General features: G+C 65.4%; 57 protein-coding genes (2 of these 57 only partly in view). 28 read left to right on the forward strand and 29 right to left on the reverse strand.

Annotation, left to right across the window (positions count from 1 at the left end; genetic code table 11):
* Nucleotides 1-1,132 carry the 3' portion of an electron transfer flavoprotein-ubiquinone oxidoreductase gene (locus tag M2341_RS07770; RefSeq protein ID WP_264584838.1) on the forward strand. Its footprint begins 521 nt before the window's first position, so the window shows 1,132 of its 1,653 coding nt (coding positions 522-1,653); the start codon falls outside the window, past its left edge; its stop codon occupies nt 1,130-1,132.
* A 78-nt stretch (nt 1,133-1,210) separates the two neighbouring features.
* Here M2341_RS07770 and M2341_RS07775 read toward each other — a convergent pair whose 3' ends face one another.
* Nucleotides 1,211-1,357, reverse strand: coding sequence for a lmo0937 family membrane protein (locus M2341_RS07775; RefSeq protein WP_181559368.1), 147 nt, complete (start codon nt 1,355-1,357; stop codon nt 1,211-1,213).
* A 156-nt stretch (nt 1,358-1,513) separates the two neighbouring features.
* Between M2341_RS07775 and M2341_RS07780 the strand changes: the two genes are divergently transcribed.
* The 6 genes from M2341_RS07780 (at nt 1,514) to M2341_RS07805 (ending at nt 8,294) form a co-directional block, all read left to right on the forward strand.
* On the forward strand, nt 1,514-2,026 hold the full coding sequence (locus M2341_RS07780; protein WP_264584839.1) for a DUF305 domain-containing protein: 513 nt from the start codon (nt 1,514-1,516) through the stop codon (nt 2,024-2,026).
* A gap of 60 nt (nt 2,027-2,086) precedes the next feature.
* Nucleotides 2,087-2,923: a 4-(cytidine 5'-diphospho)-2-C-methyl-D-erythritol kinase gene (locus M2341_RS07785; protein ID WP_264584840.1), complete on the forward strand. Its 837-nt coding sequence runs from the start codon at nt 2,087-2,089 to the stop codon at nt 2,921-2,923.
* A 45-nt stretch (nt 2,924-2,968) separates the two neighbouring features.
* Nucleotides 2,969-3,685 carry an N-formylglutamate amidohydrolase gene (locus M2341_RS07790; protein ID WP_264584841.1) on the forward strand — a complete coding sequence of 239 codons (717 nt, stop codon included), beginning with the start codon at nt 2,969-2,971 and terminating at the stop codon, nt 3,683-3,685.
* Nucleotides 3,686-3,777: 92 nt separating this feature from the next.
* The gene (gene ilvD, locus M2341_RS07795; RefSeq protein WP_264570052.1) at nt 3,778-5,502 is read left to right on the forward strand and encodes a dihydroxy-acid dehydratase; all 1,725 of its coding nucleotides are present in this window, start codon (nt 3,778-3,780) and stop codon (nt 5,500-5,502) included.
* A 210-nt stretch (nt 5,503-5,712) separates the two neighbouring features.
* Nucleotides 5,713-7,083 carry an NAD(P)H-hydrate dehydratase gene (locus M2341_RS07800; RefSeq protein WP_264584842.1) on the forward strand — a complete coding sequence of 457 codons (1,371 nt, stop codon included), beginning with the start codon at nt 5,713-5,715 and terminating at the stop codon, nt 7,081-7,083.
* The gene (locus M2341_RS07805) at nt 7,080-8,294 is read left to right on the forward strand and encodes a class I SAM-dependent RNA methyltransferase (RefSeq protein ID WP_264584843.1); all 1,215 of its coding nucleotides are present in this window, start codon (nt 7,080-7,082) and stop codon (nt 8,292-8,294) included. The genes M2341_RS07800 and M2341_RS07805 overlap by 4 nt, the downstream gene beginning before the upstream one ends.
* Here the strand turns inward: M2341_RS07805 and M2341_RS07810 are convergent.
* The 6 genes from M2341_RS07810 to M2341_RS07835 all read right to left on the reverse strand — a co-directional run bounded on the left by M2341_RS07810 (nt 8,284) and on the right by M2341_RS07835 (nt 14,542).
* The gene (locus tag M2341_RS07810) at nt 8,284-8,721 is read right to left on the reverse strand and encodes an MAPEG family protein (protein WP_264570055.1); all 438 of its coding nucleotides are present in this window, start codon (nt 8,719-8,721) and stop codon (nt 8,284-8,286) included. The genes M2341_RS07805 and M2341_RS07810 overlap by 11 nt on opposite strands.
* 64 nt (nt 8,722-8,785) lie before the next feature.
* A complete protein-coding gene (locus tag M2341_RS07815) occupies nt 8,786-9,979 on the reverse strand; it encodes a type III PLP-dependent enzyme (RefSeq protein ID WP_264584844.1) in 1,194 nt (397 codons plus the stop codon).
* Between the two features lie 280 nt (nt 9,980-10,259).
* The gene (locus tag M2341_RS07820) at nt 10,260-11,600 is read right to left on the reverse strand and encodes a methyl-accepting chemotaxis protein (protein ID WP_264584845.1); all 1,341 of its coding nucleotides are present in this window, start codon (nt 11,598-11,600) and stop codon (nt 10,260-10,262) included.
* Between the two features lie 101 nt (nt 11,601-11,701).
* Entirely contained in the window at nt 11,702-12,889 is a 1,188-nt protein-coding gene (locus M2341_RS07825; RefSeq protein WP_264584846.1) for a carboxynorspermidine decarboxylase, read from the reverse strand.
* A 67-nt stretch (nt 12,890-12,956) separates the two neighbouring features.
* The gene (locus M2341_RS07830) at nt 12,957-13,334 is read right to left on the reverse strand and encodes a hypothetical protein (RefSeq protein WP_264578683.1); all 378 of its coding nucleotides are present in this window, start codon (nt 13,332-13,334) and stop codon (nt 12,957-12,959) included.
* A complete protein-coding gene (locus M2341_RS07835) occupies nt 13,334-14,542 on the reverse strand; it encodes a saccharopine dehydrogenase family protein (RefSeq protein WP_264584847.1) in 1,209 nt (402 codons plus the stop codon). Before M2341_RS07835 ends, M2341_RS07830 begins: the two co-directional genes overlap by 1 nt.
* 53 nt (nt 14,543-14,595) lie before the next feature.
* Between M2341_RS07835 and M2341_RS07840 the strand changes: the two genes are divergently transcribed.
* Complete coding sequence (locus tag M2341_RS07840) at nt 14,596-15,591, forward strand: threonine/serine dehydratase (RefSeq protein ID WP_264584848.1); 996 nt, start codon at nt 14,596-14,598, stop codon at nt 15,589-15,591.
* A 3-nt stretch (nt 15,592-15,594) separates the two neighbouring features.
* Here the strand turns inward: M2341_RS07840 and cls are convergent, their stop codons facing one another.
* A complete protein-coding gene (gene cls / locus M2341_RS07845; protein WP_264584849.1) occupies nt 15,595-17,004 on the reverse strand; it encodes a cardiolipin synthase in 1,410 nt (469 codons plus the stop codon).
* Nucleotides 17,005-17,143: 139 nt separating this feature from the next.
* On the opposite strand from cls, the gene M2341_RS07850 reads away from it, so the two are divergent.
* From M2341_RS07850 to M2341_RS07860, 3 genes are read left to right on the forward strand one after another with little or no spacing between them, the layout of a single operon-like run.
* A complete protein-coding gene (locus M2341_RS07850) occupies nt 17,144-18,349 on the forward strand; it encodes a DUF3419 family protein (RefSeq protein WP_264584850.1) in 1,206 nt (401 codons plus the stop codon).
* A 12-nt stretch (nt 18,350-18,361) separates the two neighbouring features.
* Nucleotides 18,362-19,024, forward strand: a complete 663-nt coding sequence (locus M2341_RS07855; protein WP_413715694.1) for a class I SAM-dependent methyltransferase — start codon at nt 18,362-18,364, stop codon at nt 19,022-19,024.
* Between the two features lie 52 nt (nt 19,025-19,076).
* Nucleotides 19,077-19,349 (forward strand): hypothetical protein, encoded by a 273-nt coding sequence (locus M2341_RS07860; RefSeq protein ID WP_264584851.1) that lies wholly within the window; start codon nt 19,077-19,079, stop codon nt 19,347-19,349.
* Between the two features lie 4 nt (nt 19,350-19,353).
* On the opposite strand, the gene recQ is transcribed toward M2341_RS07860, so the two are convergent.
* The 15 genes from recQ to M2341_RS07935 form a co-directional block, all read right to left on the reverse strand.
* Nucleotides 19,354-21,117: a DNA helicase RecQ gene (recQ, locus tag M2341_RS07865; protein ID WP_264584852.1), complete on the reverse strand. Its 1,764-nt coding sequence runs from the start codon at nt 21,115-21,117 to the stop codon at nt 19,354-19,356.
* A gap of 133 nt (nt 21,118-21,250) precedes the next feature.
* Nucleotides 21,251-21,490 (reverse strand): sulfurtransferase TusA family protein, encoded by a 240-nt coding sequence (locus M2341_RS07870; RefSeq protein ID WP_264584853.1) that lies wholly within the window; start codon nt 21,488-21,490, stop codon nt 21,251-21,253.
* Nucleotides 21,474-22,907, reverse strand: a complete 1,434-nt coding sequence (der, locus tag M2341_RS07875) for a ribosome biogenesis GTPase Der (protein ID WP_181559385.1) — start codon at nt 22,905-22,907, stop codon at nt 21,474-21,476. Before der ends, M2341_RS07870 begins: the two co-directional genes overlap by 17 nt.
* The gene (locus M2341_RS07880; protein WP_264584854.1) at nt 22,907-24,235 is read right to left on the reverse strand and encodes a PQQ-binding-like beta-propeller repeat protein; all 1,329 of its coding nucleotides are present in this window, start codon (nt 24,233-24,235) and stop codon (nt 22,907-22,909) included. The genes der and M2341_RS07880 overlap by 1 nt, the downstream gene beginning before the upstream one ends.
* 26 nt (nt 24,236-24,261) lie before the next feature.
* A complete protein-coding gene (locus M2341_RS07885) occupies nt 24,262-24,969 on the reverse strand; it encodes a tetratricopeptide repeat protein (RefSeq protein ID WP_264584855.1) in 708 nt (235 codons plus the stop codon).
* Nucleotides 24,970-25,059: 90 nt separating this feature from the next.
* The gene (gene panB / locus M2341_RS07890) at nt 25,060-25,932 is read right to left on the reverse strand and encodes a 3-methyl-2-oxobutanoate hydroxymethyltransferase (protein WP_264584856.1); all 873 of its coding nucleotides are present in this window, start codon (nt 25,930-25,932) and stop codon (nt 25,060-25,062) included.
* A 236-nt stretch (nt 25,933-26,168) separates the two neighbouring features.
* The gene (locus tag M2341_RS07895; protein WP_264572605.1) at nt 26,169-26,390 is read right to left on the reverse strand and encodes a hypothetical protein; all 222 of its coding nucleotides are present in this window, start codon (nt 26,388-26,390) and stop codon (nt 26,169-26,171) included.
* A gap of 56 nt (nt 26,391-26,446) precedes the next feature.
* Nucleotides 26,447-27,175 carry a FliA/WhiG family RNA polymerase sigma factor gene (locus M2341_RS07900; protein WP_264572606.1) on the reverse strand — a complete coding sequence of 243 codons (729 nt, stop codon included), beginning with the start codon at nt 27,173-27,175 and terminating at the stop codon, nt 26,447-26,449.
* Nucleotides 27,176-27,256: 81 nt separating this feature from the next.
* The gene (gene flhA, locus M2341_RS07905; RefSeq protein ID WP_264584857.1) at nt 27,257-29,362 is read right to left on the reverse strand and encodes a flagellar biosynthesis protein FlhA; all 2,106 of its coding nucleotides are present in this window, start codon (nt 29,360-29,362) and stop codon (nt 27,257-27,259) included.
* Nucleotides 29,363-29,371: 9 nt separating this feature from the next.
* The gene (locus M2341_RS07910; RefSeq protein WP_413715696.1) at nt 29,372-30,199 is read right to left on the reverse strand and encodes a transglycosylase SLT domain-containing protein; all 828 of its coding nucleotides are present in this window, start codon (nt 30,197-30,199) and stop codon (nt 29,372-29,374) included.
* Between the two features lie 172 nt (nt 30,200-30,371).
* On the reverse strand, nt 30,372-30,680 hold the full coding sequence (locus tag M2341_RS07915) for a hypothetical protein (protein WP_181559394.1): 309 nt from the start codon (nt 30,678-30,680) through the stop codon (nt 30,372-30,374).
* Between the two features lie 11 nt (nt 30,681-30,691).
* Nucleotides 30,692-30,979, reverse strand: coding sequence for a flagellar biosynthesis anti-sigma factor FlgM (flgM, locus tag M2341_RS07920; RefSeq protein WP_264570074.1), 288 nt, complete (start codon nt 30,977-30,979; stop codon nt 30,692-30,694).
* A gap of 53 nt (nt 30,980-31,032) precedes the next feature.
* The gene (locus M2341_RS07925; protein WP_413714897.1) at nt 31,033-31,590 is read right to left on the reverse strand and encodes a flagella basal body P-ring formation protein FlgA; all 558 of its coding nucleotides are present in this window, start codon (nt 31,588-31,590) and stop codon (nt 31,033-31,035) included.
* 64 nt (nt 31,591-31,654) lie between these two features.
* The gene (locus tag M2341_RS07930; RefSeq protein ID WP_264584859.1) at nt 31,655-32,149 is read right to left on the reverse strand and encodes a flagellar motor protein MotB; all 495 of its coding nucleotides are present in this window, start codon (nt 32,147-32,149) and stop codon (nt 31,655-31,657) included.
* Complete coding sequence (locus M2341_RS07935; protein ID WP_264584860.1) at nt 32,149-32,832, reverse strand: motility protein A; 684 nt, start codon at nt 32,830-32,832, stop codon at nt 32,149-32,151. Before M2341_RS07935 ends, M2341_RS07930 begins: the two co-directional genes overlap by 1 nt.
* A 265-nt stretch (nt 32,833-33,097) precedes the next feature.
* Between M2341_RS07935 and flgB the strand changes: the two genes are divergently transcribed.
* The 14 genes from flgB (at nt 33,098) to M2341_RS08005 (ending at nt 44,450) form a co-directional block, all read left to right on the forward strand.
* Nucleotides 33,098-33,454: a flagellar basal body rod protein FlgB gene (gene flgB, locus M2341_RS07940; protein WP_264572610.1), complete on the forward strand. Its 357-nt coding sequence runs from the start codon at nt 33,098-33,100 to the stop codon at nt 33,452-33,454.
* A gap of 14 nt (nt 33,455-33,468) precedes the next feature.
* A complete protein-coding gene (gene flgC, locus M2341_RS07945) occupies nt 33,469-33,861 on the forward strand; it encodes a flagellar basal body rod protein FlgC (RefSeq protein WP_264570078.1) in 393 nt (130 codons plus the stop codon).
* The gene (locus tag M2341_RS07950; protein ID WP_264584861.1) at nt 33,858-34,535 is read left to right on the forward strand and encodes a flagellar hook assembly protein FlgD; all 678 of its coding nucleotides are present in this window, start codon (nt 33,858-33,860) and stop codon (nt 34,533-34,535) included. Before flgC ends, M2341_RS07950 begins: the two co-directional genes overlap by 4 nt.
* 28 nt (nt 34,536-34,563) lie before the next feature.
* The gene (locus tag M2341_RS07955) at nt 34,564-35,388 is read left to right on the forward strand and encodes a flagellar hook basal-body protein (RefSeq protein ID WP_264575990.1); all 825 of its coding nucleotides are present in this window, start codon (nt 34,564-34,566) and stop codon (nt 35,386-35,388) included.
* A 32-nt stretch (nt 35,389-35,420) separates the two neighbouring features.
* Complete coding sequence (gene flgF, locus M2341_RS07960) at nt 35,421-36,161, forward strand: flagellar basal-body rod protein FlgF (protein ID WP_264584862.1); 741 nt, start codon at nt 35,421-35,423, stop codon at nt 36,159-36,161.
* Between the two features lie 23 nt (nt 36,162-36,184).
* Complete coding sequence (flgG, locus tag M2341_RS07965) at nt 36,185-36,973, forward strand: flagellar basal-body rod protein FlgG (RefSeq protein ID WP_181559407.1); 789 nt, start codon at nt 36,185-36,187, stop codon at nt 36,971-36,973.
* Nucleotides 36,974-36,981: 8 nt separating this feature from the next.
* The gene (locus M2341_RS07970; protein ID WP_264584863.1) at nt 36,982-37,683 is read left to right on the forward strand and encodes a flagellar basal body L-ring protein FlgH; all 702 of its coding nucleotides are present in this window, start codon (nt 36,982-36,984) and stop codon (nt 37,681-37,683) included.
* An 89-nt stretch (nt 37,684-37,772) separates the two neighbouring features.
* Nucleotides 37,773-38,831: a flagellar basal body P-ring protein FlgI gene (locus M2341_RS07975; protein WP_264574865.1), complete on the forward strand. Its 1,059-nt coding sequence runs from the start codon at nt 37,773-37,775 to the stop codon at nt 38,829-38,831.
* The gene (locus M2341_RS07980) at nt 38,828-39,151 is read left to right on the forward strand and encodes a rod-binding protein (RefSeq protein ID WP_264572613.1); all 324 of its coding nucleotides are present in this window, start codon (nt 38,828-38,830) and stop codon (nt 39,149-39,151) included. Before M2341_RS07975 ends, M2341_RS07980 begins: the two co-directional genes overlap by 4 nt.
* A complete protein-coding gene (gene flgK, locus M2341_RS07985; protein WP_264584864.1) occupies nt 39,148-40,485 on the forward strand; it encodes a flagellar hook-associated protein FlgK in 1,338 nt (445 codons plus the stop codon). Before M2341_RS07980 ends, flgK begins: the two co-directional genes overlap by 4 nt.
* Nucleotides 40,486-40,505: 20 nt before the next feature.
* Nucleotides 40,506-41,339 (forward strand): flagellin, encoded by an 834-nt coding sequence (locus tag M2341_RS07990; protein WP_181559412.1) that lies wholly within the window; start codon nt 40,506-40,508, stop codon nt 41,337-41,339.
* A 214-nt stretch (nt 41,340-41,553) separates the two neighbouring features.
* On the forward strand, nt 41,554-42,417 hold the full coding sequence (gene motA / locus M2341_RS07995) for a flagellar motor stator protein MotA (RefSeq protein WP_181559413.1): 864 nt from the start codon (nt 41,554-41,556) through the stop codon (nt 42,415-42,417).
* 10 nt (nt 42,418-42,427) lie between these two features.
* Complete coding sequence (locus M2341_RS08000) at nt 42,428-43,576, forward strand: flagellar motor protein MotB (protein WP_264584865.1); 1,149 nt, start codon at nt 42,428-42,430, stop codon at nt 43,574-43,576.
* Nucleotides 43,577-43,778: 202 nt separating this feature from the next.
* Nucleotides 43,779-44,450, forward strand: a complete 672-nt coding sequence (locus M2341_RS08005; protein WP_264584866.1) for a hypothetical protein — start codon at nt 43,779-43,781, stop codon at nt 44,448-44,450.
* 367 nt (nt 44,451-44,817) lie between these two features.
* Here M2341_RS08005 and M2341_RS08010 read toward each other — a convergent pair whose 3' ends face one another.
* From M2341_RS08010 to M2341_RS08030, 5 genes are all read right to left on the reverse strand, one after another.
* Nucleotides 44,818-46,191, reverse strand: a complete 1,374-nt coding sequence (locus M2341_RS08010) for an ATP-binding protein (protein WP_264584867.1) — start codon at nt 46,189-46,191, stop codon at nt 44,818-44,820.
* A complete protein-coding gene (locus tag M2341_RS08015; RefSeq protein WP_264570088.1) occupies nt 46,188-46,907 on the reverse strand; it encodes a response regulator in 720 nt (239 codons plus the stop codon). The genes M2341_RS08010 and M2341_RS08015 overlap by 4 nt, the downstream gene beginning before the upstream one ends.
* Before the next feature lie 158 nt (nt 46,908-47,065).
* Nucleotides 47,066-47,665, reverse strand: a complete 600-nt coding sequence (locus tag M2341_RS08020; RefSeq protein WP_264584868.1) for an EF-hand domain-containing protein — start codon at nt 47,663-47,665, stop codon at nt 47,066-47,068.
* Nucleotides 47,666-47,800: 135 nt separating this feature from the next.
* Nucleotides 47,801-49,582, reverse strand: coding sequence for a diguanylate cyclase (locus M2341_RS08025; protein WP_264584869.1), 1,782 nt, complete (start codon nt 49,580-49,582; stop codon nt 47,801-47,803).
* A 77-nt stretch (nt 49,583-49,659) separates the two neighbouring features.
* Nucleotides 49,660-49,959, reverse strand: a complete 300-nt coding sequence (locus M2341_RS08030) for a chorismate mutase (protein ID WP_264584870.1) — start codon at nt 49,957-49,959, stop codon at nt 49,660-49,662.
* A gap of 177 nt (nt 49,960-50,136) precedes the next feature.
* Here M2341_RS08030 and M2341_RS08035 point away from each other — a divergent pair, with 177 nt between their 5' ends.
* Entirely contained in the window at nt 50,137-51,150 is a 1,014-nt protein-coding gene (locus M2341_RS08035; RefSeq protein ID WP_264570092.1) for a polyprenyl synthetase family protein, read from the forward strand.
* Nucleotides 51,151-51,663: 513 nt separating this feature from the next.
* On the forward strand, nt 51,664-52,254 hold the full coding sequence (locus M2341_RS08040; RefSeq protein ID WP_181559422.1) for an FxDxF family PEP-CTERM protein: 591 nt from the start codon (nt 51,664-51,666) through the stop codon (nt 52,252-52,254).
* 101 nt (nt 52,255-52,355) lie between these two features.
* Here M2341_RS08040 and M2341_RS08045 read toward each other — a convergent pair whose 3' ends face one another.
* Nucleotides 52,356-53,153 carry an N-acyl amino acid synthase FeeM domain-containing protein gene (locus M2341_RS08045; protein WP_264584871.1) on the reverse strand — a complete coding sequence of 266 codons (798 nt, stop codon included), beginning with the start codon at nt 53,151-53,153 and terminating at the stop codon, nt 52,356-52,358.
* Between the two features lie 371 nt (nt 53,154-53,524).
* On the opposite strand from M2341_RS08045, the gene hrpB reads away from it, so the two are divergent.
* Nucleotides 53,525-55,596: the 5' portion of an ATP-dependent helicase HrpB gene (gene hrpB, locus M2341_RS08050; protein ID WP_264584872.1), read on the forward strand. Its footprint extends 400 nt past the window's final position; 2,072 of the gene's 2,472 nt are visible here — the first part of the coding sequence; it begins with the start codon at nt 53,525-53,527; its stop codon lies beyond the right edge, outside the window.

The following is a 55,596-nucleotide window of genomic DNA, read 5'->3' on the forward strand; positions in this document are numbered from 1 at the left end:
GCCCGGGCTGGAGCTTCATGCCCGCTACACGCTGTTCGCGGAAGGGGCGCGCGGCCACCTCACCAAGCAGCTCAAGGCCCGCTTCGATCTGGAGGCGGATAGCGATCCGCAGACCTATGGCCTGGGCTGCAAGGAATTGTGGGACATCGATCCGGCCAAACATGTGCCCGGCCGGGTGATCCACACGCAAGGCTGGCCGCTGACCGATGCCTATGGGGGCGGCTTCCTGTATCATCAGGCGAATGGTCAGGTGGCGCTCGGCTTCGTGGTCGGGCTGGGCTACAAGAACCCCTATCTGAGCCCGTTCGAGGAATTCCAACGCTGGAAGCAGCATCCGGATATCCGCGCGGTGCTGGAAGGCGGCAAGCGCGTCTCCTACGGCGCCCGCGTCATCAATGAGGGCGGCTGGCAATCCATCCCGAAGCTGGTGATGCCCGGCGCGGCGCTCATCGGCTGCTCGGCCGGTTTTGTGAATGTGCCGCGCATCAAGGGCACGCATACAGCGATGAAATCCGCGATGCTGGCGGCCGACGCCGTGGCGGATGCGGTCGCGGCGGACCGCTCGGGCGATGTGCTGGAGGCCTACCCAGCCGCGCTGGACGAAAGCTGGATCGCCAAGGAGCTGAAGCTGGTGCGCAATGCCGGCCCGGGGCTGGCCAGGTTCGGTAATGTCGTGGGGACGCTGTTTGCCGGCATCGATATGTGGATGCGCACGCTCGGCATCGGGCTGCCGTTCACGCTGCGCAACAAGGCCGATCATACCAAGCTCTGGCGCAAGGATGCCGTCCACAAGATCGATTATCCCAAGCCGGACGGGGTGTTCAGTTTCGATCGGCTCTCGTCGGTCTTCCTCTCGGGCACCAATCATGAGGAGGACCAGCCGGTCCACCTGCAGCTCAAGGACCCGGACGTGCCGATCCGCTACAATCTGCCGCTCTATGACGAGCCGGCCCGGCTCTACTGCCCTGCGGGCGTCTATGAGGTGGTGGAGGATGGCGCCGGAAATCCGCGCTTCCAGATCAACGCGCAGAACTGCGTCCACTGCAAGACCTGCGACATCAAGGACCCGACCCAGAATATCAACTGGGTGGCGCCCGAGGGCGGCGGCGGGCCGACTTATCCGAACATGTAGCTGCGCCTATATCCTCGCTGACGCATAGAAAAACGGGGCCGATCAAGGCCCCGTTTGTTCATCGATCATCTGGCGCGATCAGAGAGATCGGCGACCGGTGATGAGCTGGAATACGAAGACCACGCCCGCGATCAGCAGAAGGATGTGGATCAGGCCGCCACCGACGTGAAGGACGAACCCAAGCAGCCACAGAACGATCAGAATACCGATGATGGTCCAGAGCATATAAGTCCCTTTCAAATTCTTTTCCCGACAATGGGGAGACGGTCGCTGCGGCGAAAAGTTCCCGTCTCGGTGTCTGGCAGGCCGACGGACACCGGCTCAGGCTGCAACCCTATCCCAGTTGGCGGGTTGGTTGGCAGACCCGCAGAGGAGGCCTGGATGAGCTACGCGCGCTTCGCGGCCATGATCGCCACGTCGACGGTCGTGATGTTCGGACTGATGTATCTGAACACCTACGCCCTCGATCATGTCACGTACAGCCAGACCCGCACCTGGATGGCGCTGCTGATGGGGGCTGTGATGGCCATCATCATGCTGGTTTTCATGTGGGGGATGTACCCGCGCAAGGGCGTGAAGATCGGGATTATCGCAGGCGCAACTCTCGTCTTCGGCCTCTCGCTCTGGCTGGTGCGCAGTCAGGCCACGGTCGACGATGTCAGCTATATGAAGGCGATGATCCCGCACCATTCCATCGCGATCATGACCAGCGAGCGCGCCCATATTCGCGACCCGCAGGTGCGTGTGCTGGCCGACGGCATCATCGAAGCGCAGGTGCGAGAAATTGCCGAAATGAAGGCGCTGATCGCCAAGCTGGAGGCGCAGCCGGTGCCACAGAATGCGCCTGATCTTCCCGACTATCGCGAGGCAGGGAAGGCCGCGCCGTCAGATTGACGCATGATGACTGGGCGACCGAGCTTGCAGAGGGACAAGACAAGCGGCCGCGGCCCCGCTATGGAGCCGCCCGTGCTCACAGAAACCGCCCACGCCAAGCTCAACCTCGCTCTTCACGTCCGCGCGCGTCGCGCCGACGGCTATCATGAACTGGAGAGTCTGTTCGCCTTTTGCGCGGATGGCGACGGGCTGAGCGGCACGCTCCGCGAGGACGGCGAGATCGCGCTGCGGGTCGAAGGGCCGTTCGCCGATGGCTTGCCGACCGATGAGCGCAATCTGGTGATGCGCGCGGCGCACGCCCTGCAAGCCGCGACTGGCGGCCATCTGGGCGCCGATCTGCTGCTCGAGAAGCGCCTGCCGGTTGCTTCCGGCATCGGAGGCGGTTCGGCCGACGCTGCCGCTGCGCTTCGGCTGCTGGTGCGTCTGTGGGACGTGCGGCCGATGGAAATCGATTTCCCGGCCATCGCCTCGGCGTTGGGCGCCGATGTGCCCGCCTGCCTTGGCTCGGCCACCATATTCGGGTCGGGCGTGGGCGACCGGCTGGAGACGATCGATCTCGATCTTGCAGAGACGCCCGTGTTGTTGGTCAATCCGCTGATCGCCTGCCCGACCGGGCCTGTGTTCGGCGGATGGGACGGCATCGACCGGGGCGCGCTGGATCCGCTGGCATGGGCGCGGGGCCGCAACGATCTGACGGCGAGCGCTATGGCTCTGGTGCCGGAAATCGAGGACGTGCTGGCGGTGCTGCGCGCGCAGCTTCCCCAAGTTGCCCGCATGTCCGGCTCCGGTGCGACCTGCTTTGCCGTCTTCGCGAGCGAGGCCGAGCGGGATGCCGCCGCAGACCGCATCATCGCCGACCATCCCGACTGGTGGGTGATGACCAGCCTGCTGCGCTGAACACGTGGTCTTTTGGCCGGCCGCAAACTGCGCTAGGCCTTGGACATGACTGCTGCGTTTCAAATCCTGGGCGATCCGTCCGCACCGATTCTGATCATCGCCGATCATGCCTCCAACCATGTGCCGGAGGATATCGATCTCGGTCTACCCGCTGCCGTGCTGGAGGAGCATGTCGCGGTCGACATCGGCGTCGCGCAGGTCGCGCGGCTGCTGGTGGATCAAGGCGGGTGTTGCGCCATCCTGGGCGGCGTCTCGCGCCTTGTCATCGATTATAATCGCGAGGCGGATTCGGCCGGGCTGGTGCCGGTGCATAGCGATAGCCACCATATCGAGGGCAACAGCACCGCCGAGGTCGCCGACCGCCTCGCGCGCTTCTACGATCCCTATCATGCCGAGGTCGCCGTGCTGGCCGGGCAGGGGCATCGGCCGTTCCTGCTCTCGCTGCACAGTTTTACGCCGCAATTGCGCAGCCGGCCCGAGGAGGCGCGCCCATGGGACATCGGCGTGCTCTACAATCAGGACGATCGCGGCGCGCGGATCGCCATCCCCCTGCTGGCCGCCGCCGGGCTTGTGGTGGGCGATCAGGAGCCTTATTCGGGCAAGCTGCTGAATGCCACGATGAACCGCCACGCCGAGGCCCATGGTCGGCCCTATCTGGGTATCGAGATGCGGCAGGATCTGGTGAGCGATGTAGAGGGGCAGGCGCGGCTGGCGGGTATCATCGGCCCGGTGCTGCGCGCCTGCCACGCGGCCTTTTCCTGAGAGCGGCTCGCAACAGGCGTGTTTTGCGCCCTCCATGCTTGCAAGCCGCCCCGCAACGGGCCTAGAGCGCTGCCCGCAGGAAGGTGAATGAAATGACCCACAGCTTCGACAAATCCAAACTCCCCAGCCGCTACGTCTCCGTTGGCGTCGAGAGCGCCCCCCACCGCAGCTATTATTATGCGATGGGCTGGAAGGAAGAGGATATTGCCAAGCCGTTCGTAGGTCTCGCCTCCGCCGGCAATGACAGCGCGCCGTGCAACACCACACTGGATACGCAGGCTAATTGGGCGCGCGAGGGTGTGATGGCCGCAGGCGGCACGCCGTTCCGCTTCAACACCATCACGGTGACCGATGGCATCGCCATGGGCCATCAGGGCATGAAGAGCAGCCTCGTCAGCCGCGAGGTCATCGCGGACTCCGTCGAGCTGTCCGTGCGTGGGCACTGCTATGATGCGCTGGTCACCTTCGCGGGTTGCGACAAGTCGCTCCCTGGCATGATGATGGCGATGCTGCGGCTCAACGTGCCCAGCATCTTCGTGTATGGCGGTTCCATCCTTCCCGGCCAGTATAAGGATCGCGAGGACCTGACCGTCATCGACGTGTTCGAGGCTGTCGGGCGGTTTGCTGCCGGCAATTGCCCGCTCTCGGAAGTCACCGCCATCGAGAAGGCGGCCTGCCCGGGCCATGGCGCATGCGGCGGCCAGTATACCGCCAACACCATGGCCTGCGTCGGCGAGGCCATCGGCCTGTCGCTGCCGAACAGCAACATGGTGCCGGCGCCCTACAAGAGCCGTCAGGAAATCGCTGTCGCGGCGGGCAAGCAGATCATGGAGCTGCTCAAGATCAACCTGCGTCCGCGTGACATCTGCACGCGCGAAGCCTTTGAGAATGCCGCCCGCATCGTCGCGGCGACCGGCGGCTCCACCAACGGCGCGCTGCACCTCCCGGCCATGGCGAATGAATGCGGCATCGACTTCTCGCTGTTCGACGTTGCCGAGATCTTCAAGACGACGCCGTACATGGCTGACCTCAAGCCCGGCGGCAAATATGTCGCCAAGGACATGCATGCCGCCGGCGGCATCTACATGCTCATGAAGTCGCTGGCCCAGACCGGCCTGCTGCACCTCGATTGCATGACGGTGACCGGAAAGACGCTGGGCGAGAATATCGACGAGGTGACGTGGAACCCTGACCAGAAGGTCATCTACGACGCCAAGACCCCGATCACGCCGACCGGCGGTGTCGTTGGCCTCAAGGGCAGCCTGGCGCCGGAAGGGGCGATCGTGAAGGTGGCGGGCATGAAGCGCCTGCAGTTCACCGGTATCGCCAAGGTGTTCGAGCGCGAGGAAGAGGCCTTCGCCGCTGTCGAGGCGCAGCAGATCGTGGACGGCGATGTCGTCGTGATCCGCTATGAAGGTCCCAAGGGCGGTCCCGGCATGCGCGAGATGCTCTCGACCACCGCTGCGCTTTACGGCCAGGGTCTGGGCGAGAAGGTCGCGCTCATCACGGACGGGCGTTTTTCGGGCGGCACGCGCGGCTTCTGCATCGGCCATGTCGGCCCGGAAGCAGCGGACGGCGGTCCCATCGCGTTGGTCGAAAATGGCGATACGATCAGCATCGATGCCGAGGCCGGCACGATCGACCTGTTGGTCGACGAAGCCGTGCTGGCCGAGCGCCGGGCGAAGTGGCAGCCGCGCCAGAATGACTATCAGGCGGGTGCCCTCTGGCGCTATGCCCAAAATGTCGGCCCAGCTTGGCAGGGCGCGGTGACGCATCCCGGCGCCAAAGCGGAGAAGCATGTCTTCGCTGATATCTGATCCCATGGCCCTTCTCCTCGGGAGAGGGGCCTGGGCTGATGCATCCCCGCGTCAGTTGCGGCGCCACCGAGGCTTATTTGCTCAACGCTGTGCTCCTGCGAAGGCAGGAGCCCAGGGCGCATGCGACGGTTCTGATCGCCCTAGGCTCCTGCCTTCGCAGGAACACAGTGGTGGATCAGGAAACCTACGCTCTCCGCGATGCAGCCGCAAATGATTGCCGCGCCCATCCTCACCGTCGCCCAGATGCGCGCAGCCGAGCAGACGCTGTTCGATGCCGGCATCGATCCCTACGCCCTGATGTGCACGGCCGGCGAGGGCGCGGCGGAGGTGATCTTCCGCGCAGGCGCGATGCGCGACGTGCTGGTGCTCTGCGGCCCCGGCAACAATGGCGGGGACGGCTTCGTCATCGCCCGTACCCTGCGCGATCTGGGCGTGCCCGTCCGCGTGGCGGCGTTGGGCGAGAGCGGCACGGGCAGCAGCCGCAAGGCGCGCGCCGATTGGGGCGGCCCGGTCGAGGATATCATGCTTGCCGAACCGGCGACGCAGTTGGTGGATGCGCTGTTCGGCATCGGCCTCACGCGCGGCCTGTCGCCGGAGCTGGCTGCCCGGCTTGGCGCCCTGGTGGAGGCCGCGCAACTGAGCTACGCCATCGACGTCCCGAGCGGCGTGGAGAGCGATGCCGCGCTCGCGCTCTCCCCAGTGCCGGTCTTCACCCATTGCCTCTCGCTGGGCGCCTGGAAGCCCGCGCATGTGTTGATGCCCGCGCTCGACTTCGCGCAGCAGCACTGGCTGGTCGATATCGGCATCGACGCGCCGGCGGACGCCGCGCGGGTTCTTCAACCACCATTGATCCGGCCTCCGGCCCGCGATTCCCACAAATATCTGCGCGGTCTGGTCTGCGTCGTGGCCGGCGCGATGCCGGGCGCGGCCGCGCTCGCAGCGGAGGCGGCGGCGCACAGCGGTGCTGGCTATGTGCGGCTGATCGGGCAGACTGCGCCGGCCAGTCCCCAAAGCCACGCCATTGTGTGCAGCGAGCACTTCGAGGTGGATCGCGCCAAGGCGCTTCTCGTCGGCCCCGGCCTTGGGCGCGATGATGCCGCATGGCGCACGCTCCTCACAGCCTTGAACGCAGGGGTGCCGACCGTAGCCGATGCAGATGCCCTGTGGCTGATAGGCACGCGCGGTCCGGCGGAAGCGGCACCTCCTGCCATCGTCACCCCGCATGAGGGCGAGTTCCGCCAACTTTTCGGCGAACGATTGGGCAACAAGATCGATCGTACCCGCGCGGCGGCGGCCGATATCGGTGCCGTCGTGGTCCATAAAGGGGCTGACAGCGTGATCGCCGCGCCCGATGGACGCTGCGTCGTCGCCCCGCCGGCTTCGTCATGGCTCTCCACCGCCGGCACGGGTGATGTGCTCGCCGGCTTGTGCGCGGGCCGTCTGGCGGTTACGGGCGATGCCTTCACCGCTGCCTGTGAGGCCGCCTGGCTGCATGGCGAGGCTGGCCGCCGTGCCGGCGCGGGTTTCATTGCCGACGATCTTGTCGGCTGCCTTCCTGCTGCCTTTGCGAGTGCCTCATGACCAGCCCCGATCCCGATCTTATCGTCCGCATTGCCGCGCGAGGCGATGGCGTGACGGCGGATGGCCGCCATGTCGCCCTCAGCGCGCCGGGCGACCGTCTGCGCACCGATGGGAGCATCGAGGCCGGCCCGCATCACGTCACGCCGCCATGCCGGCACTTCCCGCAATGCGGGGGCTGCCAGCTCCAGCACCTGTCGGGTGAGGCCTTCACCGACTATGTGCGCGATCGCGTGGCCGGCGCGCTGGCCGGGCAGGGACTGAGCGCGCAGGAGGTCGCGGCGCCGCACGTCTCGCCGCCACATAGCCGTCGTCGGGCCAGCCTGCGCGCGCTGCGGCTCGGCAAGCGCGTCCAGTTCGGCTTCTCGGAGCAGGGCAGTCACAAGCTTATCGATCTGCGCGAATGCCCGGTGCTGGACCCGCGCCTTTTCGCGCTGGTCGCCCCGCTGCGTGCGCTCTTTGCGACGATGCTGCCGGATCGCCAGCCCGGCGAGGCGGATCTGACGCTGGTCGATCAGGGCGTGGATGTCGTCCTTTCAGGCCTGCGGGTCGATGGCCTTGCCCAAACCGAGGCGCTGCTCGACTTTGCCCGTGAGAACCAACTCGCCCGGCTCATCCTGATCGATGATGATGCCCCGATGACCATCTGGGAGCCGGAGCCGGTGACGGTGCGCTTCGCCGATGTCCTCACTGGCTACCCGCCACGCGCCTTCCTGCAGGCGACGGAGGACGGGGAGGCGGCTCTGGTCGCCGAGGTGCGTCAGGCATTGGGGGGCGCAGCCATGGTGGCTGACCTGTTCGCGGGGCTCGGCACCTTCGCCCTGTCCGTCGCCAATGATGTGCCGGGGCGCAAGGTCTATGCGGCGGAGGCCGCCCGCGATCTGGTGATGGCCCTGCGCGCCGGTGGCAATCGCCTGCCCGGCCGCATCTTCCCGGAGCATCGCGACCTGTTCCGCCGTCCGCTTACGCCAGCGGAACTCAACCGCTTCGATGCCGTCGTGCTCGATCCGCCCCGCGCCGGCGCGCGCGAGCAGGTGGCGCAGATCGCGGCCTCACAGGTGCCGCTGATCGTCTATGTCTCCTGCAATCCGGCCAGCTTCGCGCGGGATGCGGTGATGTTGGCCGAGGCAGGCTACCGCATCGAGCGGGTGAAGCCCGTCGGCCAGTTCCGCTGGTCGACCCATGTCGAGCTGGTCGCGACCTTCAGGCGCTGAGCCGTAGCGCGGCGAGAAGGCCGTTGACGGCCAGCACCGCCAGCAGGATCGACGAGAGGAAAAACAGGCTGGCGCGCACCGGAATGGTGTTCACCTTCGCTTGCCACACGCTGTGGACGATGCGGATGCCCACATAGGCCCAGGCGAGGGCGATGTTGGCCGTCGTGCCCTGGCCGAGTAGCGCCAGGCCGATCGCCGTCGCGTAGAAGATCGTCGGCTGCTCCATCAGATGCGCATAATTGTGCGCCGGCCAGTTGATCTCGCGCGGCAGCATCCGGTCGAGATCCTGACCGCGTCCGCCGCGTGCCTGCTCTGGCGAGATTTTGAGCTTGCTCAGCGCCGGGAGCCGCAGCGCGACCATCCAGATGAGCATCACGATGGACCAAAGCACCAGCGCAAACACCGGCAGCAGCAGATTGACCGACATGAAAAAGCCTCCCCGAAACTTGTCCGGGGAGGCTGTCTCATTCTGCCAGGCTTGGCAATCCGCTTTAGCGGCGCAGTTGCACCACGTTGGACTGCTGCGGGGCCGGCTCTTCCTCACGGTAGAGGCTCGCCATCGGCTCGTCGGCAACCTGCGCGACGCTTTCCGCGCCGAAGCCGTTGAACTCGGTGCGCATGGCATTGCCATAAGCGCCGAGCATCCCGATCTCGATATAGTCGCCCACACGCACGTCCGCAGGGAGCATGAACGGGCCGGCCATATGGTCCATGTCGTCGCAGGTCGGGCCGTAGAAGCTGAAGGCTTCCTGATCCGCCTCATTGGCTTCGGCGCGCAGCAACTGCACGGGGAAGCGCCAGCCGAGATGTGCTGCATCGAACAGCGCGCCATAGGCGCCGTCATTGATGAACAGCTCGTTGCCGCGGCGCTTTTCCACCCGCACCAGCAGCGAGCTATATTCCGCGCACAATGCCCGGCCGGGCTCGCACCACAGCTCGGCCGAATAGGAAATCGGCAGGCTCTCGAAGGCGCGGTGAATGGCCGAGAAATAATGGCCGAGCGGCGGCGGCTCCATGCCGGGATAGGTGGAGGGGAAACCGCCGCCCACATCCACAATGTCCACCGTCACCGATGCATCGACAATCGCGGCGCGCACGCGCTCGATCGCCTGCACATAGGCGTGGGGCGACATCGCCTGGCTGCCGACGTGGAAGCAGATGCCGAGCGCATCCGCAGCCTGACGGGTGGCCTGCAGCAGCTCGCGCGCATCGGCGAGATCGCAACCGAATTTGGAGGCGAGGCTCAGCTTGCTGTGCTCGGAGGAGACGCGCAGGCGCACGCACAGCTCAAGGTCCGGCGCGCCACGGGTGGCCCGCACGATCTTCTCCAGCTCCTCGAGCGAATCCAGCGAGAAGGTCCGCACGCCATGCTTGAAATAGGCTTCGCGAACGGCTTCCTCGGCTTTCACCGGATGCATGAAGCAGAGCTTGGCCTGCGGCAGCGTCCGCGCGACCAGCCGAACCTCGGCAATGGACGCGACATCGAAATGCGTGATTCCAGCCGCCCACAGCGTTTCCAGCAATGCGGGCGAGGGATTGGCCTTGACGGCATAGAGCGAGCGCCCCGGGAACTTCGTCGAGAAGTATCGAGCTGCGCGGGCAGCTGCCTGCGGGCGAATAAGCGTTACCGGTGCTGCCGGTTTGAGGGAGAGAGCTACCCCCAGCGCGCTATGATGCTTGTACAACTCAAGGGACCTCCAGTGGATTACAGTCGAAAAGAGCTGCCTTGCGGTGGAAGTCCCATGGGGCAGCAGGGGTGCGCATATATGACCTGCGGACCCCCCTGTAAAGATCGGGGGGCAAAATTGAGTCACGCGCTGCGGCGCTGGAAAGTGCCGGAAAGTCTGGCTTTTTCGTAATGGCGCTGCAGCGATGGCGCAATTTCGGTGCAGGATCGGACGTCTCGCAAACCCGCTGGATCGGGTGGCGCGGTTGCGGCGAGTCGAATCTGAGCGCGAATGCGCTTCAATCAGCGGCGCCGTCGCGCATCGCGATGTCGCTCAGGAACCGCTCCACCCGCCGCGAGAGGCTGCTCGATGAGTCGCTCAGATCATGAGCCGTTCGTGCCAGATCCTGCGCGCCTTCGGCGGCCGATCGCGCATTGCCGGAGATGCGCACGATATGCGCCTCGATGTCCTTGCTGGCCGAGGCCGCCTGTTCGGTGCCGGCGGCGAGATGGAGGGAGAGGGCTCGCTGCGCGCTGACCGTCGCGGTGACGCCATCTGCGATCTGCTTGACGCTGGCGATGACGCGCTCGAGGCCCGCTTGTGCCCCGGTCACCGCCGCGACCGTGCCTCGAACCGTCAGCGCATGGGTGCGAATATCCTGCGCAGCGGCGGCCGTCTTCTGGGCAAGGGCGCGCACTTCATTGGCGACGACGGCAAAGCCGCGCCCGGCTTCTCCAGCCCGCGCCGCTTCGATCGAGGCGTTGAGCGCGAGCAGCTTGACCGATCGGGCCAGCGTTTCGATCGTGACGGTGATCGTTTCGATGGATTGCGTGGCCTGATCGAGCGCCTGCGCTTGCGCGGCGCTGGCGTCCACTCGGGAAACGGCTTCGGCGGCGACAGCCCGCGCCTGCTCCGTTTCCTGGTCGAGCCGCCCGAGCGATTGCACCAATGCGGCGCTGGAGCGCGCCACCTCGTCCATCATCGCGCCGGTCTGGCCGGCGGCGGTGAGCACGTGCAAGGCGTGGTCGGTATTGTCCTGGCTCCGGGCGGCGGTGCCGGTAGCTGTGCGTTGGAGCAGCGACGCCATATCGCCAAGCGCCGTAGAGAGGCTCTGGATGTCCTGCTCGAAGGCCGCGCTCACCGCGCGTAGTCGCGCCAGTTCCGCGTCGCGCGCGCGCCGCTGCCGCACCTCCTGCGCGTTGATCGCCCCGAGAATGGCGGCATTCGGGACGAAGCCGGCATAGCGGCCCCCGCGCGTCACGATAATCGCTTCCTTGCCACCGTCGCGCGCATGGACGGCGAGCAGGCCGGCAAGGCCTTTGTCCATCTCGACCACCGGACAGTGCTGCATCCGCTCGCCAAAGGCGATGGTGATGCCGGGATTGCTCAGCAGGGCATAGCCATAGGGGTTGAAGAGGATATTGCGAACGTCCTCCTCATAGATGGCGCCAATTGGGCGATCCGCCTGATCGACCAGCGGGAGAAGCCGCAAGCCCATGTGCTGGCGAAACAGCGCGACAATCTCCATGGACGAGGCGCCCTGCCGCGCCTTGATCTGCTCGCTGCCCGGCATCCGCAGCCCGGCGAGAGCGTCCTCGTCATCCTGTCCGTCGATCTGGAAAGAGGCGGCATGCATCATGCCACGCCTCTAGAAGCCGGACGGTAAAATTTTGGTTATCCAGTTCGAATGACGCGAGCAAATTCAAGGGCTTATTGTGACAGTTTTATGTCGTTTCCATGTCAGCTCAGCCGGCCTTTGAAGTCCTCATAGCCGAACTGGCGGATTTCCTGCAGTTCGTCCGTCTCGCTGTCCCACAGCCAGATGGAGGGCAGCGGCACGCCGTTGAAGGTGTTGGTCTTCACCATCGAATAATGCGCCTGATCGAGGAAGGCGATGCGGCGCCCCGGCTCCGTGGGCACGGGCAGGCCATAGTCGCCGATGATGTCCCCTGCGAGGCAGGAGGGGCCGCCCAGCCGCACCAGATCGCCAGCCGCGTCCTCGCCGAGCATCGCCGGGCGATAGGGCGCCTCGATCACGTCCGGCATGTGGCAGGTCGCGGAAATATCCACGATGGCAACAGGCATGCCATTATCGATCACGTCGAGGATTTCGCCTACGAGGATGCCGGCATCCAGCGCCACGGCCTCGCCAGGTTCCAGATACACGTCGAGCCCGGTCTCACGGCGGACCTGCTGGAGGAAGGCGACCAGCTCATCGCGCTGATAGTCGGCGCGGGTGATATGATGGCCGCCGCCGAAGTTCAGCCATTTGAGCTGAGGAAAGAAGCGCTTGAGGCTCGGCTCGACCGAAGCCCATGTCCGGCCCAGCGGCACGAAATCCTGCTCGCACAGCGTGTGGAAATGAATGCCGTCCACGCCCTCAAGATGCTCAGGGAGTAGCTGGTCGATGGGGAAGCCCAGCCGGCTGTTGGGCTGGCAGGGATCATATTTCGCCACCTCGCCCTCGGCATGGAGTGGATTGATCCGCAAGCCGACGTCAAAGCTCATCCCCTGTGCGCGCTGCGCATCGAGAATGGGCCGGAAGCGCGCATGCTGGCCGGGGGAGTTGAAGATGATATGGTCGGAAAGCACGCAGATTTCCGGCAGGTCTGCTGCCTTGTACCCGGCGCAATAGGTCGCGACTTCGCCCTTCTCATCCAGCCCGGTATATTCTTCGCGGCCCAGTCGGGCCTCGTAGAGTCCGGAGGCGCAGACCCCGTCTAGATAGGCCGAGACAGTCGGCCCGAGCGACCACATCGAGAAGGCTTTGAGCGCCGCCAGCATCTTGATGCCGCCCCGGTCCCGCACGTCCTTGAGGATCGTCAGATTGCGGCGGATGGCGGCGGCATCGACCACAAAAGCAGGCGAGGGCACGCGATTGAGATCGAAGCGCGCAAAGGCGCCGGGGTCGCCGGCTCGGGTTTCCATGGGGTCAGCTCCGCTCAAATCATCTCATGGCGCGGCTGCGAGTGCCGCGCCTTCGTCGATGCACCGATCAGTCGATGCACATAGACCGAACGACCTTGCCGCCGTCGAGTTCGGCAAAGCATCCGAATAATTTGTTGTCGGCCTGGCAGCGGCCGGGTGCCTTCTGCTCGTCGAGCGGCAGCGCGCCGTTCTTGCCCGGCTGGGCCAGGCAGCGGCCCTGACAGTCCTTCTTCGAGGCGCAGCTCTTGCCCGCATCCGCATAGGGCACCACGCACATGACCGTCTGCGCGCGCCCCCGTGCCTGCAGCGAGCCGCCCTGGCGCGCGCAACTGTTCAGCTCGGAGGAGGGCACGCCATCGACCAGGCCGATCTGCGGCGCGCAGCCGCCCAGAGCGAGCGCCAGGGCGGCGCTCGCCAGCCCGATGCGGATGCGCAGGGCGCCCATCAGAAGGGCAGCGGTCCGTCGAGTTCCTTCACCTGCCACGGCAGGCCATGCTTGTTCAGCATGTCCATGAACGGATCGGGATCGAGCTGCTCGATGTTGAACACGCCCGCGCCGGACCACAGACCCTGAAGCATCAGCGCCGCGCCGATCATCGCCGGCACGCCGGTGGTGTAGCTCACCGCCTGATTGCCGGTTTCGGCATAGGCGTCCTCATGGTCGCAGATATTGTAGACGTAGAGCGTCTTGTCCTTGCCATCCTTGCCAAGGCCGGTGGCAATGTCGCCGATGTTGGTCTTGCCCTTGGTCGTCGGCCCCAGCGAGGCCGGCTCGGGCAGCACGGCCTTGAGGAACTGTAGCGGGATGATCCCCACGCCATTGTAGATCACCGGGTCGATCCGCGTCATGCCGACATTCTGCAGCACTTCAAGATGCTTGAGATAGGCATCGCCGAAGGTCATCCAGAAGCGGATGCGCTTGATCTCCGGCAGGTGCTTGGCAAGGCTCTCCAGCTCCTCATGATACATGAGGTACATGTTCTTGGGGCCGACCTGCTCGAAGTCGAAGCTCTGCTTGTAGGAGAGGGCGGGGGTCGTCACCCATTCGCCATTCTCCCAGTGACGCGCGGGAGCGGTCACTTCGCGGATGTTGATCTCCGGATTGAAGTTGGTGGCGAAGTGCTGGCCATGGTCGCCGCCATTGCAGTCCAGAATATCGAGCGTGTCGATCCGCTCGAAATGATGCTTCTTGAGCCAGCTTGCGAACACGCTGGTCACGCCCGGATCGAAGCCGGAGCCGAGCAGCGCCATGAGGCCGGCATCCTTGAACCGGTCCTGATAGGCCCACTGCCAGCTATATTCGAAATGCGCCTCGTCGCGCGGCTCGTAATTCGCCGTGTCCATGTAATTGACGCCGGCGGCGAGGCAGGCATCCATGATGGCAAGGTCCTGATAAGGCAGCGCCAGGTTCACGACCAGCTTGGGGCCGATCTGCTTGATGAGCGCGGTCGTTGCGGCCACGTCGTCGGCGTCCAGCGCATAGGTGCTGATGGCAACGCCCGTGCGCTCTTTCACGGAGGCGGCAATGGCAGCGCATTTGGAGACCGTGCGGCTCGCGAGGTGAATGTCGCTGAAGATGTCCACATTCATCGCCATCTTGTGGACCGCGACCGATCCGACGCCACCTGCGCCGATGACCAGCACCTTGCTCATCTGTTAGTCTCCATGAAGTCGAATCGACAAGCGCCTGCATATAGGGGGGCTCTGTGACAGAACAAGAATTGCTCGATCCGCTTCGTGCGCCGAGCCGCGAAGGCGTGTTGCGCGCGGCGGACAAGATTGCGGCGCTGCTGCCGCCCACGCCGCTTTTGCCTCTGGAGGTCCAGGGGCGGACGATCTGGTGCAAGGCGGACATGCTCCAGCCCATCGGCGCCTTCAAGATCCGGGGCGCTTGGCATCGGCTGAGCGATCTGACGGCGGAGCAGCGGGCGCGCGAGGTGGTCGGCGTCTCCAGCGGCAATCACGCGCAGGGCGTGGCTTGGGCCGCCCGGCGGCTCGGCATCGCCGCGACCATCGTGATGCCGAGCGATGCGCCCCGCGCCAAGCTGGCGGCGACCCGGGCGCTGGGCGCCAAGGTCCATCTGTATGATCGCGCGAGCGAGGATCGCGACAGCATCGCGGCCGATCTGGTCGCGAAGACCGGCGCGACCCTCGTTCATGCCTATGGCGATCCGTGGATCATCGAGGGGCAGGGCACGCTCGGGATTGAGGCGACGGCGCAAATGCAGGCGCAGCTCGGGCGCGGACCCGACCGCATCGTTGCCTGTTGCGGGGGCGGGGGCCTCTCTGCCGGTCTAGCGCTGGCCTGCCCGGATGCGGAGCTCCATCTGGCCGAGCCGGAAGGCTATGACGATCTGCTTCGCTCGCTGGCGGCCGGCAGCATCCAGTCGGTGGACGACCTGGCCTTCCCCACCGATTGCGACGCGCTCCAGACGCCGCGCACCTTCCCGATCAATTTCGCGGTATTGCAGGGCCGGGCCAGCGGCGGTGCGGCCGTGACGCCGATGGAGGTCGCGCAGGCCATGCGGCTGGTCTTCGAGAAGCTCCATCTGGTCGTCGAGCCCGGCGGCGCTGCGGCGCTGGCTGCCGTGCTCGCGGGCAAGGTGCCGGTGACAGATGCGACGCTCGTTACCCTCTCGGGCGGCAATGTCGACCGGGAGACGTTCACCCGCCTGCTGGAGCTCGCCGACCGGGCGGGCTGAGGCTCACAGCAGCGAATCCACCAGCCGGGCGATGTTCTCGGCGAGCCGCCGGGTGCGCGAGCGCGCGCGCCATGCTGCCGGCGTCAGCGTCGTGGAGGCGGCGAGATAGCCGTCATGAATTGCCAGCACCTGCGCAATCGAGGTGGCGTCATAGATCAGCAGGCTCGCCTCTTGGTTGAGCTGGAACGAGCGCAGGTCGACATTGCTCGATCCCACCACGGCCAGCTGGTCATCGATGCTGAGCGTCTTGGCGTGGAGCAGTTCGTTGGGGAACAGGTGGATCGAGACGCCGGCGTCCAGCAGCTCCTGATAGAAGGAGCTTTGCGAGAGGCGAACGAGCGGCTGATCCGCCACGCGCGAGAGAATGAGGTCGACCTTGACCCCGCGCGCCACCGCTGCGCCCATGGCGCCGAGCACGTCCTCGCCCGGCACGAAATAAGGGCTGACCATGACGACATGCTGGCGCGCCTGATGCAATTGCCAGACCAGCAAGGTCTCGAACCCGGCCAGCGGATAATCCGCGCCGCTCGGGAGCAATTGCAGGCATGCGGTCCCGGCGGTGTCCGTCGGGGCAGGGGAGGCGCCGGGCGGATCGCCAGACTCCAGCGACCAGTCGGCACGCACCAGCGCCGCCATGCTGGCGACCACCGGCCCCGTCACTCGCACGACCAACTCGCGATTGACCACGCCGGGCCGGAAATCGCGCGCGACGATGTTCTGGGAGCCGGCATAGCCGATCCTGTCGTCGATCACGAAGAGCTTGCGATGATTGCGCATATCGCGCCGGGTTCGCGCCCGGATCAAGCGCAACGGCAGCGTTTCGCACACCCGCACCCCCTTGGCGCGCAGCAGCGCCTGCGTCCCGCGCCGCCATGGGCGCGAACCCACCGGATCGAACAGCACCCGCACGTCCAGACCGCGCTCAACCGCCCGGCCAAGCGCGGCGGCCACGCGCTGGCCCACGGCATCGTCGGCGAAGATGTAGACGAGCAGGTGGACGGACCGCTCTGCGGCATCGATATCCGCAACGAGCCGGTCCACCACCGCGTCATAGGCGTCGATCAGCGTGATGGCATTGCCGTCGGTGGCGGGCATATGGCCCAAAGTGCGCGCGAGCGCCGCGATGGGCCCCACATCGCCAAGCGCGGGATGATGCCGCTGCTGCGCCTGCGCGGTCGCAGCAAAGAAGGGCTGCAAGGCGTCGAACCGCTCGCGCCGCCATGCTGGGAAGCGCGGACTGCCGATGGCGAGAAACAAGAGCAGGCCGGGCACCGGCAGGAAGAAGATCAGCAGCAACCATGCTCGCGCCGCCGCAGGTGTCCGCCGCAGGGGCACGACCGCGAGCGCGCCGATGCGGATGATCCATTCCAGCGCGTACCAGATCTGATCGAGATGGGGTGATGACCCTGCCATGCCCGATCCTAGCGTGAGCGCTCCGCCAGAGCCAAGACCATTGCACGCAGCCGCGTCACCAATCTGCCATCTCGCGGTCACGGGCCTGACATGCATGGCGCCTAGCGGGGCGTCAGGTGGACCAACAGGGGAGCCGTTCATGCCGCATGTCATCGATCGCGCCGTCATCAACCATGAGGCGACCACGCGCGAGGGCCTTCTCGAACGCGCCTTCGCCTTCGCTTTTCGAGGCCTGGTTTACGCGCAGATCTGGGAAGACCCGGTGGTGGACATGGAGGCGCTGGCGATCACGCCGGAGAGCCATGTCGTGACCATCGCCAGCGGCGGCTGCAATGTGCTCTCCTACCTGACCGCCGATCCGGCGCGCATCACGGCCGTCGATCTCAACACGGCCCATATCGCCCTCAATCGCCTGAAGCAGGTCGCGGCGCAGCAATTGCCGGATTATGCGAGCTTTCGCCGCTTCTTTGCCGAGGCGGACAGTGCGGAGAATCTCCGGGCCTACAAGGCGCATATCCGCCCCCATCTGGACGAGACGGCGCGCCGCTATTGGGAGGGGCGTGATCTGGTCGGACGCCGCCGCATCAGCATGTTCCGCTCCGGCGCATATAAACGCGGACTGCTCGGCGGCTTCATTGGGGCGGCGCATCTGGTGGCGCGGCTGTACCGGATCGATCCGCGCGAATTGCTGGCCGCGCGCGACATGGAGGAGCAGCGCCGCATCTTCGAGGTGCGACTGGCGCCGATCTTCGAGCGCAAGTTCATTCGCTGGCTGACCGACCAGCCCGCCTCGCTCTTCGGCCTCGGCATTCCGCCCGCGCAATATGATGTGCTTGCCGGCGATGAGAAAATGGCTGCGGTGCTGCGCAAGCGGCTTGAGCGGCTCGCCTGCGATTATGATCTCAAGGCCAATTATTTCGCCTGGCAGGCCTTCGGGCGCGGCTATGGCCGCCATGCGGATGCGCCACTGCCGCCCTATCTCCAGCAGGATCATTATGAGGCGGTGAAAGCGCGTGCCGCCCGGGTCGACGTCCGCCACGCCAATATGACTGACTGGCTCGCCCAGCAGCCGGATGCCAGCGTGGATCGTTATGTGCTGCTGGATGCGCAGGACTGGATGAGCGACGCGCAACTGATGGCGCTTTGGTACGAGATCACCCGCACGGCCCGCCCCGGCGCTCGCGTGCTCTTCCGCACGGCGGCCGAGCCGAGCCTGCTGCCGGGGCGCGTGCCCGATCCGCTTCTGGAGCGCTGGCATTATCATGGCGAGGACTCGCTGCGCTTCACCCGCGCCGACCGCTCATCCATTTATGGCGGCGTGCATCTCTACAGTTTAAAGGGTTAATCGGTGTCGCACATGGATCGCATCGGCGCGGCGAGCGACCGCCATGCGCGCGCGATGGACGCGCAATATGCGCTGCAGCGCCACATCTACGACATCACCCGCAAATATTATTTGCTGGGGCGGGATCGGTTGATCCGCGATCTGGCTGTGCCGGCTGGCGGATCGGTGCTGGAGATCGGCGTTGGCACCGGGCGCAATCTCGCGCTGGTCGCCCGGCATTATCCGCAGGCGCGGCTCTTCGGGCTCGATATCTCGGCGGAAATGCTCAAATCGGCGCAGCGCAATATCGCCCATGCCGGCGCGCACTCGCGCACCCTGCTGGAGCGCGCGGATGCCGCCCGCTTCGATCCGCAGGCCTTGTTCGGCGAGCCGGGCTTTGACCGGGTCTATATCAGCTACAGCCTCTCGATGATCCCGCAATGGGAAGCCGCGCTGGCGCAGGCATTGTCCGTCGTCGAGCCGGGCGGGTCGCTCCATATCGTCGATTTCGGCCAGCAGGAGCGCTTGTCCGGCTGGTTCCGCGCGGCCTTGCAGGGCTGGCTCGGGCGCTTTCACGTCACGCCGCGCGAGCCGCTCTTTGCCGTGGCTCACGGCCTTGCCGCGACCTATGGCGTCGACCTGTCCTGCCGCGCCCTGTATCGCGGATACGCCTGGAGCGTGACGATCCGGCGGTGAACGCAGTCGATTTCGGCTGCGTCCGGGCCGTGCGTGCCTTATGCTGGCGGCCATGGATTTTCATGACCTGATGCTGCGCTATTTCGGCAAGACCGAACTGGAAGAGGTGCCTTCCGAGGCGATGGGCGCCGGAATCGAGCGGATGCGCGTCGATTTCGGGCTGGAGAAGGACGCCGGCCGGCGCTTCGGCCTGTGGGCACTGCTGCACATGCTTGGAGACGCGCCGGACCTCGATGTGGCCTTCAAGGACCCCGCCGAGCGCGAGGCCGCCCGCAATTTCATGGATATGGCCGCGCGGCTCACTGACGCCGACGAAACGGGCTGATGAATTAGCCGAAGCGGCGAAGGGCGGCGAGGAAGGCCTCGCCATAGGCCTCCAGCTTGCGCTCGCCGACACCGCTGACCAGCGCCATGTCCCGCAGCGACTTGGGGCGGATCGCGGCCATGTCGCGCAAGGTGCTGTCATGGAAGATGACATAAGGCGGCACCCCGGCCTCCTGCGCCAGCGTGCGGCGGCACTCGCGTAGGGCCTCGAAAACCGGGTCGTTGACGGGGTTCTCCCCCTTGTCGCGGCCACGCCGGCGTTCCTTCTTCGGCTGGATCACCAGCTCGACGCGCTCCTCGCCCTTGAGATAGCCGCGCGCCGCTGGGCCGAGCGCCAGCCCGCCATGGTCGGTGGTGGTCAGCGCATCATGCACCTGCAGGGCGCGGGCGACCGGCTTGATGAGCGCGGCCTCGTCGCCCTCGATAATGCCGAAGACGGACAGGCGATCATGCCCGCGCTGGGAAATCCGGTCATTACCCCGCCCGGTCAGCACGGCTTCGAGGTGACCGAGGCCAAAGCTCTGGCCGGTGCGGTGGACGGCCGAGAGTAGCTTCTGCGCCGTCAGCGTCGCATCGATGCTGGCGGGCGGCGAGAGGCAATTGTCGCAATTGCCGCAGGTGGGTGGCGGGCTCTCGCCGAAATGGCGCAGCAGCACCGCACGGCGGCACCGCGCGGTCTCCACCAGTGCACCCAGGGCGGCAATGCGCGCGCGCTCGCCGGCCTGGCGCTCTGGCTCCACCTCGCTAATCCGCTGGCGCGCCCGCATGAAATCCTCTGCGCCCCACAGCAGCGTCGCCGTCGCCGGATCGCCATCGCGGCCGGCACGTCCGCTCTCCTGATAATAGCTCTCGATGGACTTGGGCAGGCCGGCATGGACGACGAAGCGCACGTCCGGCTTATCGATGCCCATGCCGAAGGCCACGGTGGCGACCATCACCATCTCTTCGCTGGCGAGGAACGCAGCCTGATTGGCGGCGCGCAGCTCGGCGGGCAGTCCCGCATGATAAGCCAGCACCGGGCGCCCCTTGGCACCGAGCGCCTCGGCAAGCTGCTCGGTCGAGGCGCGGGTTGGTGCATAGATGATGCCGGGGCCGGGATTGGCCGCCAGAATATCGGTAAGCTGACGACGCAGGCCATCGCGCGGCTGCACGAGGTAACGGATATTGGGCCGGTCGAAGCCGGAGATGATCAGCCCCTCAGCCGGAATGCCGAGCTGGGTGAGAATATCCTCGCGGGTGTGGGCATCCGCCGTGGCGGTGAGCGCGAGCCGGGGAACATCGGGAAAGGCGTCGAGCAGCGGACGCAGCAGGCGGTAATCGGGGCGAAAATCATGGCCCCATTCCGAGACGCAATGCGCCTCGTCGATCGCGAAGAGGCAGAGGCGCGACCGCTCCAGCAGCGCACGGAACCCGTCTCCCGAGGCGCGCTCTGGCGCTACGTAGAGCAGGTCCAGCTCGCCGGCGACCAGCCTGTCCTGCGTCTCGCGCCAGTCAGCGTCCACCGACGTCAGGCTCGCCGCGCGGATGCCGAGCGCTCGCGCCGCGCGCAACTGGTCGTGCATCAGCGCGATTAACGGCGAGACGACAACGCAACAGCCGGGCAAGGCGAGCGCAGGCAATTGGTAGCAGAGAGATTTCCCCGCGCCGGTCGGCATGATCGCCAGCGTCGGGCGGCCCGCCAGCACCCGGTCCACCACTTGCGCCTGCACGCCCCGAAAGGCCTCGAAGCCAAAAACGCTTCGGAGCAGGGCGGCGGGATCGGCAAGCATCGGGCGGCTATAGGGTGGGGAGGGGTGAGGGGGAAGGGCAGAATGGCCCTGCCGACCGTTCATCATCTGTCAGTGCGGCAGAACAGGTGGTTCCTGCCAACGAAAAGCCGCAAAACGGCCGCATCTCATTCGCTTATGTTTCCTCTGCACCCTCGCGGCTCAGCGCATATTCCACATGGCTCTCTGCCTCGTGAACGCCAATCGCCCAGCCATTGGATTGCGCCAAGGCCGGCACATCGATTTTCGCCACCGGATCGTCGGCCAGCAGCAATACGGAATCATGGTCGCGCATCGCGCGCGCGGCGCGCAGGACGGGCCACGGGCATTTCAGCCCGCGGGCGTCGATGCGCGTCGGATCACTTCTTTTTGTCAAATGGGTTCCGTGCGCTACGCAGGTTTAGCCGGATTGGCACGCCCGAAAAGTCGAGCGCTTTGCGGATACCATTCACGAGATAGCGGCTGTAACTCTCCGGCACCTCATCAAGACGCGATCCGAACACCACGAACGTCGGCGGCCGGCTGCGCGCCTGGGTGATGTAGCGCATTTTGATCCGCTTGCCGCCCGGTGCCGGCGGCGGATTGGCTTCCAGCGCCTCATCGAACCAGCGGTTGAGCAGGCTCGTTGGCACGCGCTGCGACCAGCGGCGGCGCGTATCGAACGCCGCTTGCAGCAGATCGTCAATGCCCTTGCCCGTGGCGCCGGAGACGGTGAGCAGCGGCACACCGCGCACCTGCGCAAGGCCGTCTTCCAGCGCCTTGCGGACGCCCTGATAGAGCGACGAGCCATTCTCGGCCACGTCCCACTTGTTGAGCGCGATCACGAGCGCACGGCCCTCGCTCAGCACCTTGTCGGCAATGCGGAGATCCTGCGCCTCAAGCCCAAGCGTGGCATCGAGCATCAGCACCACGACTTCCGCGAAATCCACGGCATGAAGCGCATCCGCGACAGAGAGTTTCTCCAGCTTCTCCTGCACCTTGGCGCGCTTGCGCATGCCGGCGGTGTCGATCAGCCGCACCGCGCGCGCTACGCCGTCGGGCGCGTGCCAGGTCCAGTCCACGGCGATGCTGTCGCGCGTGATGCCGGCTTCCGGCCCGGTGATCAACCGCTCTTCGCCCAATATTCGATTGATGAGCGTGGACTTGCCGGCATTGGGCCGCCCCACGATGGCGAGCTTGAGCGGCGCGCTGTCGTCCAGCTCGTCCTCGTCTCCCACATCATCCTCGTCGCCCTTGACGGGTAGGTCCGGCTCGTCCGCCTCGACATGCGGGCGGATCGCCTGGAACAGGTCGGCAAGACCTTGCCCATGCTCCGCGGAAAAGGCCACAGGCTCATCAAAGCCGAGCGAAAAGGCTTCCATGATGCCGGGATCGGCAGCGCGGCCCTCGGCCTTGTTGGCGAGCAGCACCACCGGCGTGTTCCCGGCGCGCAGCCAGCGGGCGATATGCTCGTCGAGCGGCGTGATGCCCGCGCGCGCGTCGATCATGAACAAGGCGACCGAGGCACCCTGAACCGCCATTTCGGTCTGCGCGCGCATTCGGCCCGGCAGGGTCTGCGCGTCGTCTTCCTCGAAACCGGCGGTATCCACGATGCGGAACTTGAGGCCGAGCAGTTCGGCATCGCCCTCGCGCCGGTCGCGGGTGACGCCGGGCTGGTCATCGACAAGCGCGAGCTTCTTGCCCACCAGCCGGTTGAACAGCGTGGACTTGCCCACATTCGGGCGGCCGACGATGGCGACGACCGGAAGGCTTCCGGGCGGCGTGTCGCGGTCTGGGCGTTGTCTTTTTGCCATCAGCGGAACGCGAGGATGCGTCCCTCGTCCGTCAGCACGTAAAGCATGTTGTCCGCGACGATGGGCGGCAGGGTGAGACCCTGCTTGAGGTCGCGCTCCTGCAGCACCTTGCCGCTCGTCGGATCGACGAACGCCATCGCGCCTTCGGTGGAGACGAGGATGAGCTTGCCGCCCGCGAGGATCGGGCCGCGCCAACGGATCGGGCCGGTCTTCTTCTTCGGCTTGCGCCAAGCCGGCAAATCGCTGATCCACCGGATCTTGCCGGTGGCGCGGGTGATAGCCAGCAGCTGGGACTTGTCGGTCACCACGAACACCCAGTCGCTCACCACCAGCGGGGTGGCGATGCCGCCGATGTTCAGCTCCCACAGGCGCTGCCCGCTCACCAGCTCATAAGCTGCCATGCGGCCGCCTTCGCCGATGGCGAACACCTGGCCCCGGTCGACCACCGGGTCGGCGTCAATATCGGTCAGCATGGCAACCGAGGTGGAGATGCTGGTGCGGCTGAGCGCATCGCCCCACAAGGCGCGGCCGTTCTCGTAGCGATAGGCGGTCAGTTCGCCCGAGCTATAGCCGGCGATGACCGAACCCTGCGCCGCCGCCGGAGCGCCGACGCCGAACACGCCCGTGGCTTCCAGCGTGCCGCTGTCCGTCCACACGACCGCGCCATCTGCCTGCGAGAGCGCGAAGAGTTGGTTGTCCTGGCTCATCACATAGGCATTGCCATTGGAGAGCGTGGGCGCACCGCGCAGCGGGCCGCCAGGCTGCACCTTCCAGATCTCGGCGCCGTCCGTGACATTCAGCGCGGCAACGGACCCGGCGCCGGACGTGGCGAACAAATGGTCGCCCTCGACACTGACGCCGCCACCGAACTGCACCTGCGAAGGCTGGTTGGGCGAGCGAATGCTCTTCGACCAGAGCCGCGCGCCGGTTTTGGCGTCGAAGGCGGAGACCGTCGCATCGGTGTCGATCACGAAAAGCTTGCCGCCTGCGACGACCGGCGCTGCGGCCAGCCGGCTGCGCGAGCCGCCACCGGTCACCGACGCCGACCAGGCCTGCTGGATATTGTCGCCGAGCGCGACATGGCCGATGGCCTTGGCGGCATTGCCACCCGATTGCGCCCATGCCGGGTTCACGACCGGCGGCGGCAGCGTTACCACCTGCGATGCCACGGCGTCGTCCACGGCCAGCACATTGTTGCTGCCGAGGATGGAGGTGCGGTCGCCATGCACTGGGGTCTTGGGGCCGCTCTTCCCGCCGCATCCGGTCAGGAGCAGCAGGGCCGCAGGAATGCCGATCCAGGCGGCGCGATATGATGTGGGATTACGCATCCTCGTGGGTTTCTCTTTCAATGGAATCAGGAGGCAGGCGTGTCAGCGGTCGGCCCGGCTTGCTTGGGCGTCGTCGCCGATCCAAGCATGCTGGCCATTTGTCCGGCGCGCAGCTTGATGGATTCAGGCACAAGCGGATCGTTAGCCATCTCGTTGAAGATCTTGCCGGCCTGATCGCGCTGGCCAGCTTTGAGGTGAGCGATGGCGGTGAGTTCACCAGCGCTGCCGAACCAGCTATTGCCCGGCACCGCCACTGGCTTGAGCGCGACGATCACGTCCTGCGGCTTCATGCTGTCGAAGGCGAGGGCAGTCCGGCGCATCAGCGCGGCGTCCTTTGTCGCGGCCGGCGCCTGCGCGTCGGCCAGAATGGCATCATAGGCGGCAAGCGCGGTCTTGGCGTCGTTACGCCCGCCTGCCAGCGCGGCCCTGAGCATTTCCGCCTGCGCCCGATAGCCCGGGCCACCTTCGGCCATGATCTGCTTGTACACCCCATCATCCAGCGTGGCCCGCTGGGCAGCACTCATCAGCCGGGCGAACTGCTCGCCATTGGCCTCGGCTTTCTGGGTCTGGTGGTGCTGCCAGTAGAGCCAGCCGCCAAAGGCAGCGAGGCCGAGCACGACGACAGCGATGACCAGACGGCCGTAATTCTTCCAGAAGGACAGCAGATCGTCCTGCCGCACGGCATCGTCGATCTCGCGGAGCAGGGCCTCGTTCTGATGTGGCGTCAGGGCCAAGTCTCTATCTCCAGTCGGCTGAAAAAGCGCAGGGGCGCATGAAGGGATTTTGTGGCCGCGGACCTTAGCGGCGGATGAACTCTGCGCAAATCACTTTTTGGCGCCATAAAGCTGGGCCTCGCCGGGGAAGCTGCGCGCGCGTACCTCCTGCGCATATTGGGCCGCCGCATCGCTGATCGTCCCGGCAAGATCGGCATAGCGCTTCACGAAACGCGGCGTGCGCTCGAACATGCCGAGGAGGTCTTCGGTCACCAGCACCTGCCCGTCGCAGGCTGCCGAGGCGCCGATGCCGATCGTGGGACAGGGCACGTCGCCCGTGATCTCGATGGCGAGGTCTTCGATGACGCCCTCGATCACCATCGCGAAGCAGCCGGCGGCGGCGACGGCGCGGGCATCATTGCGGATTTTGGCGGCTTCGGCAGCATCGCGGCCGCGCGGCCCATAGCCGCCGAGCGCGTTCACCGCCTGCGGCGTAAGGCCGACATGGGCGCAGACCGGGATGCCCCGCTCGCTCAGAAAGGCGATGGTCGGTGCCATGGCCTCGCCGCCTTCCAGCTTCACGCCGGCAGCGCCGGTTCCCTTCATCAGGCGGGCGGCGCTTGCGAAGGCTTGCTCCGGCGAAGCCTCATAGCTCCCGAACGGCATGTCGATGATGACGGCGCTGTGATAGCTGCCGCGCACGACCGCAGCGCCATGGGCGGCCATCATCTCGAGCGTGACGGGCACGGAGGACGGCAGGCCGTAGATCACCTGCCCGAGCGAGTCGCCCACCAGCAGCAGGTCGCAATGGGGGTCGAGCAACTGCGCCTGCCGTGCCGTGTAGGCGGTCAGCATCACGATTGGCGAGTCGGTCACCCCATCGACCTTGCGCGCGCGGATGGCGGGAATGGTCAGCCGACGCATCGGCGCCGGCGTGGGGTTCGCCCGGCTGGTCGCCGTATCGAGGGTGTAAGTGGCGGACATGGCCACGCTTTAGCGCAACCGCAGCGGTTCGCCTAGGCTGCGCGGGTGAAACCCACAAACATGCTCGCCTCAGAGGAGGGGCTGGGGGTGGTGGCGATGCGCCAGCATCGCAAACTTAGAGAGTGGCCGCGCGGGCGCGACACCACCCCAACCCAACCCCTCCTCTGAAGAGGAGGGGCTAAATCTGCTCGATTTCAACGACGTTTGAATTGAGGCGGCGCACTGTCCGCAAACGCTCACTTCTTATCGACAGCACCTTGGGCCGCATCGCCCACATCCTGCGCTGCATCGCCGACTTGCTGCGCCGCCGTGGACACGGCGTCGTTCTTGTTATCCTGGCTCTGCAGCAGGAAGTAACCGCCCACCGCGAGGATCAGCAGTGCCACGATCGCAATGATCGCGGTTGCGCTGCCGCCGCTCGAGCGCTCGACGATTACCGTTTTGGGTTCTTCGGCCATGTCATCCTCCACCTGATTGATGGCGGAGAAACGATCATCCCGCAGCGCGGTTCCGATCAGAGGAAGGCGCTGAGGCGTCCCCGCAGCTTGTCGAGCGCAGATTTCTTGATTTGGCACACCCGGGCCGCACCGATGTCGAGCGTCAGTCCGATTTCCTCAAGGTTCATTTCCTCGACGAAGTAGAGCTGCAGAACCATCGCCTCGCGCTCGGGCAGTTCCTTGATGCAGGCGGAAACCGCGCGCTTGAGGGATTCCCGCTCCAGCACTTCCTCGGCGCCCTCGGTTGCATCGGCGAACCACATCGACTGGTCCGAATAGACCTCGTCCATGCTCTGGTGTTGGGCCATATCCGTCCCGTCGGCAAGCTCGCGCCAGCCAGCGGCATCAAGACCCAGATGCGCGGCCACTTCGCTATCCGCGGGCGGACGACCGAAACGTTGCTCCAGCGCGCGACGGGCATCCTGAATGGTCTTGCGGCGCGCCATCGCCGAGCGACACAGGGTCGCATGGCGGCGCAGATGGTCGATCATCGCGCCGCGCACGCGCATCTGCGCATAGGTCGCAAAGCCGAAGCCGCGATCCTCGAAGCTGTTGGCCGCCTCGACCAGCGCGACCATGCCGATCTGCAGCAGATCCTCGATCTCGATGGCGCTGGAGACGCGGCCATGGACATGCCAGGCGATCTTGCGCACCAGCGGCATATATTGCTGCGCCAGCTGATCCGGTGAGACACCGGGCCGGCGACCGTAAGTCAGGGCTGCAACCTCAAGCTGTGCGCTGTGCATGGGTCTCATCTACGCTGAAAGGTTTAACCGGGAATTTCCGAGCAGGGCGGAGGCGTGTGCGGATTATGCTGCGCAATATCGTCATGCCGCCTGCAGCCGCTCGACCTGATGGATGCGTGTCTCGTTTCCGACCACTGCGACGACTTCCACAGCCTTGCCATCCGGGATTTCCAGGAATGAGAGCACCGGAACGTCGGGCAGATGCGGGCGGAACAGGCGGGATAGGGCGCGGCGCGCCACCGGCGAGGTCACGATCGCAAAGCTGCGGGCCTGTGCCATCAGCGGACGGGCCGCCTCGCTGACCTGTTCGATGAGGCGTTGGGCCAGCGCCGGCTCGATGGGATGATGGGCATCCGCGCCGACGCGCATGGCCTGGGCGAGGAGGCTTTCCAGCTCGCCATCGAGCGTGAGCACTGGCAGCGGCGCCTTCACCGGCACGATGCTCTGGATGATGAGCGAGCCGATCCGCTGGCGCACTGCCTCGATGAGCGCGTCGGTAGACATGTCCCCGCGCGCAACGATCACCATGGCTTCGGCGATACGGCGAAAGTCCTTGAGCGGAATGCCCTCGATGAGCAGCCCGCGGCACAGCGCGGCGATCTGCGCGAGGCTCAGCGGATTGGGCGTCAGGCCATCGACAAGTTGCGGCGTGACTTCGCGCAGCGTGTCGAGCAGCTTCTTGGCCTCGTCCATGCCGAACAGCTCAGCGGCGTTCTGCAGGATGAGATGATTGATATGCGTCGCGATCACCGTCGAGGGGTCGACGACGGTATAGCCGGAGACGACCGCTTCGCTGCGCCGCTCCATCGGAATCCACACCGCGTCGAGCCCGAACGTCGGGTCCTGCGCAGCGCGACCCTCGATCCGCTGGGTGATGTCGCCGCTATCGAGCGCCAGCAGGCTGTCCGGGAAGATCTCATCCTCGCCAACCACGACGCCGGCGATGGTGATGCGATATTGGTTCGGGCCGAGCGCGAGATTGTCCTTCACCCGGATCATCGGCACCACAAAGCCCAGTTCGCGCGAGAGCTGGCGGCGAATGCCGGTGATCCGGCCGATCAGCGGCGCCTCCTTGCGCTCGTCGACCAGGGAGATCAGGCCATAGCCGATCTCCAGGCCGAGCGCGGCGCCGTCGGAGACGTCGCTCCACTCGATGTGTGCAGGATTTTCAACCACCGCCGGTTCCGCCGGCGCCTCGCTGCGGGCCTTGGCGGCCTTGCGCAGTTTCCACGCGATGAACCATGCGAGGCCGGCGGCGGGCAGGATGATGAGGTGCGGCATGCCCGGTACGATGCCGAGCACGGTGAGAATGCCGGCAACCGGCACCCAGGCGCGGCTGTGGCCGAACTGGCTGGAGATCTGGCCGGAGAGGTCATGCTCGGACGTGACACGGGTCACGATCGCGGCTGCGGCAATGGAGAGCAGCAGCGCCGGCACCTGCGCCACGAGCGCGTCGCCGATGGCCAGCAGGATGTAGGTCTGCGCGGCTTGCCCGATGGAGAGATCATGGCTGACCAGACCCAGGGTGATGCCGCCGAGGATATTGATGACGAGGATCAGCACACCGGCGACGGCGTCGCCCTTCACGAACTTGGAGGCACCGTCCATCGAGCCGTAAAAGTCAGCTTCGGTCGCGACTTCCTGCCGGCGGACCTTGGCCTGCTCGGCGGTCAGCAGGCCGGCGTTGAGATCGGCATCGATGGCCATCTGCTTGCCGGGCAGGGCATCGAGGGTGAAGCGGGCAGACACTTCCGACACGCGGCCCGCGCCCTTGGTGATCACCACAAGGTTGATGATCATCAGGATCGCGAACACGAAGATGCCGACGACATAATCGCCGCCGATCATGAAATTGCCGAATGCCTCGATCACATGGCCGGCCGCATCCGATCCATTGTGACCGTTAACCAGCACAATGCGCGTCGAGGCGACGTTGAGCGCCAGGCGAAGCAGCGTGGCCAGCAGCAGCACGGTCGGAAAGCTGGAGAAATCGAGCGGCTTGGCGGCGTTCAGTGCGATCATCAGCACCGCAAGGCTGATCATGATGTTGCCGACGAAGCCGATATCAAGCAGCAGCACCGGCACCGGCACCACCATGAACATGACGAGCAGCAGGATGGCGAAGGGCAGAGCTGCCCCGCGTGCCGAGTTCTTCCAGATGCTGCCGTTGATGTCGTTGCGCGTCATGGCTGGCAATTACCTTCCGAGGGTGGCGAGCATGAGGTAGGCAAGCCGCGCGGTTTCAGCGCGCGGCGCGAATTCGGGATAGGGCTGCTTTTCGCTCAGTGTCTGGTTCATCGTCAGCCGCTCCTGCGCGATGCGGACATAGTCGGCGGGCATCACGGTCTGCGTGCCGTCCATCGCCATATCGCTTGCCGCACTGCCGGCGGCCTGTCCGCCCGCCGCCAGCTTCTGGGCAAAGCTCGCGCGGATGTCCGTCAGGCTGCGGGCATTGCCCTGCCGGTCGAAGAACACCGAGGCATTGGCCCGCGCGGCGGCGGGAAACAGAGCGGCGCCGGAAGCATCCGGTGCCTGCGCCATGGTCGTGAGGAATTTCGCTGCGCCGCCTGCCCCCAGAAAATGGGCGAGGTAGAGATCGACCGCCTCAGCCGGTCGGCCGATGCGCTCTTCAAGATAGGCGCGATTGTCGGTGGCCAGCTCCGCCGCCATGATCGAGGCCGTCTCGGGATGATTGCGCAGGTCGAGGATTTGCTGGCGCAGGGCCGGGTCCGAAACCACGTACCGCCCGTTCGCCGTGCGCTCAATGGCGTTGGACGCCCAGTCCATGCCATATTTCGCGCCATGGTCGTTGACGATGGAAAGCCAGCTCTGGTCGATAAACTGGTAGAGGCCTGTCGCACTGGAGGTGCGCGCGCGCGCCGTCGGGTTCAGCGCGCTTTCCACATGCGCCTGGCTCATCAGATAATTGAAATCCACACCGGTGCGACTGCTGGCCTTGGCAATGGCCTGCGTCACCCTGGCGTCATTGCTGCCCTGGGCCGAGTTGGTGGTCAGTCCATTCACGGACATGGCGACTAATGATCTCCCGTTGGTACCGAGGATCAAAAAGCAAGATGCGTGCCAGAATTGGTTAACGGCGGATCGGGACTTTTGGGACGATAAGACGCGCGGCGACACGCCCACAGGGCGCAGCGGGCTTAACGTGAAAGTCGGGATATCCGGGTCGAGCCGAAGCTCAGCCGGCGCGCTGGTACAGCGGCTGGGGCACGTCCAGATCGCGATCGGCGATCGCGCCGTGCATCTGCGTGGTCATATCGCCGAGCAGGCAGGCGAGCATGCGCGAAGAATCCAGCTCCTCGATCAGGTCGCTAAACCGCGCCTTGATCGCAGGATCACGCTCCCAGGTCTCGATGGATTTGATCGCATCGAGCGATATGCGGAACAGGTCCATTGCCGTTTCGATGGCCTGCGGGTCGGCGCTTTGCATGGCAACCCGGAGCGAACCGGTCGCGGCCGCGAAATTCTCGATGATGGACAGGTTCATTTGGGGCACGTTCAGGCGCGCAGATGAGGAAGATCGAGGTCGATCATGCGATCGGCGATCTTGTCGGCATCGACCGGATATTGGCCCGAAGCAATGGCCTGCTTGACGCGGTTGATCCGGTCCATGTCCACCGGGGCGCCCTGCGCGGCCATGCGCGCGGCGGGGGTGGCTGCCGATTCCGCCGCCTTCGCAGGCGCAGGCTCGGCGCTGACTGGCGCAGCGGAGCGGGCTTGTGCAGCATCGCGCAGCTTGGCTGCCTCTACTGCGGCGCTCGTCGCCTGGCCAACAGACTTGATCATTCCAACGTCCTTTCTGTCCAATCCGTACTATAAACGGATCAGTTCAGGAAAGTTTAAATGCCGGGAATACGAACAACACCCGTCCGCTCGACACGGGCCATGACAGGCGTGGCGCGCGGTTCTTCCCGCACGCGGATCAGCGCACCGGGCGCGCCGTCTTCATCCGCGATCATCATGCGGGAAATGCTGAAGCTTTCATTACCCGCGACCAGCTGAACTGGATCGCCCTTCTTGACGACCGGCGCGCCGCTCGCGGCCTCGGAAAAACGGCCGTTTTGCTGAGGATTGCCGGCCTGCCGGTTGACCAGCAGCGGCACGCGGATGCGCCAGCCGAGGCTGGGGCAGGCAACCGTCGCGGCGTTCATCTGCGGGGTTTCGACCGTCGGTGTCTGCGGGCAGGGTGCCAGTTTCAGGCGGCGATCGATGGGCGCCAGTGGGCCGCCCGGCTGGCCGAGATTGGCGCCGAGGCTGGCCGCAACCAAGCTGTCCAGCCGGTCCAGATTCTCGAAACTCTGCGCCTTCGCCGGCGCGTGGATGCTGGTAAGCGCGATCGCGCTGAGCAGCAGGGCTGCGATGAGGGCAGCGCGCTTTGGGAAGGTCAGGCGTTCAATCGTCACGTCACTTGCTCCGATGCATGGTCGGAACAAACACAGCAAGGTCCGTGCCAGACGCATGTTACCGGTCGGTTTCGGCCAGTTCGGTGATCCTGATCGTCTGCTTGCCGGGTGCGCTGTCATCAGCGCGTTCGGCGAGGCCCGCGATCCGCAGGCGCTTTCCCGGCACTCCGGCGGCGACCAGGGTTCGGGCGACGGCGCCGAGGCGCGCTGCCGCCAGATCCCAGGCGTCGAAGCGATGATCGCCGGAGTCGAGGCCAATCGACTGAATTCGCACGATCTTGTTCTCGTGCATGATGGGTTCTGCCGCTTTCAGCAGAGCGGCGCGACCGGCAGGGTTGAGCAGAGCCTCGCCCGGCTCGAACAGTTCTTGCGCGACGAGATCGGCCTGGCGCGGCGCCTCGAACGCACCAAAATAGCTGCCAATCCCTGCCAGCGCCGTCTCACGCGTCGTCTGGTTGGATTGCAGAAGGGCGAAGAAGGCGAGCAGCAGAAGGCACAGGTCCGCGAAGCTCAGCGCCCAGCGCGCGCGGTTTTGGCGCGGCTGCGCCGACATCAGGCGACCTCGCGAATGCTGGCACGCTGGAACGGATTGGCTTCCCGACGGGCGATGGCGATCATCCGGTCGGCCATGGCCTGCTGCCAGCCAATCTCCCGCTCGGAGAGTGCGGACAGGCGGTTGGCGATGGGCCCGGCAATGGCGTTGGCGAGGATCAGGCCGTGCAGCGTCGTCATCAGCGCCAGCGCCATGAACGGGCCGATGGCTGCGGGGTCGCTCATCTGCGCAAACATGCCGATCAGGCCGACGATCGTGCCGGCCATACCGACGGCCGGCGCGGCATCGGCCAACGCGTTCCAGAAGGCGATGACCCGCCCGTGACGGGCACGGCGATCATGGATCGCCTGATGGACCCAGAGCGCGAAATGCTCGGCATCTGCGGCATTGGCGAGGGTGGTGAGGGTCTGGTTGACGAAGGGGTGGGTGCTTTCCAGCCGGTCGGCGCGGGCCAGGCCCTTGAGCTGCGCGACAGCCTCGACCTTGAACAGCAGGGCGCGGGCATTGTCGCGTTCATCATCCGGGCGCGCGGTCAGCAGCGGGCGTAGGGAAGCCAGGGCGCGAAAACCCGTGCCGAAGCCGACCTGTGCCAGTGCGATCATGATCGCGCCGCCCAGCACCATCAACAGGGGCAGCGGCGCGAAGACGTGGCCGAGAATATCCAACCCCAGAACATTCGACATGGTCCCGCTCATCCCCCCATGCTGCCGGGCGCACGTGCGCACCGGCAAAACTCTGCCGCCAACCGGCAAAACATTGCCACCCTTGCCGCCCGCCTGCGCAAAAGGCGCGGAAATCCTCATGTCCGCGCGGCCTCAGCCGGCGGCAATTTGGTTTGGCACGGCATTTGCAATCCATACCCGTGGGCATGGGTCGTGCCGGAACCGGACCAGTTTCAACCGGTCAGAACGGATGCGGCCCACGGACTTTTAGGGAAGGCACGAAAAAATGTCGTTCGACGACGCATTGTTCGGCATCCATGGCAAGGCACTGGCGCTGCGCTCGCAGCGGCTGGAGCTGCTTGCCTCCAATATCGCGAACGCCTCGACCCCCGGGTACAAGGCGCGCGACATCGATTTCGAGAAGGCGCTCGCCAGCGCCACCAGCCAGCAGGGCTCGGTGACCGGCGCGCTGGAAACGGCGATGGGCTATCGCGTGCCGCTGCAGGCGAGCAGCGATGGCAACACCGTCGAGATGTCGACGGAGCAGACGCTCTTCGCGGAGAATGCGGTGAAGTACCGCACCACGCTCTCCTTCCTCGAGGGCCGGCTCAACACCATCACGCGCGCGCTGCGGGGAGAATGAGCATGGACAAGCCCATGAACGTTTTCGACATCGCCGGGCGCGCCATGTCCGCGCAGCTCGTGCGTCTCAACGCCACCGCCTCCAACCTCGCCAATGCCGGGTCGGTCACGGGCAGCGAGGACAAGGCCTATCGCGCGATCCGCCCGGTCTTCTCCACCGTGGTCGAGAAGCCCGGCGTCGCCACGGTCAAGGTCGATAACGTCGTGACCTCCGACACGCCCGCCACCAAGCGGCACGAGCCCGGCCATCCGCTGGCCGATGCCAATGGCGATGTGTGGGAAGCCGGCGTCGATACCAGCGCCGAACTCGTCGAAATGGTCGAGAGCGCGCGCATGTACCAGAACAATGTGCAGGTCCTCCAGACCGCCAAATCCCTCATCCTCGAAACAATCAGGCTCGGCAAATGACAGCAGTGACGACCAACACCAGTCCCTGGGCGGTGGATAGCAACACGGCGTTCACCAACCGGAACCTTGCCGAGACGAGCGCGAAGTCCAACGCCTCGATCGACATGAACGGCTTCCTGCGCCTGCTCACCACGCAGATGCAGCATCAGGACCCGTTCCAGCCGATGGACAACAATCAGATGGTCACGCAGATGGCGCAAATGTCGTCGCTGGCCTCGCAGTCGCAATCGACATCCCTGCTCAGCCAGATCGCGGATTCCGTCTCTGGCGCGCGCCTCTCCGACGCGGCCGGCTGGATCGGCAAGTCGATGCTGGTCGAGAGCAACATCGCCACGCCCGACCGCACCGGCGCCTATGCCGGCGAGATCGCGCTGGGCGCCGACGCCTCGAACGTGTCCATCGATCTGGTCGATGCCAGCGGCAAGGTCGTCCAGAGCTTCGATCTGGGCGCCCAATCCAAGGGCAATGTGCCCTTCTTCTGGGACGGCCGGGACGATGCCGGCAACATGATTGGCGGGCAGGCTCTGCAGGTCAAGGTGCGCGGCGCGACGCCGGCCGGCATCGCGACTTGGGCCAGCATCGCCGCCGTCCAGTCCCCCGCGAGCGGCGGCAACGCCCAGCTCATGACCGCCCTCGGCAATTTCTCGCCCGAAGACGCGCTGCGTCTCGGCTGATCCCTGAACTTCACAAGGAGCATCGACCATGTCCTTCTACATTTCGCTTTCCGGCCTCAAGGGCGCCCAGACCGACCTCGGTGTCGTCGCCAACAACGTCGCCAACGTGTCCTCGCTCGCCTTCAAGAAGAGCAAGGCAACCTTCGGCGACATCTATGCGAGCGGCGGCGTCGGGGCGGGCGGCAATGGCGTCCGTCTCGTCGATGTGAAGCAGCAGTTCACGCAGGGCACGCTGGAGACGACCGACAAGACGCTGGACCTCGCCGTCACCGGCGAAGGCTTCTTCACCGTCAAGAGCGCCTCGCCCGACCAGACGATCAGCTACACCCGCGCCGGTGCCTTCACGATGGACAAGAACCGCTTCATCGTCGATTCCACCGGTGCCCGTCTGCAGGTCCTGCCGACTGCTGCGACCGGTGACGGCACGCCCACCAGCACGGCCGCCGGCGATCTCTCCGATCTGGAGATCCCCAGCGCCCATCCGGACGATGCCAGCATTCCGCTCACCGCCATCGCGATCTCGGCCACGGGCGTCGTCAGCGCGACCTTCGGCGATGGCTCGGTGCGCAACCTCGGCGTGGTCGCCATGGCCTCATTCCCCGCGCAGGAAGAGCTGCGGCAGATGGGGGACTCGCACTGGATTTCCTCGGGCGACAGCGGCGAGGCGAGCTACAGTGCCGGCAATAGCGGCATGGTCGGCGCGGTCCGCTCGGGCACGCTGGAGCGCTCGAACGTGGACATCACCGAGGAGCTGGTCGCGCTGATCTCCGCGCAGCGCAACTTCCAGGCGAACTCAAAGGCGATCGAGACCGCCACCGCCATGACCCAGACCATCATCAACATGCGGACCTGATCGCGAAGATCGACCGGACCCGGAGCTGAACCATGGATCGTCTCACCACCATTGCCCGCACCGCGATGCGCGGTACGATGGCCCGCCAGGCGGCGGTCGCGAACAATCTCGCGAACGTCAACACCAGCGGCTTTCGCGCCGAGATCGCCAACGCCTCGACCCGCTGGGTCGGCGGCGGCGCGTTCCAGAGCCGCGCGGAGCAGGTGGGGCAGGTCATCGCGGCGGACATGAAGGCCGGCACGGCGGTGCAGACCGGCAACACGCTCGACATCGCGGTGGATGGCGACGCCCTCATCGCGGTGCAGGCCAATGACGGGTCGGAAGCCTACACAAGGCGCGGCGACTTGCGCCTGAACGAGAGCGGCCTGCTGACCACGGGCGATGGCTATCCGGTGCTTGGGGAGGGCGGCCCGATCACCCTGCCGCCCGCCGATAGCGTCAACATTGCCAAGGATGGCAGCATCTGGATCGTCCCGCAGGGCGGCCAGATCGATCAGCCGCAGCAGGTCGATGTCATCAAGCTGGTGAATGCCAAGGGATCGACGATCGCCAAGTCCACCGACACCCTGTTCCGCGAAGTGAATGGCGGCGCCTTGCCGCAAGACCCGATGGCGACCGTGACCAGCGGCGCTCTCGAAGGCTCGAACGTGAATGCCACCACGGCGCTTGTCCAGATGATCGAGGCGAGCCGCGCGTGGGAAAACCAGATCAAGATGATCGACACCGCCAAGGAGATCGACTCCGGCGGCGCGAGCCTCATGCGGCTCGACTGACGGATAGATAGGGGACCAGACCAATGACCAGCAGCGCACTTCATGTCGCCCGCACCGGCCTTGACGCACAGGACGTCAAGATGCGCGTCATCGCCAACAACCTGGCGAACGTGAACACGGTCGGTTTCAAGCGCGACCGCGCCAATTTCGAGACGCTGGCCTATCAGCAGGTCATTGCGGCGGGCACGCAGGCAGACAGCCAGAACCGGCTCGCCATCGGCCTCAACCTCGGCACCGGCGTGCAACTCACCGGCACTGAGCGTATCGATACGCAAGGCACGATGAACACCACCGGCAACACCTATGATCTTGCGATCGAGGGAGCCGGTTTCTTCCAGCTGCAGCAGCCGGACGGCACGATTGCCTATACCCGGGCGGGCAATTTCAAGACCAATGCGGAGGGCTTGCTGGTCTCGCCGGATGGCCTGCCGCTGGTCCCGCAGATCCAGCTTCCCGAGGGCGTGAGTGCCGTCACCATCGGCAATGACGGGACCGTCTCGGCGACCGTCGCCGGTCAAAAGGAGCCGGTCGAACTTGGCGCGATCGAAACCGCACGGTTCGTCAATCCCGCTGGCCTGCAGGCTGTCGGTGGCAACCTGCTGCTGGAGACGGCGGCCTCCGGCGCGCCTCAGGTGGGCGCTGCAGGCCTCGAAGGCCGCGGCACCATCCGCCAGGGCGCGCTCGAGCAGTCAAACGTCAACACCGTGGAGGAACTGGTCACGATGATCGAGACCCAGCGCGCCTATGAGATCGCCTCCAAGATGATCAAGGCGACCGACGAAATGCTCCAATACGTCAATCAGCAGCTTTGAGCCTGACCATGCAGTATCGCCGTTCCGCCATCCTGATCCTCGCCCTCACGGCGACCAGCCTCGCCGCACCGGCCTCTGCCGGTCTGTTCGGCAAGAAGCAGGAGCCGCTCGAAAACCCGGCCTATCAGGTCACCTATCCGGGCGATGCTGGCAGCGCCGCGCCGGTGCGGCCCAATGGCGGCATCTTTCAGGCCTCGGCCGGCTATTCCGCGCTGACCAATGGCGCGCGGGCCGCGAGCGTGGGCGATGTCATCACCATCCTCCTCGTCGAGCGGACGCAGGCGAGCAAGAGCACCAGCGCGAACACCAATCGCGCCGGCAGCATCGGCCTCACACCGCCCAGCACCGGGCCGTTCAGCAAGCTGTTCAGCGGTAGCGACATCGCTTCGGGCGGCACGCAGGGCTTCACCGGCAAGGGTGATGCTGCGCAGTCGAACGCGCTCTCCGGCGAGATCACTGTCACCATCGCGCGGGTCTATCCCAATGGCACGATGCTGGTGCGCGGGCAGAAGGCCCTCACGCTCAATCGCGGCGACGAATATGTCCAGATCTCCGGCCTCGTCCGGCAGGCGGACATCGGGCCCGATAACCGCATTCTCTCAACGCGCGTCGCCGATGCGCGGATCACCTACACCGGCAAGGGAGAAATCGCCCGCGCTAGCCGTCAGGGCTGGCTGCAGCGCTTCTTCTCCATGATCAGCCCGTTCTGATGGAGCTTTCAGCCATGATCAGGCCTTATCCCTCCTTGCTCCGTCGGCTGGTCGTCTCCCTCGCCCTGCTGGCGTTCGGGCTCTGCCTCATGATCGCCACCTCGGCCCATGCCCAGCGCATCAAGGACATCGGTACCTTCGAGGGGCTGCGGTCCAACCAGCTTGTCGGCTATGGCGTTGTGGTTGGCCTCGCCGGCACGGGCGATGACAGCCTCGATTATGCGACGCAGGGGGTGAAAGGCGTGATCTCGCGCTTCGGCCTTACTTTGCCGCCGGGCGTCAATCCCTCGCTCAAGAATGCCGCAGCCGTGCTGGTCACGGCAGAATTGCCAGCCTTCGCCAAGCCTGGCCAGCGGCTGGACGTGACCGTCTCCGCGCTCGGCAAGGCCAAGTCGCTGCGCGGCGGCACGCTGGTGCTGACCCCGATGCGCGGCGCCGATGGCGAGATCTACGCGATGGCGCAGGGCAATATGGCCGTCGGCGGCTTCGGCGTCTCCGGTGCCGATGGCTCGCAGCTTTCCGTCAACGTGCCTTCAGCCGGCCGCATCCCCTCGGGGGCCTCTGTCGAGCGCGCCGTGGCCACCGGGTTCGAGACTAGCCCGACGATCAATTTCAACCTCGCGGAGGCGGACGTGACGACCGCGCTGCGGGTGGCCGACGCGATCAACCTCGCGTTCGGCGATCAGCGCGCCCGTGCCGTGGATGGCGTCTCCATTGCCATCGATGCGCCGCCGGGCGCCGAGAGCCGCGTCATGATGATGGGCCTCATCGAGAACATTCAGGTCAAGCCCGCCGATCCGCCCGCAAAAGTGATCGTCAACGCGCGCAGCGGCACCGTCGTCATCAACGGCAATGTGCAGATCACCCCGGCCGCGGTGAGCCATGGCAAGCTGACCGTGACCGTGACGGAAGCGCCGCGCATCGTGCAGCCTGCGCCGCTCTCGCGCGGGGTGACGGCGGTGGAGGAATCCAGCCAGCTTTCCGCCCATGAAGAAAAGAATCCGATGTTCCTGTTTAAAGGTGGCGCGTCTCTGGCCGATATAGTCAAGGCGGTGAATGCCGTGGGTGCCTCCCCCTCGGACCTTCTCGAGATCCTGAGCGCGCTCAAGCAGGCCGGCGCCATGCGGGCGGAGCTGGAGGTGATATGACACAGGTCTCAGGGATCGGCTCCGGTCAGGCGGCCTTCGCCGCCGCCATGCAGGGCGCGCAGGCGCAAGCCCCGACGTCGCCAAAGGCCAGCGACGATCACGCCGCATTGCAGAAGGCCGCCAAGGCATTCGAGGCCGTGTTCACGCGCCAGCTCCTCTCCTCCATGCGCCAGGCGAGCCTGGGCGAAGAGATTGGCGGCGGCAGCGGGCTCGACCAGTTCCGCGAGATGCAGGACGCGCATATGGCCGAGGGGCTCGCCACCAAGGGCGGCCTTGGCATTGCCGAACTGATCCTCCAGCAACTTGACCATAAGCCGTGAGCAGCGATCTTCTCCAGATCGGCGCTTCCGGCACGCGCGCCTATCAGGCTGCGATGGGAGCGATTGCCGACAATATCGCCAACGCGGAGACGCCCGGCTACAGCCGCCGGACGATTGCGCTCAGCGAGTCCGCCGCCGGCAATTCGCCGATGCTGCTCTACAAATCGAGCGCCTCCTTCTACGGCGTGCAGATCGGCGGCGTGGTGCGCGCATCCGACCAATATCTGGAAGCAGCCGCGCGTCAGACCACCAATGCGCTGGGCAGCGTCAATCAGCGCGCCCGATGGATGTCGGACATCCAGACCGCCCTCAACGATGGCGAACTGGGCGTCGGCCAGCGCTTCACCGGCATGTTCGCGGCGGTGGAACGGCTCGCGTCAAACCCCACAGACACGACGCTGCAGGCGGACGTGCTGTTCTCGTTCGAGCAGATCAATGCAGCGTTTCAGCAGAGCCACAATGATCTGGTCTCGATCCGCAGTTCGATCGGCAACACGGCCACCAACGAGGTGGATTCGCTCAACGATGCGTTGCGCCAGCTCGGCAATGCCAATGAGGGCCTGCGCCGCGTGCCCGAGGGGACGGCCAGCCATGCGAGCCTGCTGGATTCGCGCGACCAGGCCCTGAGCGAGATTGCCGAGCGGCTGAACGTGACGGTGACCTTCGGCGCCAATGGCGTGGCGAACATCAGTTACGGCAGCGAGACGCTCGTCGAGAACAATCAGGTGAAGACCCTGACGGTCAGTCAGGCCGCCGACGGCATTTTGAGCTTCGGGCTAGCGGACGGCATGGCGATTGCCACCCCGACCGGTGGCGCGCTGGGCGGCATCGCCACCAGTGCCGGCGTCGTGCGGGACAGGATCGACGCGTTGGACGATCTCGCGAGCCGCTATGTGAGCGAAATGAATGATTGGCACACCAGCGGCTATTCATCCCCGGGTGTCGCGGGCCAGACACTGCTGAGCATGGGGGCGGATGCCAGCTCGCTCTCGGTGCTGATCAGCTCGCCGGCTCTCGTCGCGCGCTTCTCCGCCGATGGCACCGCGAACGGCAATCTGTTGGCCATGACCGCCCTGCGCGGCAGCGGGTCCATCGAGGATGAATGGACCGGCATCATTGCGACCCATGGCAGCATCGCCAACAGCACGACCAAAGAGCAGACCGCGGCCGAGAGCCGCAACACCATGGCGCAGCAGGCACGCGCCGATGTGGCCGGCATCAATCTCGACCGGGAAGCGGCCGAATTGATCCGGCTGCAGCAGGCCTACCAGGCATCGTCCCGCGTGATCCAGGTCGCGCGGGAAATGTTCCAGACACTCATTTCTGCATTCTGACGCAATAAGGGCAATCCATCATGGTTTTCATCACCACGCAGTCCATCACTGCCGAGATTACCCGCCAGCAGCGGCTCGCTGCGGATATTGCGGGGGAACAGACCAAGATTTCGACGACCAAGAAGATCAACCAGCCCTCGGACAATCCGCATGACTGGGTGCAGATCTCGCAGGTGGGGCGGCGCCAGTCGATCAACGCCGCGTGGAAGGGCAATCTGACCTTCGCCGAATCCCGCGCGACGCAGGCGAGCACCAATCTCAACGAGGTCAACAACCTCATGACGCGCGTGACCGAGCTGATTGTCACGTCCACCTCGACTGCCGACGGATCGACCGGGCGCGAGGCGGTGGCCAAGGAACTGGAAGGCATTCGCGCCACGATCAACGATCTCCTCAACCAGACCGATTATCAGGGCACGCCGGTCTTCGATCATCCCAGCGCCGTGCTGATTCCGCTTGGCGCAGGGCTGAACGTGGAAGCCGTGCCGACCCGCGCGAGCATCATGGAGAATGCGGTGGGCAGCCGGTCGATCGATCAGGTGATCTCCGACATTATCAATGTGGTGCGCACCGGCACAGAGGCAGACCGCTCCGCTGCCCTGCAGGATGCCCGCACCGCGCTCGATCATGTCATTGTCGCCCAGTCCGTGCAGGGCGTTCGCTCGCAGCGGCTGGAAGACATTGGCGGCCGGCTCACCAATTCCGATCTGGCGCTGACCGAGCGTCGCTCGGCGCTGGAAGATACGGACATCACCGAGACCAGCGTGAAGCTGCAAAGCAAATTGCTGACGCTGGAAGCCGCGCAACTGGCCTTCGCGCGGATCAATCAAAAGTCGCTGTTCGATCTTTTCTGATCCTGTTCGAAGAGAGGCAAATCTGGCGGTCCGCAGGCTTTTGGCTGCGGGCCGTTTTTCTTGTTCGCGCCGGCAGAAATTTCGAAAAATCGTAATCGTCATCTTTCGCTAACCCTGTCGCTAAACCCTGTTTCAGCAGAGCCGTTCTAGGAGGGGATGAAGGGACCAAAAGCAGCTGTGCGCGGTCCCGTTTTATGAACATGCGGGGATCAGAATGTTCGCTGGTATCGGTCTTGTCGTTCTGCTGGTCATGGTCTTCGGGGGCTTCATGCTCACCGGTGGCGCTATTGGTCCGGTGCTTCATGCGCTTCCGCACGAAATGCTTATCATCGGCGGCGCGGCGGCAGGCGCGCTGATCATCGGCAATAGCGGCGCGGACTTGAAAGCGCTGGCCGGCGGCGTGATGACCGTCTTCAAAGGCCCCAAGTTCAAGAAGCAGGATTATCTCGACTGCATCTTCCTCGTCAGCAAGCTGATGAAGACGCTGCGGGTCGAAGGTCCGGTCGCGCTCGAGCCGCATATCGAAGACCCGAAGTCCTCCGCGATCTTCGCCGAATATCCCCGGCTGATGGCCGACAGCGCGCTCATCCACCTCATCTGCGATACGTTGCGGCTGGTGGTCGTCTCATCCGGCACGCTCGATCCGCATGCGGTCGAGGACGTCATGGATAATGCGCTCAAGACCCACCACCATGAGGCAGTTCGTCCCGCCGATAACCTTCAGGGCCTGGCGGACGCACTCCCGGCGCTCGGCATCGTCGCCGCCGTGCTCGGCGTGGTCAAGACCATGGGCTCTATCGACAAGCCGCCGGAAATTCTGGGCGGCATGATCGGCTCGGCGCTCGTCGGTACCTTCCTCGGCGTGTTGCTGGCCTATGGTATGGTCGGGCCGTTCGCCAGTCGCGCCAAGCAGGTGATCGAGGCGGATGGCGCCATGTATCATGTCGTCAAGCAGATCATCATCGCCTCGCTCCACGGCCACCCGCAGCCGCTGGTCATTGAGGCCGCGCGCTCCAACCTCATCCATGCGAACCAGCCGGCCTTTGCCGAAGTGTTCGACGGCATGCGCGGGCGTTGAGGGCTAAGCCATGGCATCGGCCGCAAAGAAACCGGTGAACGAGCCTGAACCCAGGCCAATCATCGTCAAGAAGATCATCGATGGCGGCCATGGCGGCCATCATGGCGGCGCCTGGAAGGTGGCCTATGCCGACTTCGTGACGGCGATGATGGCCTTCTTCCTGCTCATGTGGCTGCTCGGCGCGACAACGGAGAAGCAGCGCAAGGGGCTGGCCGACTATTTCACGCCCACACTGGTGCAGATGAAGATGGACAGCGCCGGCTCCAGCGGGATGTTCGGCGGCGACAGCCTCGTCAGCAAAGAAAATTATCCGACGACGGGCGGGCAGGGCAATCTTGCCATCACCATCCCGCGCGACGCCACGGGCACCAAGGATGTCGGCGGCGAGGATCTCAAGAACCAGGATCGCCAGAAGTTCGAGAAGCTCAAGCAGGAGCTGGAGCAGAAGCTCGAGCGCACCGAAGCGCTCCGCAGGCTCCGCAAGCATGTGCGCTTTACCGAGACGCTGGAGGGCCTGCGCATCGATCTGGTGGATGAAGCCGATTTCGCGATGTTCGCCATCGGCACGGACAGGCTTGTGCCGGAAGCCCGCGCGTTGCTCTCGCAGGTCGCCGAGGCGGTGTCCGAAGTGCCGAACGATGTGATCGTGCGCGGTCACACCGATGCGCTGCCTTATGCCGCCGGGCGCAACATGAATAACTGGCTGCTCTCGTCGTCCCGCGCCGAAGCCACTCGCGCCGTGCTCGCACAGGGCGGCATCGGAGCGGATCGCTTCGCGCGCATCGAAGGCGTGGCGGATCGCGAGCCCTTCGTCGCTGACAACCGCTACGATCCGCGCAACCGGCGCATGTCGGTGATCCTGGCGTGGAGCAAGGACTCTCCCGCCGGGGGGGCGGTCGCCAATGCCGCAGACGCGCAGCCCGCGGCGCCGGCTCCCAAAAGCCCCGAGCAGGCCAAGATCGACCGCCGCATCCTCGTGCGCGACCAGCGCGTCGCTATGGCGGAATCCGAAGTGCGCAAGCTGGACCTCGGCCGAACCGCGCTGCCCCAAGGCGCGACGGTGATCAATGCGGACTCGATTCCCAAGCGCAGTTCCAACACCCCGCCGGGCAAGACCGATCTTACAGCCCGCACGACGGGGCTGATGGACCAGCATTGATGCGGTGAGGGTTCCGGGCGCGGCGGCGGACGGGGTACGCTCTGCTAAATAAGCTAGAACAAGAGCGGCATGGCGGCTAAATGACTTTCCGCGATAAAAACTGCCGTTCCAGAGACTACGCCATTGCGGACGTTGCCATTAACCCAACCGCGAGGCAAAACGTCTCATGCGCAAGATAAGCGGAAGATTCGGGGGTGGCGCAATGTGGGGCTCGATTCCGGCGCTGGAAACAATTGCGTCCTTTGCTTTCTGGGTGGGCATTGTTGCAGGTAGTTTTGCGCTCGTTGCGGGTGCAGCGTTGACAGTTACAAGTGACAGAATTGCGGCTCTCACAAAAATACAAGCCGATGGGCGCATGAGCGAGGCGGATGCCCGCGTCGCCGAAGCTGAACGGAAAGTCGCGGAAGCGAACCAGCGTGCCGAGGAGGCAAAGGCTGAGGCCGCTAGAGTGAATGAACGTCTTCAAAAAGCCCAAGAAGCTCGTCGCCTTACCACTAACCAAATCGAGGAGTTGGATCGACTATTCAGGTCGGATGTATTCCAAAAGCCGCAAGCGCGGAAATTGCGAGTTTCATCTGTCGAGGACGCTGAAGCTAGAATGTTTGCGATGCAGTTCCAAAATCTTATGGCGGCGTGTGGCGTTAATATATATCCTACTGATGGAGGTTTGCCGTCTACTTGCGTCCAACTCAATCCAGAAACATCCCCACTTATATTAACTGTGAAATCGGGCGATGTGAACGATGACATGCAGCACTTGGCTCATTTTGAACATCTGATGTTGAATCTCGGCTTTGTAATGAAGCTGGAATACGATCCGAAGTTGCAACCGGATGAAGGGGTCTTGCACGTCATGCGGAAGGCTGCTGCATAGCGCTCTCTCGGAAAGGAAGTTGTCGTGGGGAAATTCCGTGGTGAAAGATGATGGATGCCCGCATTCTCCGACTTACCTGACGTTCCGCGGCGGTACGCCAAGGTCTAAAGGCAGACTGTCCGACGCGACGCTATCGCGGACTCCCCGTCCCGTTTGTCCTGAGTAGCTGCTTAGCTGCCGAAGCCGCGTATCGAAGGACTCGCTCCAGGGCTGCAATGCTTCGATACGGCTCTTTGATATGCGCCTTCGGCGCACCTCGGACCCTACTCAGCAGGAACGGGTAAGGTGTGGTGAAGACCACTTCCCAGGCCAAAGCGGTCCGCTAGCCCGTCTTAAGCGCACCGTCTAGGCAGACGAGACTCCATCCTCACGCCAGCGGGAAGCTCAGCTCCGCCACCAGCCCACCCTCAGCGCCATTGCGCAGTTCCAGCCGCCCTGACTCCGCGGAGGCCACTGCCCGCACGATGGCGAGGCCGAGGCCTGTGCCGCCGGTGTCGCGGCTGCGGGAGGCTTCCATGCGGGTGAAGGGTTGCAGCATGTCCTCGATGCGGTCTTCCGGGATGCCGGGGCCTTCGTCGGCGACGCAGAGCGTGGCGCGTTGGCCTTCGATCCGCAGCGAGACGTGCGCGCGTGCGCCATATTTGACGGCATTCTCGATCAGGTTGGTGAGCGCGCGGCGGACGGCGCGGGGATGGACGTTGACGATGGCGCGCGGCATCTCGCTGCGCTCCACCGGCACGCCCATATCCTCGAAATCGTCGATGGTCGCATCGGCCAGCGCGGCCAGGTCCATGCGCTGCGGCGGCTCGCGGTCCCGGCCGACGCGCGCCAGCGAGAGGATGTCGTCGAGCATCTTCTGCATGTCTTCGATGGTCGCGACCATGCGCTCGCGGTCCGCCCCCTCGGCGACCGATTCCACCCGCACCCGCAGCGCCGTGAGGGGTGTGCGCAGATCATGGCCGATGGCGCCGAGCATATGGTCCTTTTCCTCCAGCATGGAGCGGATACGGTCCTGCATGGCGTTGAAGGACGCCGCGAGGCGCCGCAAATCCTCCGGTCCGGTTTCGATGACCGGGGAGGCGCCCTCCGGCGTGCCAACCCGGGCGGTGGCCTGGGTGAGCGCGTGGAGCGGCCGGGCTAGGCGTCGGGTGAACCAGACGAGCGGCATCAGCACGATGCCATAGAGGAACAGCGACTGCATCACGATCTGACGCAGGATTGGCTGGGCTACCGGTGCGGCGCGGGTGTAGACGGTGATCCAGCGGTCGGGTCGGAGTTGCACGCTCAATTGCACCTGCAGACGCGGTGCGCGGCGGTTGGGCGGCTGGAGAAGATCGCGCGCCCGCTCGCGCCCGTCCGCGCCGGGCCGGGCTTCCGCAATGGCGACCCGAACCGCGAGCGGCACCAGCCCGGCCGAGCGGAACAGCTCGTTGGCACGTACGGCTACGCGCGGCGAGTCGGCGCCCTCACGGCGGGGCGGCGCGTCGGTGACGACGATGCCGCGGGCCGACCGCGCGCGATGCCAAGGGGAGGGTGCGTCTCGCTGATCGAGCGCCTCAAGGATGCGGATGACGCCCGGGGCGGCGGCAATCGTCACCCACTGATTGCGCTGCATCATGTAATAGAAGCTGAACCCGATGAGCTGCACGGCAAACAGGGAGGCCGCGACGACGAGGATTGTCTGCCCCGCCAGCGTTCTGGGCCGCAGCCAGCCGGTAAAGGTGCGCAGGCTGAGGGTCATTCGCGCGCCACATCGGCGGCGAACATGTAACCGCCGCCCCACACGGTCTTGATGAGCGTTGGCGAGCGGGCGTCATCTTCCAGCTTGCGGCGCAGGCGGCTGATCTGGTTGTCGATGGAACGGTCGAAGGCGTGGGCTTCCCGGCCTTGCGTGAGATCGAGCAACTGATCGCGGCTGAGCACCTGGCGCGGATGCGTGACGAAGGCATGGAGCAGCCGGTAATCGGCCGTGCTGAGCGGGATCGCGACTTCGTCTGGGCCGGTCAGCGTCCAGTCGTCAGCGCTGAGCGTCCAGCCCTCGAAGCGGTAGAGGGATGCGCTTGCCTGCGGTTCGCGGGCGGTGCCGTTGCCGGTGCGGCGCAGGATCGTCTTGATCCGCGCCACAAGCTCGCGTGGAGAGAAGGGCTTGAGCACATAATCGTCCGCGCCCATTTCCAGCCCGACGATGCGGTCGGTCTCTTCAGTGCGGGCGGTGAGCAGGATCACCGGCAGCTCGCCCTGTTCGCGGATCGAGCGGCAAAGGCTGAGGCCATCCTCACCCGGCATCATGATATCCAGCACCACCAGTTCGATGGCGCTGCCGGCGAGGATCTTGCGCGCGTCGGCCGCATTCCCGGCATCGGAGACGCGAAAGCCGGCCCGCTGGAGATATTGCCCCAGCGGCTCGCGAATGGCCGCTTCATCGTCGACGAGGAGGAGATGGGGCCGTGCGGACATCAAAGCGCTTTCGCAAAATCGGTGGGATGCAATTCTCTGCCCTGCTTGGGTCTTGAGGTCCATCCCTCAGCCGCCTGAAAGGGGCAGGCGACCGAGGGCAGTAGGGATGGCCGACCCGGCGGCATGGGAGTTGTCTCCGCCGGATCGGCCAAGTGGGCTCAGCGCACCGGGGGCGTTTGCGCAGGCCGTTGATCGGTATTGCGGCGCTCCATCATGGCTTTCCGGCCGGCCTGCCGTTCCTCGGGCGAAATCTTGCCGTCGCGGTTGGTGTCCATTCGGTCGAAGCCGGCAAGGCCTGCCTGGATGAAGGTGGCGCGGGGGATCGGCTTGTCACGATAGGCAGCAAGCTCGCCTCCCATCATCATCATGCCGCCGCCCATGCCGGGGCCGCCATGGCCACGCCGTTTGCCTTCATGGCCGCGTCGCTGATGGCCGCCGGCCATCGCGCCGGCTTCCGTAAATTCGGCTTTCGAGATTGAGCCGTCCTTATTGGCGTCGAGGCGGGCGAACATCGCATCGCGCATTTTGTCGCGATTCTGCGCCTGATGGGCCTTGCGCTCCTCAACCGAGAGCACGCCGTCCCGATTGGTGTCGGCGGCATCGAACATGGTCGCGAGGCGCTTTTCGAGGGAGGCGCGATCCATCGGCGGACGGGCTTCGCCGCGCTGGGGCGGCTGCGGTGCCGATTGAGCGATTGCCATGGTCCCGATGGACAGCAGGCCGACGCTGGAGAGCGCGATTGCGATGAGACGTTTCATAGACTTGAATTCCTGGTCTGCCGGCGCCGGGGGGTAGCGCCATGACCATGATATAGCGGGGACTTGTCGCGAGACTTTGTCGCGGGCAGACGCAAATGTCACAAAATGTCGCCAGTTCGCGGCCGACCTTGCGGATCAGGCAGCGACCACCCGATTGCGACCGCCGCGCTTGGCCTGGTAGAGCGCGATGTCCGCCTCATGGATGAAATCCTCGGCGCTTTGCCCCTGCCGGTAGCGCACGACGCCGCAACTGATCGCAGCCCGCAGGCTGTTACCCGAGGGCAGGGCAATGGGCTCGCTGCTGACCGCGGAGACGATCCGGCCGCAGATTTCCTGCACGCGATCCCAGTTCGAGGTGGCGAGGAGCACAACGAACTCGTCGCCGCCCATGCGCCCGACCGCGTCGCTCGCCCGGACCTGGCTCGAGATGCGACATGCGATTTCTCGCAACACGGTATCGCCCATCTGGTGCCCGCTATTGTCATTGATCAGCTTGAATCGGTCGATGTCGATCACGGCCAGGCTGAGCGTGCCCGGTGTCGCCTTCACCAGCGCCTGCTCCAGCCGCTGATGGAAGCCGGCGCGGTTGAGCAGACCGGTCAGGCTGTCCGTCGTGGCGGTGCGGGAGAGCCAAAGCTCCTGCTTCTTGCGCTGGGTGATGTCCTGCACGGTGGCTATCGTTCCGATGCACCTGCCGCTTTCGTCGAAATGGGCGCGGAATGTGGCTTCCATCCAGGCGTCGCGCAGCTTGAGGGTGCGAAATTCGGCGATCTGGCTGGTGCTCACATCCTCAAGCGCAGCGCTATGCGCGCGGGTCAGGTCATATTGGCCTTCCTCCGAAATGTCGGAGAGCCCTGCACCGACAAGCGCATCGAACGAGCGGTCGAGCAGTAGTTCGCGCGTGCCCACGACCCGTGTGCAGACGCCTTCGAGGTTGAACGCCAGCAGCAGCACCGGAGAGGCTGAGGCGAGCAGGTTGAGCGACTGCTCGTTCTGGCGCATCCGCTCGATCGTCGCCTGCCGGCTGGCGAGCATGGCCGAGATCGGCACCTGCACCACGATGAGCAGGGCGATGAACATTTGGATGCCGTAGAGATGATGAGCCGCATGGTGGCTGTGCATCACCGGCGGCCCATAGCCACCCATCATCGCTGCGCCGCCGATGACGGTGACGATGGCGAGGGCGATCTTCGTCGCCATCCACCCGCTGCGCAGCAGAACGAGCAGCATGGGCGGAACGACGAGCAGCAGATGCGATGATTCCGTCGAGAAGAAGGCGACGCCAGCCGCGCCGGCGGTGAGGGCGAGCAGCGCCGCGACTTCCAGCCTGCGTTGCCGGGTCTGGCTGGCGAGGCTGCGCTTCATCTCGCCGTTGAACATGGCAAGGAAGACCGGCGTGAAGATCAACAGGCCCAGAGCATCCGCCAGGAACCAGCGCGCATAGGCTTCGCTGAGCGGATGGGCATTGTTGGCCCAGGCGCCGAGTCCGCCGAGAAAAGCGCCGCAAGCCGGGCCGACCAGCCCGGCCCAGATCAGCACATGAGGGAGAGCCTCGGGGTCCGAAAAGGCGTGGGCGCCATTCCTGTGCAGCTTGAGCCCGGCCACCGCGACGGCGATTTCCAGCCCATTGGCGAACCCGTAGACCAAAGCCGTCTGGAGATTATTGCCAGCCGGCAGGCCAGACAGCACATTGGCGACCATGCCCGCCATGATGAGGGCAGGGGCCTGCCGCGCGGGCCGTGCGAGCACAATGGCCAGCAGGAAGGCATTGGCGATCCACACGGGCGCGACCATGCCATTCGTGGCCTTGAGCGATATGGTCGCGTAGGAAATCACGAAATAGCCCAGGCCCGCCAGTACCGGCAGGCCGGCATGGCGGATGAAGGCGTAAAGGATTTGGCGCTGGCTTTGCCCCATGGCCCATCATGGTCCGGCGCAGGTTGTTACCTGGTTAACGCAGCGGGAACAATCTGGCGGCGTTACCCTCGGGCGCCTCAGGCGCCAGCGGCATCCGCTTCGTCGGCGCGCATCTGCTCGTGATGCCGGATCACTTCATCGATGATGAAGCGCAGGAATTTCTCGGTGAAATCCGGGTCGAGATTGGCGTCGACAGCCAAAGTGCGCAGGCGGGCGACCTGCCGGGCCTCGCGATCCGGGTCGGCCGGGGGCAGGGCGGACTGGGCCTTGTGCTCACCGACCGCCTTGGTGATCTTGAATCGCTCTGCCAGCATGAAGACCAGCGCCGCGTCGATATTGTCGATGCTTTCGCGGTAGCGCCTGAGCGTTTCGTCCATTCCGGGTCGTCTCCCTGAGCTTCTGGGGCATTGTTCCTGTGGCCTGATCTCGCTGGGGCGAACCAGGCTGATGAGGGACCGGGCAGCGCCCGTAACGGCGCATCACTTGCCGCTCCGGGCGCACAAGGCAAGCCAATTTGCTTGCCAAAGCGCGGTCATCTGGTCAGAGCACCGCGCATGAGCGCCACGATCCACCACCTGCCCCGCCAGGGCGCGCCATCCCTCCAGCCGATGCTGAGCCTCGTTGCGGAGGATATGAACCGCGTCAACGAAGTCATCCTCGCGCGAATGCAATCGCGCATTCCGCTGATCCCGGAGCTGGCCGGGCACCTCATCGCCGGCGGTGGCAAGCGGCTGCGGCCCATGCTCACGCTCGCCTGCGCGCGGCTTCTGGATTATGCCGGCACCCGGCACCACAAGCTGGCGGCGACGGTGGAGTTTATCCACACCGCCACGCTGCTGCACGATGATGTGGTGGACGGCAGCGCCATGCGCCGCGGCAAGCAGACCGCCAACATGATCTGGGGCAATAATGCCTCGGTTCTGGTCGGCGATTTCCTGTTCAGCCGGTCCTTCGAGCTGATGGTCGAGGATGGCAGCCTCAAGGTTCTCAAGATCCTTTCCAACGCATCTGCGGTGATCGCCGAGGGGGAGGTCAATCAGCTGACCGCCCAGCGTCGTGTGGAGACCGACGAGGACCAGTATCTCGACATCATCGGTGCCAAGACCGCAGCCCTGTTCGCAGCGGCCTGCCGGATCGCCGCCGTGGTTGCGGAGCGCCCGGAGGCGGAGGAATTGGCCCTGGATGCCTATGGTCGCAATCTCGGCATTGCCTTCCAGCTCGTCGACGATGCGATCGACTATGTCTCGGACGGCGCGACGATGGGCAAGGATACCGGCGATGACTTCCGCGATGGCAAGATCACGCTGCCGGTGATCCTCGCTTATGCGCGCGGCGGCGAGGCGGATCGCAAATTCTGGAAAGAGGCGATGTCCGGCCTCCATGGCGACAATGCCGATCTCGCCCATGCCCAGCATTTGCTGCGCGAAACCGGCGCGATCGACGACACCATGGCGCGGGCGCGCCATTATGGCCAGCGCGCCATCGACGCCATCGGCATGTACGGCAAGGGTGCCGCCAAGTCTGCGCTGGTCGAAGCCGTCGAATTCGCCATCGCGCGGGCTTACTGATCCGGCTTTCCGGCAGGCGCCCGCGCCTCCCACGTTGTACCCGACACCCATAGCGAGATGACGCGCCGCGCTGCCCGATTGGGTGGGGCGGCCGCCTCGCCTAGCCGGTCCCGAATCGGGGCTTGTCTGGGCGGCAGGCCGCCACTTCCCCTATTCTCGCCAGTCCCTTCCCGTCCATTTTCGGGACACGGGGTATATCGGCCACGACCCAAATATTTTTGCGCTGCACGGGAACGATGGTGCGTTGCGATGAAGCGACCGCGCTGTCCGCCATAGCGTGGTAAATCTGCGGTTAACAGTTGGGAACTTTGGGAACCGGCAAATTGGTTGGCTGGATTAAGTATCTGAAATACAGCAATAAAATATGAGGAATTCGTTGATAATCCGTTAACCGACCAGTATTTCTCTGCTCGAGCGGTCGCCTCATTATCTACTCGGAATGTTCGCCTTTCAGGCGGTGTGGGAGAAGCATGATGAGCCAGCTCAAAAACCGAACAAACAAAGGAGCTATCCATGAGGAAACTGGTATCTTTGGCCGCGCTGGCCACTGCAGCAGCATTTGCGCCGGGTGCGGCCAACGCGGCCACCTGCGTTGCCATGAACTGCACGTTCACGCCTGGCGATGACGAGTTCACCACGTCTGGCGACACCATTCCCCCCATCACCGAAGCCGTTTCGGCCACCATTGGCCGCACCGACATCGGTTCGGGTATCTTCACCGACATTTACCGCTTCATCGTTGACGTTGATGGCGTCGGCAGCGGCGGCATCATCACGACGCTGTCGGGCCTGTCGACCAACATCGACCTGCTGACGGTCACGATCAACGGCAAGGACGTCCCGATCTTCGGTCAGGGCACCGACGTTGAATCCGCTGGCATTTCGGGCTTCCCGATCATGGCCGGCATGCTGAACGAGCTGGTAATCAGCGGCACGTCCGCGGGTCTTGGCTCCTATGGCGGCAACCTGACCTTCACGCCGTCGCCGGTGAGCGCGCCGGTTCCGGAGCCGGCCACCTGGGCCCTGATGCTGCTCGGCTTCGGCAGCCTTGGCTACACGATGCGCCGCGCACGTCGCACCAGCGCACGGGTCCAGTTCGCCTGATCATCCTGGCCGTCTCCCACGGGACGGCCTCGATAAAGAATGGGGATCAACGGGTGCAGCCGTTGATCCCCATTTTTGTGCGATGAGACAAACGATCCTGTTCAGGCGGCGCTGCGCCAGAACGTGCCGCTCATGCCATTGCGGCTGCGCGGTTCTGCGCAACCCGCATCCCTGTCCCACAAGCGCGCGACGCGCCGTGCGACGTCCTGCTCCTCATCGCGCGAGAAGAAATAGGGGTAGAGCGAGCGGCCGATCTTGTCGGCGCGGCCGGCAAAGCGATTGATCTGGTCGGCGACATCGCAGACTTTGAGGCGCATGAGCTGTACCGGCGTATCCTTGGGCCACCAGGAGACGGACTCGTCCATCTTTGGCGGGCCAAGCCGGTCGAAACCGAGCATGGCCTCATAATAGCGCACATGGCGTGGATGCACCTCGATCACCAGATCCGTGCAATCGAAGCGCTGCATACCGTAAATGAAGATGACATGAAAAAGCCCCGCGAGGACGGAGGGGGACTTGGTCATCGGGTCGACCGCGAACTTGGTGAGTTCGCAAAGGCGGGCACCCGGCGCCTCGCGCAACGCATCCAGTTCCGTGCGAAATGTTTGATCGGTCGAAAGGCCGGCTGGTGAGTCCACCGTCAGGGTGAGCGTCGCGATTACCGCATCTTCCAGCGCTGCGGTGAAGACGGCCTGGTGATCGCCATTGTCGGGGAGCAGATGCGCCATTCCATAACCGCGCGATCCATACATGCGGTTCAGGAGATCATGCGCCTGCTCGCGCAGGTCGGGCCGATCAGCCAGCCGGACATCGATGGTGCGCAGCCGCTGGCCACAGGCGGACGGGATACGGCGCACGGACAGCAACCCGCCGTGCGGTTCCGCCAAAGAGGCGGACACAACATGATCATGCACTTGGACGACCCCCAAAGGCCCAACCGGGCCAGACGAGCTTTCTATTTTTACGAAGCCTTGCGCCTCAGCGAGGCCATGGATGGGTTCGATCGGTTAACAGAGCAATACCTCTTCGCGGCAAAGAGGCGGAGCGTTCGGGCGTTGCGGCAAAAGGTAGAGAGTTCCATGACTTAAGTGAACAAGTGCACGGAACTCTTGCCGCACCGGTGCAATCGCAGGAGCAGATTGCTCCCATGGCGGTGGTTAAGCATTAACCATGTTCGCCATCCTCGGATGACGCTGCGACGGTCAGGCTTTGCTCTTATCCCTTACGCCGCCAGCTTGGCTTTGGCGGCGTCGGCGCATAAGCGGATGACGTGACCGCTACGCTCCCCATCTATGAGGTTCTGCCCGACCTGCTCGCCGCCTTGCGAGCAGGATCGAACGCCGTGCTCGTGGCACCGCCGGGGGCGGGCAAGACGACGAGCGTTGCGCCCGCTTTGCTGGGCGAGCCGTGGGCGGGGGGCGGGCAGATCTGGCTTCTCTCGCCGCGCCGGCTTGCCGCGCGCGCTGCTGCCGATCGCATGGCGGATCTGGCTGGTGAGAAGCCCGGCGACACCATCGGCTATGCCACCCGACTTGAGAGCCGCCAATCCGCCCGCACCCGCATCCTCGTCGTGACCGAAGGGATTTTCCGGCGCCGCATTCAGGCCGATCCGGAGTTGACCGGCGTCGCCGCCGTGCTGTTCGATGAGGTTCATGAGCGCAGCCTGGAAGGCGATTTCGGGCTGGCCCTCGCGCTGGATGTGCAATCCGGCCTGCGCGAGGATTTGCGCCTGCTCGCCATGTCCGCCACGCTGGATGGTGCGCGCTTTGCCACGCTCATGGCGGTGGAGGGCAAGCCGGCCCCCGTGATCGAGAGCGCGGGCCGATCTTTCCCCATCGATCTGCGGCATATTGGCCGGGCGGCAGAGCAGCGCATCGAGGATGGCATGGCGGCGGCGATCCGTCGCGCGCTGGCCGAAGAGCCGCAGGGCGATGTTCTGGCCTTCCTCCCCGGCGTCGGCGAGATCGAGCGCACGGCCGAGCGGCTGATGGGGCTGTCCGAGAGCATCGCCCTCCATCGCCTGCATGGCTCGCTCGAGCCGGGAGCCCAGCGCGCGGCCCTGCGGCCGGCGGCGGCAGGCACGCGCAAGCTGATATTGGCGACCAGTATCGCCGAGACCAGCCTCACCATCGACGGCGTGCGCATCGTGGTCGATTCAGGGCTCGCCCGTCGGCCCCGGCACGATCTTGCCGCCGGCGTCACGCGCCTGGTGACGGAGCGCGCCAGTCAGGCCGCCGTAACCCAGCGTGCCGGCCGCGCGGGTCGCCAGGCGCCGGGCGTGGCCTACCGCTTGTGGGAAGCAGCGGCGACCGCCGGGCTGCCGCCGTTCGATCCGCCTGAAATTCTGGAAAGCGACCTGACCGGCCTGCTGCTCGATTGCGCGGTGTGGGGCGTGACCGACCCGACCACGCTGCGCTGGCTCGATCCGCCACCGGCGGCGGCCTTGGCCGAGGCGCGGCGCCGGCTCGAGGCGCTGGGCGCGCTGGATGGGGAGGGGCGGGCGACGCCGCATGGCCGCGCGGTCGCCGATCTGCCGCTGGAGCCACGCCTCGCGCATATGCTCATTGCCTCGGCTGAGGCGGGGGAGGGCGCTGCGGCGGCTGACGTCGCGGTGCTGCTCACCGAGCGCGGGCTGGGCGGGCCATCGGCGGACCTTGCCCGGCGTCATGCGTTCTGGCAGCGCGAGCGGGGGCAGCGGGCCGAAGCGGCGCGCGGCCTCGGGCGGCGTTGGCTGGGGTTGGTCGCGTCCGGCTCGTCGCGAGGCTTCATCGACGATGCGGCGCTTGCCCGCTGTCTGATGCGGGCCTTCCCGGACCGCATCGCCCGGCGCCGGGATGCCAGCGGCGAACATTGGATCAGCGCGGGCGGGCGCGGCTTCCGGCTCGATCCCGCCGATCCGCTGGCGCGCGCAGACTGGCTGGCAGTGGGCGATATTCAGGGCAGCGCCGCCGGCGCGCGCATCCTCTCCGCATTAGCCGTGCAGGAGGAGGATGTGATGGTCGCTGCCGGGCATCGCGTCGTGGATCGTCGCACGGTGCGCTGGCGGAAGGATCTGGCCGGCGTGGAGGCATTGCGCGAGCGGCATCTGGGCGCAATCCGTCTCAGTAGCGGGCCGGATGACGCACCCGAACGGGCCGCCATCATTGCCGCACTGGCGCAGGCGCTGCGCAGCGAGGGACTGGGGCTGTTGCCATGGGGCAAGGCGGCGCAGGCGTTGCGGACACGGGCTGCCTTTGCGGGCGTGGGCGAGGAGATCGGCGATGCGGCGCTGCTCGCTGATGCGGAGGACTGGCTGGAGATGCTGCTCCCCGCCAATGCCCGGCGCTTTTCCGCGATCGACGG

The sequence above is a fragment of the Sphingobium sp. B7D2B genome (assembly GCF_025961895.1).
Lineage (GTDB): Bacteria > Pseudomonadota > Alphaproteobacteria > Sphingomonadales > Sphingomonadaceae > Sphingobium.

Coding starts and splice junctions, on each gene's coding strand:
- M2341_RS07775 (WP_181559368.1), bottom strand. CDS start 1,357: ATGCTCTGGACCATCATCGGTATTCTGATCGTTCTGTGGCTGCTTGGG.
- M2341_RS07780 (WP_264584839.1), top strand. CDS start 1,514: ATGAGCTACGCGCGCTTCGCGGCCATGATCGCCACGTCGACGGTCGTG.
- M2341_RS07785 (WP_264584840.1), top strand. CDS start 2,087: ATGGAGCCGCCCGTGCTCACAGAAACCGCCCACGCCAAGCTCAACCTC.
- M2341_RS07790 (WP_264584841.1), top strand. CDS start 2,969: ATGACTGCTGCGTTTCAAATCCTGGGCGATCCGTCCGCACCGATTCTG.
- ilvD (WP_264570052.1), top strand. CDS start 3,778: ATGACCCACAGCTTCGACAAATCCAAACTCCCCAGCCGCTACGTCTCC.
- M2341_RS07800 (WP_264584842.1), top strand. CDS start 5,713: ATGATTGCCGCGCCCATCCTCACCGTCGCCCAGATGCGCGCAGCCGAG.
- M2341_RS07805 (WP_264584843.1), top strand. CDS start 7,080: ATGACCAGCCCCGATCCCGATCTTATCGTCCGCATTGCCGCGCGAGGC.
- M2341_RS07810 (WP_264570055.1), bottom strand. CDS start 8,721: ATGTCGGTCAATCTGCTGCTGCCGGTGTTTGCGCTGGTGCTTTGGTCC.
- M2341_RS07820 (WP_264584845.1), bottom strand. CDS start 11,600: ATGATGCATGCCGCCTCTTTCCAGATCGACGGACAGGATGACGAGGAC.
- M2341_RS07825 (WP_264584846.1), bottom strand. CDS start 12,889: ATGGAAACCCGAGCCGGCGACCCCGGCGCCTTTGCGCGCTTCGATCTC.
- M2341_RS07830 (WP_264578683.1), bottom strand. CDS start 13,334: ATGGGCGCCCTGCGCATCCGCATCGGGCTGGCGAGCGCCGCCCTGGCG.
- M2341_RS07835 (WP_264584847.1), bottom strand. CDS start 14,542: ATGAGCAAGGTGCTGGTCATCGGCGCAGGTGGCGTCGGATCGGTCGCG.
- cls (WP_264584849.1), bottom strand. CDS start 17,004: ATGGCAGGGTCATCACCCCATCTCGATCAGATCTGGTACGCGCTGGAA.
- M2341_RS07850 (WP_264584850.1), top strand. CDS start 17,144: ATGCCGCATGTCATCGATCGCGCCGTCATCAACCATGAGGCGACCACG.
- M2341_RS07855 (WP_413715694.1), top strand. CDS start 18,362: ATGGATCGCATCGGCGCGGCGAGCGACCGCCATGCGCGCGCGATGGAC.
- M2341_RS07860 (WP_264584851.1), top strand. CDS start 19,077: ATGGATTTTCATGACCTGATGCTGCGCTATTTCGGCAAGACCGAACTG.
- recQ (WP_264584852.1), bottom strand. CDS start 21,117: ATGCTTGCCGATCCCGCCGCCCTGCTCCGAAGCGTTTTTGGCTTCGAG.
- der (WP_181559385.1), bottom strand. CDS start 22,907: ATGGCAAAAAGACAACGCCCAGACCGCGACACGCCGCCCGGAAGCCTT.
- M2341_RS07880 (WP_264584854.1), bottom strand. CDS start 24,235: ATGCGTAATCCCACATCATATCGCGCCGCCTGGATCGGCATTCCTGCG.
- panB (WP_264584856.1), bottom strand. CDS start 25,932: ATGTCCGCCACTTACACCCTCGATACGGCGACCAGCCGGGCGAACCCC.
- M2341_RS07895 (WP_264572605.1), bottom strand. CDS start 26,390: ATGGCCGAAGAACCCAAAACGGTAATCGTCGAGCGCTCGAGCGGCGGC.
- M2341_RS07900 (WP_264572606.1), bottom strand. CDS start 27,175: ATGCACAGCGCACAGCTTGAGGTTGCAGCCCTGACTTACGGTCGCCGG.
- flhA (WP_264584857.1), bottom strand. CDS start 29,362: ATGACGCGCAACGACATCAACGGCAGCATCTGGAAGAACTCGGCACGC.
- M2341_RS07915 (WP_181559394.1), bottom strand. CDS start 30,680: ATGAACCTGTCCATCATCGAGAATTTCGCGGCCGCGACCGGTTCGCTC.
- flgM (WP_264570074.1), bottom strand. CDS start 30,979: ATGATCAAGTCTGTTGGCCAGGCGACGAGCGCCGCAGTAGAGGCAGCC.
- M2341_RS07930 (WP_264584859.1), bottom strand. CDS start 32,149: ATGTCGGCGCAGCCGCGCCAAAACCGCGCGCGCTGGGCGCTGAGCTTC.
- M2341_RS07935 (WP_264584860.1), bottom strand. CDS start 32,832: ATGTCGAATGTTCTGGGGTTGGATATTCTCGGCCACGTCTTCGCGCCG.
- flgB (WP_264572610.1), top strand. CDS start 33,098: ATGTCGTTCGACGACGCATTGTTCGGCATCCATGGCAAGGCACTGGCG.
- flgC (WP_264570078.1), top strand. CDS start 33,469: ATGAACGTTTTCGACATCGCCGGGCGCGCCATGTCCGCGCAGCTCGTG.
- M2341_RS07950 (WP_264584861.1), top strand. CDS start 33,858: ATGACAGCAGTGACGACCAACACCAGTCCCTGGGCGGTGGATAGCAAC.
- M2341_RS07955 (WP_264575990.1), top strand. CDS start 34,564: ATGTCCTTCTACATTTCGCTTTCCGGCCTCAAGGGCGCCCAGACCGAC.
- flgF (WP_264584862.1), top strand. CDS start 35,421: ATGGATCGTCTCACCACCATTGCCCGCACCGCGATGCGCGGTACGATG.
- flgG (WP_181559407.1), top strand. CDS start 36,185: ATGACCAGCAGCGCACTTCATGTCGCCCGCACCGGCCTTGACGCACAG.
- M2341_RS07970 (WP_264584863.1), top strand. CDS start 36,982: ATGCAGTATCGCCGTTCCGCCATCCTGATCCTCGCCCTCACGGCGACC.
- M2341_RS07975 (WP_264574865.1), top strand. CDS start 37,773: ATGATCGCCACCTCGGCCCATGCCCAGCGCATCAAGGACATCGGTACC.
- M2341_RS07980 (WP_264572613.1), top strand. CDS start 38,828: ATGACACAGGTCTCAGGGATCGGCTCCGGTCAGGCGGCCTTCGCCGCC.
- M2341_RS07990 (WP_181559412.1), top strand. CDS start 40,506: ATGGTTTTCATCACCACGCAGTCCATCACTGCCGAGATTACCCGCCAG.
- motA (WP_181559413.1), top strand. CDS start 41,554: ATGTTCGCTGGTATCGGTCTTGTCGTTCTGCTGGTCATGGTCTTCGGG.
- M2341_RS08000 (WP_264584865.1), top strand. CDS start 42,428: ATGGCATCGGCCGCAAAGAAACCGGTGAACGAGCCTGAACCCAGGCCA.
- M2341_RS08005 (WP_264584866.1), top strand. CDS start 43,779: ATGTGGGGCTCGATTCCGGCGCTGGAAACAATTGCGTCCTTTGCTTTC.
- M2341_RS08010 (WP_264584867.1), bottom strand. CDS start 46,191: ATGACCCTCAGCCTGCGCACCTTTACCGGCTGGCTGCGGCCCAGAACG.
- M2341_RS08015 (WP_264570088.1), bottom strand. CDS start 46,907: ATGTCCGCACGGCCCCATCTCCTCCTCGTCGACGATGAAGCGGCCATT.
- M2341_RS08020 (WP_264584868.1), bottom strand. CDS start 47,665: ATGAAACGTCTCATCGCAATCGCGCTCTCCAGCGTCGGCCTGCTGTCC.
- M2341_RS08025 (WP_264584869.1), bottom strand. CDS start 49,582: ATGGGGCAAAGCCAGCGCCAAATCCTTTACGCCTTCATCCGCCATGCC.
- M2341_RS08030 (WP_264584870.1), bottom strand. CDS start 49,959: ATGGACGAAACGCTCAGGCGCTACCGCGAAAGCATCGACAATATCGAC.
- M2341_RS08035 (WP_264570092.1), top strand. CDS start 50,137: ATGAGCGCCACGATCCACCACCTGCCCCGCCAGGGCGCGCCATCCCTC.
- M2341_RS08040 (WP_181559422.1), top strand. CDS start 51,664: ATGAGGAAACTGGTATCTTTGGCCGCGCTGGCCACTGCAGCAGCATTT.